The organism is Acinetobacter sp. GW821-FHT09D10 (assembly GCF_059416285.1).
On record NZ_JBWKOW010000002.1, the window covers coordinates 253,752 to 311,422 of the forward strand.

Genomic DNA, 57,671 nt, shown 5'->3' on the forward strand with positions numbered 1-57,671 from the left:
CATATTCGAAAAAGCCTCATACATAACGTATGAGGCTTTTTTCATGCTTATGATTTTATTTGAATAATTCATTTCCTTACTTGTGGGTAAAATGAGATTTATCCACAAGCACTGTCACTTATCCCCAAGCTCAAATGGTTTTTCTTATTATGTCAAAGCTATAATAAGTAAGGGCCTAATCATGTGAACTATCGCTAATTAAACGTTTCCCTAGACACACCGCTTCTACTTCGTCATAACCGAGCTGTTCATAAAAATTCAGTACATTTAGGTTATCTTTACGCACCAATAATTGTAGTTTTGGACAGCCCCGAGCAATCAGTCGCTTTTCAAGCTGCTGAACGAGCGCTGTAGCTATTCCTAAGCGTTGTTGGTGAGGGTGAACAGCTAAATAATTAATCCAGCCTCTATGGCCGTCGTAGCCGCCCATAAGCGTGCCAATGAGTTGCTCATCTTTAATCGCAACTAGAAATAAATCATCTTGTTGTGAGACTTTTCTGAAAATATCGGTTTCAGGATTATTCCAAGGACGAGTCAGGCCACAGCTTTCCCATAAAATAACGACATCTTCCAGATCCGCATTTGTAAATTGACGAATAATAAACATATGGATTTCTACTTTTTGTTTTGATGTGCTGAAAAGATAAAATAAAAATTGGGGCTTGAGCAGTATTTTATGAAAAATTTAAACAAATAAAAAAGCACCCCCGTAGGAGTGCTTGAATTAAACCAGTTATTTAAGCTGATTTTGCAACTGGTGCTGCTTGAAGCATTTGACCTGTTTCTTCGAAGTTTGCATGCCAAGACAATGCTTCACGAAGTAAATGAGGCGTATGTCCACCTTTAGCACATGCACGATCAAAGTAATCATTTAATGCATCACGGTAAAGTGGGTGTACACAGTTGTCGATAACAACGCGAGCACGTTCACGAGGTGCTAAACCGCGTAAGTCTGCTAAACCTTGCTCTGTCACTAAAATATCAACATCGTGCTCACTGTGGTCAACGTGACTCACCATTGGCACGATAGAAGAGATATCACCGCCTTTAGCAATTGATTTAGTTACAAAGATCGCCAAGTGAGCGTTACGAGCGAAGTCACCTGAACCACCAATACCGTTCATCATTTTAGTACCACACACATGAGTCGAGTTCACGTTACCGTAAATATCAAACTCAAGTGCAGTATTAATGCCGATAATACCTAAACGGCGAACCAGTTCAGGGTGGTTAGAAATTTCTTGTGGACGAAGTACTAATTTGTCTTTGTACGCTTCAATGTTGCCAAAAACTTTTTCACCACATTTTGCAGAAAGCGTAATTGAGCTACCAGAAGCAAATTTCATTTTGCCTGCATCAATTAATTCAAAAGTACAGTCTTGTAATACTTCTGAATACATGATGAGGTCTTCAAAGTCAGAATCTTTTAAGCCAGTCAATACAGCATTGGCAATAGAGCCGATACCTGCTTGTAATGGGCCAAGGCTTTTCGGTAAGCGACCTTCTGCAACTTCTTTATTAAAGAAAGCGATCAGGTGGTTTGCAATGCCTTGAGTTTCATCATCTGGCGGAGTTACTGTTGATGGTGAATCGTGAGTATCGTTAAATACAATACCAACAATCTTTGCAGGATCGATTTGGATTGCTGATGTACCAATGCGTTCATCCACTTTTGTTAATGGAATTGGAGTACGTGTTGGACGATAAGTTGGAATGTAGATGTCGTGCAAACCTTCAAAGCTTTCGCTTAAAGATGTGTTGATTTCAACAATAACTTTCTCGGCAAAGATAGCAAAACTTGCAGAGTTACCCACAGAAGTCGTTGGAATAATGCCGCCATCTTCAGTAATTGCAATTGCTTCAATCACTGCAACATCAGGACGTTTAAGCTGTTGGTTACGCATTTGCTCAACAGTTTCAGACAAATGTTGGTCAATAAACATAACTTCGCCATTGTTAATGGCACGACGTAAAGTGTTATCCACTTGGAATGGCATACGACGAGATAAAACACCTGCTTCCGTGAGTTGTTTGTCTAAGTCGTTACCTAAGCTGGCACCCGTAATTAACGTGATTTTTAACGGATTTTTCTTTGCAAGTTCTACAAGTGCTTGTGGAACAGCTTTAGCTTCACCAGCACGAGTAAAACCACTCATACCTACGGTCATTCCATCTTCGATGAATTGTGCAGCTTGTTCAGCACTGATGACCTTGTCATGAAGAGAAGCTAGACGAATACGACTTAAAGACATTGGACATCCTCAGAATTGTCAAAACATAGGGGATTTTAGCTATGAAAAATTGAAAAGTGCATAGGTGTTAGGCTAAGGTCTAATTTTGTAAATAAATGGTGGTATAAAATATATTTATAGTTTTTATTTTATTGATTTTTAATTATTTTATTTGTCTTTAAAATGAGGCTTTTAATAACTAACTGATTAAATTAAAAGCGCTCACTCAAAGTTTGTTTTATTTTTTCTAATGGATTGATCGAGCTGTTTTCTTCAGTGCTTGGTTTTGGGATAGGTAAAGAAATAATAACTTCTAAACCGCCTTGTTCACGGTTATGAATTTGAATTTCACCATGATGAATATCAACAATACGTTTGACAATCGCTAGGCCAAGACCACTTCCTTGAACTGTTCTTGCCGAATTTCCTCTAACAAAAGGTTGCATTAACTCTTCTATTTGATCTGCTGGAATACCTTCACCATGATCGGCAACAGTAATTAAAATATGTTCATTTTCAACTTTTGCACTGAGTTCTATCGGTTCAGCACCATAGCGTTTTGCATTATTAATCAGGTTGGCAATAAGTCGCTTTAAAGAAAGGCTACGTGCTGGAATAATTGGCACATCCTGCATCTCGAAGTGAATATCAAGTGGCTTAAACTGGATAACAAGTTCTTGTAAAAGCATATTGATATTGGTGTCTTTCAATTCTTCATCTGAGCCATCACGCATATAGGAAATGAACTGATTAAGAATCGCATCCATATCATCTACATCATAAACCAGACCTTCACGTAAAAACTCATCAGGTAACATTTCCGCCGTTAAGCGAATACGCGTAAGAGGAGTTCTTAGATCATGTGAAATGCCGGCCAACATAATACGTCGTTCACGCTCAGTTTGGTCAAGCGTATAAACCATGCGGTTAAAGGCTTGGTTCACCTGACGAATTTCTAAGGGGCCATGATTGGTATCTAAGTAAGGTGCCGTTCCAGCTTTACTATATTCATTGGCAGCATTTTGCAAACGACGTAAAGGGCGGTTCATCTGCCTAACTAAAATCAGAATAATAATCGCGGAAAGTAATGGAACACCAACGATCCAACCAATTAACAGCTCAGGGCTATAATTGGCATAGGTTTTTAAAGGCTCACGGACCCAGTTCCCGTGCATTTCAGGTGTTTGAATCCAGATGCGTGGGCTAGGTTTGAATTGGAAGTAAACCGTAACATCCTTCGTCCCAATCTCATTTGCCAGTTTTTGTTCGATCTGATTGGTAAAAAATTCAGCAATAACTTTATCGCGGACGCTTGGATATTCTTTGGGGTTGGTAACGTATTCAATACCAACCCGATTACGTAACCACGCATCAACATCAACTTCGTTGTCACGATGAAAAATTCGTATATCTGGATTGTTGACGAGTTCAAGTTCAACTGCGAGATAACGGGCATGTTGTTGAATTTCAGGTAAATAGAGAGTGCGCCAAAAGAACCATAACGACATAAATAAGCTAAAAAACACCACCAGCAGTACCAGAATGGTGGTACGCATGGCAGCAGAGCGTGGCTTAATTTTGTCGAGAAAACGTTCCCACCGAGTTCGTTTCCGTTCAGAGTAGGTGGTGTAGTCAGTAAAGTTTTGTGGCGCGATTGGTTCTAAACTCACTCTATCTTATCTCAATCTTATTCCGCACCATCTGGAACAAATACATAACCCACGCCCCATACAGTTTGGATATAACGTGCACGTGCAGGATTATCTTCAATTAAACGACGTAGACGAGAGACTTGAACGTCAATTGAACGTTCCATTGCACCCCATTCACGACCACGAGCCAAATTCATGAGTTTGTCGCGCGTTAATGGTTCACGTGGGTGTTGTACCAAGGCTTTTAATACTGCAAATTCACCAGTCGTTAAGGTAACGATTTGTCCTTCACGTGTCAGCGTGCGGGTAGACAAGTCTAAAGACCATGGTCCAAAGCTTACAACTTCAACTTGTTGGCTTGGAGCGCCAGGAACTTCACGAACTTGGCGACGCAATACAGCGCGGATACGGGCTAAAAGTTCATTTGGATTAAATGGTTTTGGCAAGTAATCGTCTGCACCAGCTTCCAGACCTGCAATACGGTCTGAATCGCTACCACGCGCTGTTAACATGATAATAGGCGTATCTATATTTGATTGGCGTAAACGACGGCAAATACTCAAACCATCTTCAACTGGCAACATAAAGTCGAGTACGATAAGTGAAAATAACTCACGTTGTAATAAACGGTCCATTTGTGAAGCATCGTGGGCAGTTTTTACAACAAAGCCTTTATCTTCCAAAAAACGTTGCAAGAGGGTACGTAAACGCACATCGTCATCGACCACTAAAATACGTTCGACACGATCCGTTTCGTTGTGTACGGTTTCAGGATGTTCAGCAGGTACAACTAAACTCATGATGTACTCCCTTTTAAAGTCATAATTTATATATTATTGGGTCGGTGAGGCTTATTGCCAGCAAGCCCTCAGTATAATGCTGATGTTCTCGTTAAGACTATGTATCAATTTGCTCAAAATTACAATTTTCAAGGTGGTTTGAAACCAAAAAACAACATCTTAAGCCCCTAATTTAGCAAAGACTGATCTAAAAAAACAAATACTTAAATATTTGATAAATTTTTAATAATTAAATAGTAATAACTAATTGTTTCAAATAAGTTATTTTAGGTAAGCCAACTTGGTTGTTATAGAGCTTTTAATTGTTGAAGTAAGCAGATAGATGGGTTGGTTAAAAGATTGGACGTATAAAACCTTGTTGAATCGCTATGTTTTTAGCTTTTGAGGAATGTATCAATATGATCATTTTCTCATAATTTATAATAAAATTTTGTCACTTTCATGACACAAGGCCTACGTTTATATTTTATAAAGATTAAAAAACAGAGCTCAGCCTCAACTTTTTCATAGTTGAACTCCTGTTTTTATGTGCTCTAGTAGTCGTAAAAACTATAAATATTCAGAGTCAATACAAAAAAACGTTTTGAATACGCAAACAAGTGTGGATTTTATGGGCTTGGTCTTTATAATCAGTGCTTTTAAACTTTATCCTTGTGGGATCAAACACGATGACTGACTTAGTTCAGCAGTTGGCAAGTGAGCTTGCCGTACGTCCAAACCAAGTAGAAGCTGCCATCCGCTTAATTGATGAAGGTGCCAGTGTTCCATTTATTGCCCGTTACCGTAAAGAAGTAACACAAGGTTTAGATGATACGCAGTTACGCCAATTAGATACTCGTTTAGCGTATTTACGTGATTTATATGAGCGCCGTGAAAAAGTTATTCAGTCATTGCAAGAACAGAATAAATTGAGTGATGACTTGTTGGCGCGGGTGAATGCAGCCGAAACAAAAAATGCTTTAGAAGAAATTTATGCACCGTATCGCCCTAAGCGTACAAGTAAGTCTTTTAAAGCAAAAGAAGCAGGTTTAGGACCAATTGCTGAAAAAATTATTGCAGAACAAGTTGACCCGACAGAAGCATTAGCTGGGTTTAGTCACGAAGACTACCCAGATGTTGAAAGTCAGTTAGATGCAATTCAGCATATTCTGATTGATGACTGGGCACAAAATATTTCACTGACTACAGAATTAAAAACAACTTTTGCAAAAACTGCGGTTTTAAAAAGTGCAGTTGCATCTGAAGAAAAGAAAGAAGTTGGTAAAAAGTTCCGTGATTACTTTGAATTCTCTGAAGGTCTAAACAAATTACCTTCTCATCGTTTATTGGCGATGTTACGTGGTCGTCAAGAAAACGTATTGGGTTTGAAAGTAGATGGTGAAGATGATGCACCATTGGCGCGTATTGAAACTGAATACAACCTTGAGCAAGTTCAACCTCAAGCACGTCAGGACTTCTTGAAGCAAACTGCAAAATTATTCTGGTTAGGTAAGATTCGCCCGCAAATCGAGCATTCATTGCTGACAGAAAAACGTCTTACTGCCGAAGCAGAAGCAATGCAGGTATTTGCTGAAAATCTTCGTCATTTATTATTGTCAGCGCCAGCTGGTAGCCGTACTACTTTGGGTGTTGACCCTGGTATTCGTACTGGTGTGAAACTGGCAGTAATCAGCGATGCAGGTGATGTACTCGCTCACAGCACGATTTATCCATTTGCTCCAAAAGAAGATAAAGAAGGCTCAATTGCTGAACTTGCACGCCTATGCCGTGAATATAATGTAGAGCTCATTGCAATTGGTAATGGTACAGCTAGCCGTGAAACAGAAGCTGTAGTCGCTGAAATGATGGCTGCGAATACTGATTTGAATTTAACACGAATCACTGTAAGTGAAGCGGGTGCATCTGTTTACTCTGCAAGTGAACTTGCGTCGGCAGAACTTCCAGAACTTGACGTTTCAATTCGTGGTGCAGTTTCTATTGCTCGCCGTTTACAAGATCCACTTGCTGAACTTGTTAAGATAGATCCGAAATCAATCGGTGTGGGCCAATATCAACACGATGTGAACCAGACCGGTTTGGCAAAAACACTTGATGCAGTGGTAGAAGACTGTGTGAATGCTGTAGGCGTTGATGTAAATACCGCTTCACCAGCAATCTTGGCTTATATCGCAGGTTTAAACAAAGCAATTGCTCAACAAATTGTTGAATACCGCAAAGAGCATGGCCGTTTTGATAACCGTCAAGCGTTGAAAAGTGTCCCACGTTTAGGCGAGCGTACTTTTGAGCAGGCAGCTGGTTTCTTACGTATTCAAAATGGTTCTGAACCTTTAGATGCTTCTTCAGTTCACCCTGAAAGTTATGGTCTTGTTGAGAAAATTGTTGCAGCAAAAGCAACAACTGTTAAAGACATCATTGGTAATACTGAAATCATTCGCCAAGTAAAAGCTGATGAATTTGTTGATGACAAATTTGGTTTACCAACAATTCAAGACGTTTTAGCTGAACTTGAAAAACCGGGTCGTGACCCACGTCCAGAGTTCCGTACTGCTAAATTCCGTGAAGATATTACTGAAGTTGGTCAATTGACAGAAGGTATGCAACTTGAAGGTGTGATCACTAATGTCACAAACTTTGGTGCCTTTGTTGATATCGGTGTGCATCAGGATGGCTTAGTTCATATTTCTGAATTAGCAAATGAATTCGTATCTGATCCGCATAAAGTTGTAAAACCTGGCCAAATCGTACAAGTGCGTGTTATGCAGGTTGATGTTGAACGTAACCGCGTGAACTTAAGTATGCGTGCTGAAGGTTCTGCACCTGTTAAAGCGCCGCGTCCACCACGTCGTGAGCAAAATACAGAACAGCGTTTTGAGCGTAAACCTCAAGCTAAACGTCCTCAACCGCGTAAAGATCAAGCTGAACGTCCTCAGCGTAGCAAGCAAGATAAACCACAAGAACAAAAGATTGGCGGTTTAGGTGCATTGTTACTACAAGCAGGGATTAAAGGCTCTAAATAAGAGTTTTTAATTGATAAAAAGGCCTCCAATCGGAGGCCTTTTTTTTTATGGGTTAAGAATTATTTTTTAACAATGATAATTATATAAAAGCAGTTAAGAAAAAAATCGCAGTCGTAAAGATGAGGTGAATCTTAAGATCAACAAAACTTTGTGAAACCTACAATCAAATATACAACGTTATAGCATAACTCAACTTTAACGATATTCAGTTGTCCGACACCATCAACCAAGCCTTGAAGCTTTTACTCACTTTCAGGCTGTAATAGTACAACTTTGCTTATTTCTTTATATTATAAATGGTTGTTTTATGTCGGTTTTAAACCTGAAGAATAGATTTCATTTAAAAGACCTCCTGTCCGGAGTTGTCGTATTCCTTGTGGCATTACCGCTGTGTTTGGGTATCGCTTTAGCCTCAGGAGCTCCCATTATCTCTGGCATTATTGCTGGTATTGTTGGTGGTATTATTGTAGGTCTACTGAGTGGTTCTCACATTAGCGTTGCAGGACCAGCAGCAGGACTAACTGCTGTAATTCTTGTACAGTTAGAACAATTAGGCGGCAATTATGCCGCCTTTTTATTGTGTATTATTTTCGCCGGTGTTCTACAAATTCTATTTGGATTATTCAAGTTAGGTTTTTTTGCCAACTTTATTCCAAATAATGTCATTTTAGGACTATTAGCCGCTATTGGCGTCATCCTGATTGCAACACAATTACCTTACCTGTTCGGACTTTCTGATTTTTCATGGAAACAGGTTTGGACTTCAACGCCAGATGCATTTCTTCAGCGTTTTGATGGAGGAGCTGCACTCATTGGTTTGCTCAGTTTATTCTTAATTTTAGCGTGGGATAGTAGTCCACTCAAAAAACTGGCTTTACCTTCTGCTCTGATTGCAGTTGTGTTGGCAGCGGGTTTAAATTTTATTTTGGTGAGTATTGGCTCCCCATGGGCAGTACAAATTGATAACCTCATTCAATTGCCGAATATATTGCAAGCACCCGAAGAAGTATTAATTTTCCCTGATTTTAGCTATTTAGCTGAGCCTATGATTTACACAGGAGCAATTACGCTTGCTGTCGTTGCATCGTTAGAAACATTATTGAATCTGGAAGCGGCAGATAAAATTGATCCTCAAAAACGCTCTTCTCCTCCTAACCGTGAACTCTGGGCACAAGGTACAGGTAACATCATTTCTGGCTTAATTGGTGGAATGCCTGTGACCTCAGTAATTGTACGTAGTTCGGTGAATGCAAATACAGGCGCGCGTAGCAAATGCTCTACCATTATTCATGGCGTATTGTTGCTATTAGCGGTTTTGTTCTTCGTGCCATTAATGAACATGATTCCACTGTCGGCATTGGCTGCGATCTTAATCGTGACAGGCTTTAAGCTTACTCACCCAAGATTATTTAGACAGCTCTATCAAAAGGGTTGGAAACAATTTTTACCTTTTATTATTACCTTGGTTGCAATTTTACTGACTGATCTTTTAATGGGAATTTTAATTGGTCTATTTACCAGCAGTGCTTTTATTCTCTATGGCAATTTTAATAAGGGTATTCGTGTTTATAGAGAGAAGCGTTTACATGGTGTAGTTACTCGTATTGAACTTCCGTCACAAGTAACCTTTCTAAATCGTTCTGCGCTTATTTCTGCATTGGAACATGTACATAAACATCAACAACTCATTATTGATGCAACCCAATGTGATTCGATTGATCCTGATATCTATCAAGTTATTCAAGATTATCAAAGTGAAACTGCTATTAAACGGCAGGTAAATCTTAAACTGGTCGGGTTCAAACAACACTATCAAGATGTTGATGATGCGGTACTTGATATTGATATTAGTACAAGGGATTTACAACAAAAACTGAGTCCACAGCAAGTCGTGAATTTGCTTAAAGAAGGTAATGAACGTTTTGTAAGAAACGAACGCCTACAACGCGATATTTATCGACAAATTCGAGTTACCGCAGATGAAGGGCAACATCCGATAGCAGCAGTCCTTGGTTGTATGGACTCACGTGCACCTACCGAAATGATTTTTGACGTGGGTATCGGTGATCTATTTAGCTTACGAATCGCAGGTAATATTGCTGGGCAAAAAGTACTGGGTTCTCTTGAGTTTGCTTGTCAGGCTAAAGGCTCTAAAGTAATCGTTGTTTTGGGACATACCGATTGCGGTGCGGTGACGAGCGCATGTCAATTACGCTTAGAGCATAAGCAAGTGGCTGACGTTAAGGAAATGCCACATATTCAATATGTGCTTGGGCCGTTAATGCATTCAGTTGATAGTGTATATGACATTATGCAGCCACGTGATCTAAGTAAAGCCTTTATCAATCAGGTGACTGCCATGAATGTTCACTACAACATTCAATACATCATTAACCAGAGTAACGTCTTAAAAGATATGGTTGAGCGAGGTGAGATTGCAGTTGTGGGTGCAATTTATGATGTAAAAACAGGACATGTTCAGTTTCTTGATGGGTAATATTTCCAGTTAAAAAAAGCGCCTCACTTGAGGCGCTTTTTTATTCACTATGATATTAATTCAAAATTACCAGTGTTCACCTGGGAAAATTCGTGCATATGCTTTTTGTGCCCAATTCAGTTTTTCAGCTTTTTCACCTTTTGCTGCATCCGAACTTGGGAATAAGCGGAAGCCAATCGACATAAACATATTGTTGATACCAGGCGCAACTGAATAAGTCATTGAGGCTAAACGCCCTAAGTTGGTTGCCATACGTTTTGGACGTTTCACAATTGCATAAGCAATTAAGTCAGCAGCCTGCTCAGGTGAAAGTGTTGGTACATATTTATAAATTTTAGTTGGTGCAATCATCGGAGTGCGAACCAACGGCATATAGATTGAAGTAATTGCGATTTTATGTGCATGAACCTCAGCTGATAGGCAGCGGCTAAATGCATCGAGAGCAGCTTTAGATGCCACATAGGCAGAGAAGCGAGTCGCATTTGCTAACACACCAATCGAGCTAATATTAATAATTTGCCCATCTTGACGTTGAATCATATGAGGCAAAATATTGAGAACTAAGCGCACTGCGCCAAAATAATTTAACTGCATCGTGCGTTCAAAGTCATGGAAACGATCATAAGACTCATGTACGGCACGGCGAATAGAACGACCGGCGTTATTAATTAAAATATCAATGTGATCAACCGTAGCTAAAATTTCTTTAGATACTTGATCAATCGTATCCATATCGTTGAGATCACATGGGAAAATTGATGCCTTACCGCCACGACTTTCAATACCTGCTTTCACTTCTTCCAAAGTTTCTTGAGTACGGGCAACAAGTAAAACATGAGCACCAGCATCAGCAAGTTTGTTTGAAATCGTTAATCCGATTCCACTCGAGGCGCCTGTCACTAAAATGACTTTATCTTGTACCTTTTCCTGGAACAGAGCTTCTAATTTTTTATTCACAGCATTTTACCTAAGTAGGGGCAGGGACTATTTATTCCGGTATGTAATTTTTATTTTTTACAACCGTAGGTTCATCCAAATGAACTCATAAATATAGCTCTTATCTTAATAGATGTTTAAAAATTGTCTAGTCTGTAAATATATGAAATTTAACAATTTATTTAGAGTAAAAACTCTAAAATAGTATCTTAATCCATTAATTGTTTTTAGTCCTATCATGAGCAGAAAATAAAAAAGCCTCTGTTTCCAGAGGCTTGTTAGATAGTTTAAAAGTTATACAGCTGAAAGCGCTTGTTCTAAATCGGCGATTAAGTCATCGATATGCTCAATACCAATCGAAAGACGCACCATATCTTCACTTACGCCCGCAGCTTTAAGTTCTTGTTCGTTGAGCTGGCGGTGAGTTGTCGTTGCAGGGTGGCAAGCTAAACTTTTGGCATCGCCAATATTTACGAGACGAGTAAACAGTTGTAGTGCATCGATGAAACGAGTACCACCTTCGAGACCATCTTGCACGCCAAAAGACAAAATTGCAGAAGGCTTGCCTTTTACATATTTTTGAGCCAGTTGGTGCTGTGGGTGGTCTTTGAGGCCTGCATAATTCACCCATTTTACTTTTGGGTGATTTTGCAAATATTCCGCAATTTTTTGAGCATTTTCAGTATGGCGTTCCATTCTTAAATTTAGAGTCTCTAGACCCTGTAAAATTAAGAACACACTTAAAGGGCTAATTGCTGCACCTGTATTGCGTAATGGAACTACGCGAGCTCGTGCAATATAAGCTGCTTCACCTAATGCTTCAACATAATTAACCCCGTGATAACTCGGATCTGGTGTGTTCAAAACTTTAAAGCGTTCCGGATATTTACCCCAAGGGAATTTACCGCTATCTACAATCGCACCGCCGATGCTATTGCCATGACCACCGATATATTTTGTAAGAGAATGAATGACGATATCGGCACCATATTCAAAAGGTTTTAATAAAGCAGGGGTGGCAACGGTATTGTCTACAACGACTGGAACCCCATATTCATGAGCAATTTTAGCAATCGCCTCTAGATCAATAATATTGCCGAGTGGGTTACCAATCGACTCAACAAAAACCAGTTTGGTTTTATCATCAATTAAGTTACGTAAGCTTTCAGGCTTTTGGTAATCAAAAAAACGAACTTCGATACCTTGTTTCGGTAAGGTGTGGGCAAATAAGTTATAGGTTCCACCATACAATGTTGAGACCGAGGCAATGTTGTCTCCTGCTTCAGTAATCGTTTGAATAGCATAAGTAATTGCGGCCATACCAGATGCTAATGCTAAAGCTCCAATACCACCTTCAAGCGCGGCAAGACGCTGTTCAAGCACAGAGGTCGTTGGGTTCATAATACGGGTATAAATATTACCTTGAACTTTTAAATCGAAAAGATCGGCACCGTGCTGGGTATTATCAAATGCATAAGATGTGGTTTGATAAATAGGAACCGCAACAGCTTTTGTGGTCGCCTCTGGTGAATAGCCTGCATGAATGGCTAAGGTTTCATCTTTATAAGTCATTATTACTTCATCTTCGTGAGTTAAATATTGAGCGAGTCTAGCCTAAAACGAATAGAGAAAATTGCAGAAATTCTGGTTTGTTTTCCAATTTTAGGAATAAAGATAGAAAAATATACGCTGAAACCTTGTATAAATCTTATACATAAACATTTTGCAACTTATTGAAAAAGAAAATTGTTTGATAAATCCGTACGATGGAAATCATAACTTCAAGTCAAAGAGGTTTTCAGCGTATAATACGCGCGATTATTTATCGCTTATTGCGATGTACTGGTTTTTCAATTGAGGAGTCCTGCGTGGCCCAATATATTTATACGATGAACCGAGTGTCTAAGATGGTTCCGCCAAAGCGCGAAATCTTAAAAGACATCTCTTTATCATTTTTCCCGGGTGCCAAAATTGGTGTACTCGGTTTGAACGGTGCAGGTAAATCTACCTTGCTTCGTATTATGGCTGGCGTAGATAAAGATTTCTCTGGTGAGGCTCGTGCACAACCTGGAATTAAAATCGGCTATTTAGAGCAAGAACCACCGCTAGATCCGACTAAAGACGTTCGTGGTAACGTTGAAGATGGCGTGCGTGAAGCTTTAGATGCATTAGAACGTCTTGATCAAGTTTTTGCAGAGTATGCAGATCCAGATGCAGATTTTGATGCACTTGCAAAAGAGCAGGAAAAATTAGAATCAATTATCCATGCTTGGGATGCACACAACCTAAACAACCAGCTTGAAATTGCTGCGGATGCTTTGAATCTTCCAGCTTGGGATGCAGACGTATCATTACTTTCAGGTGGTGAGCGCCGTCGTGTTGCACTTTGCCGCTTATTGCTTTCTAAACCAGATATGTTACTTCTGGACGAACCGACGAACCATTTGGATGCAGAATCTGTAACTTGGTTAGAACGTTTCTTGAAAGATTTCCCTGGTACTATCGTTGCGATTACGCATGACCGTTATTTCTTGGATAACGTAGCTGAGTGGATTCTTGAACTTGACCGTGGTATGGGTATTCCTTATCAAGGGAACTATTCTTCTTGGTTAGAACAAAAGAATGCTCGTTTAGAGCAGGAAAATAAACAAGAAGAATCTTTTGCTAAAGCATTGAAAAAAGAACTTGAATGGGTTCGTTCAAATGCTAAAGGTCAGCAAAAGAAAAACAAAGCGCGTATGGAACGTTTTGAAGAGCTTAACTCTAAAGAATTCCAGCAACGTAATGAAACGTCTGAAATCTATATTCCACCTGGTCCACGTTTGGGTAACAAAGTTGTGGAAGTGGAAGGCATCAGCAAATCATTTGATGGTCGCTTGTTGTACGAAAACTTAACGTTTACCGTACCTCCAACAGCGATTGTTGGTATCGTTGGTCCAAACGGTGCAGGTAAAACGACTTTATTCCGTATGATGACCGGCGAACAGCAACCTGATACAGGTACTGTGACCTTAGGTGAGTCGGTTAAAGTTGCTTATGTTGGTCAGATCCGTGACACTCTAGATAATAATAAAACTGTTTGGGAAGAAGTTTCTGGCGGTTTAGATATCTTAAAAATCGGTGATTACGAAATCGCGTCACGTGCTTATATCGGCCGTTTTAACTTTAAAGGTCAAGATCAGCAAAAACGTGTAGGTGAATTGTCTGGTGGTGAGCGTAACCGTTTACAACTGGCGAAGATTTTACAGTTAGGTGCAAACGTAATCTTACTGGATGAGCCATCAAACGACTTGGATATTGAAACTTTACGTGCGCTTGAGGATGCAATTCTTGTATTCCCTGGTACGGTAATGGTGGTATCGCATGACCGTTGGTTCCTTGACCGTATTGCGACACATATCTTGTCATTTGAAAATGAACAGCCAGAATTCTACGCAGGTAACTATGCTGAATATGAAGCATATCGCCAGTCACGTTTGGGTGATGATGCTGCTCAAAAACGTACGAAATACAAAAAAATTAGCGGTTAATTACTGCTAAATTTAAAAACCAGCCTAAGGGCTGGTTTTTTGTTTTAGGAATCTTAGTGCTTTATTTATTAAAGTCACCATGTAAATCTGCCCATATTAAAGATGGGGCAATAACAATTACATCAAAGGTCATTGCTAAAGGGTATAAAACCTTGCGGGTAGCACGTTTGAATGGATGTTTTTTAGTTGTTTCAATTTTTTCCTGTAATTCAACTACGTAAGGAGTTGCTAGTTTTTGTTGAATATCTTTTAGGTCTTTAGCTTCATAAAGCTGGCCTTTGAAAGAAATATTAATATAGGGATATGGGGTATTTTCTTGAGCTTGGAGCATGGCAAAATTCTGTTTAAAATCCAAATCCGTTAACATATCTTTTTGCTTTTTATTTAGATTCCCCATGCGTGTATTATAGCGAATCTGTATTACTCCATGAAAATGATTTGGATCATCCATAGTGAGTACAAGTGGAGAGGGGATATTAAGTGTTCTTTCGGTGGATGGAATGGTTTTAATAATTTTTAGAAACTCTGCGCTACCATCGGTCATTAAATAATTATAGTCTTGACCTATAAATACCAATCCTTGTTCCTGCTGATTTTTAACTGCCTGTCCTAGGGCAATAATTTGATCTGTTTTTAAAGTATTCGTCTGAACTTGAGTTGTTTCATCGGGCAAGGCTGATGATAGTATTGACGTTGCACAGCCAGTTAAGCCAAAGCAAATTGTTAATATAGATACAGAAAAAAGCTTGTACATAATGATTACTCAATAATAAGTTATTTTTGTCTCGTCTAACGTGAGATAAGTTCTAAATTAAAAGGTGAGGATTCGTGATTCGAGGTTTTGTAATTTTATTACATGCCTAGTGCCTGTTATAGTGGCTTTGTTCAACTTTTTAGTTTAATGGTGCGCTTTTGCCACGTTCCACAATTTTTGTGTCCGTCTTGTTTAGTTTGCTCATATTCCAGAGTTTATGGAATGTGGCAGCGGCATTTTGCGCGCATGAAAACCAGGAAAAATCATTGCATCATTTCGGGCATCATGCGGCTTTGAATATAGATCAAGGCACACATCGTAGTCATACTGAACAGAACGATGCCGGAAGCACCTCTCATAAAGCTCCCTTAAATTTGCAAGATCACCATGATCATTTACCTTCATGTTTTCATGTTGTGATGACTGAAGTTGCAAAACAAGCTGAAGCACCTGTAGTACATGTGCAGGAACTCTCACAAATTTATCACTGGTCTAATTCTTACCAGTCACCCCATCTTACTGCTTTAAAACCTCCTCCTGTTTTAACCCCGCTATAGGTGGGGTAGCCAAAAAAAGCCCACCGCATCTCTTATTTATTGCGGGGCAAAAACATGTCTTCTATTTTTTCAAATCGAGTGAGTTCTACTTATCACTTAGAGAGTAACGTTAAGATAACGTTAAAAAAAGTTTTAACGATTTCAAGCCTGTCTATTGCCATGCTATTGGCTGGGCAAGCAGTGATAGCTCAGTCTGATATTCAACAAGAACGTTATATTCAAAAAGCAGCGTTTACTTTTGAGCAAGCGTTAGAACAGGTACAAAACTATCAAAATCAGCAAGGTGTTTGGAAAGCACAGCAGCAAATGGCTGAGGCTAATTTAAAGCAAAGTCGTTTATGGGCAAACCCAAGTCTTTCCATTGAGCAAACAGGTTTCCAGAGTGATCAAGAAAAAGAACTCGCGATTGGAATCTCTCAGCCTTTGGATATTTTTGGGCAGCGTAAGGCTGCACAAAATTTGGCAAAAGTAGAAATATCAAAAATTGATTTGGCTGAGCAGCGTTATACCGCTGAGCTTGGATTAATCGTTAAATATTTTTGGTCGCAAGTGGCTTTGCTTGAGCTTGAAAAATTTCTCATTGGAGAGCAGCTATCCGTTAGCCAAGAAAATTTACTAGCATCGGAAAAACGTTATCAGGCAGGAAGTATTGCGCAAGTTGATGTAGACCGAGTGCGTATGTCTCACTTGGAAAATCAGCGCTTATACCAACAAGTCGATTTAAAACTCCAAGTTGCGAAACAGCAACTAGTGAATTTATGGGGTGGTGGTTCAAGTCAGTTTCAGCTCTTTCAAAGTCCAAACCAGTTATGGGCGCTGGCAGCGAATATAGAACCAAACCAAGATTCACAAAATAATTTATTGGAGCGCTCTTTCCAGTTGGATTCTCTTGCGCAGCAAGCCAATATTCAACAGCTTAAAGCAAAAGCAAGACCACAACCTACCGTAACTTTGGGTGTTAATAACACTCGCTCTCCAGAGCAGAGTACAGATAACCAAATTCGTTTAGGCGTAGAAATTCCTTTAAATCTTTTTAATCGCCAACAGTATGGAATCAAGATTGCTCAAGCCAAGCAAGAGCTGACTCAACGCCAACAAAGCTTTTATCGACAGCAGAATCAAGCAGATATTGAGACTTTGATGTCAGAGTTAAAGGGTTTGCGCATCCAGTTTAAACAACTCAATGATCAGCAAGTTCCTCTTGCGGCTCAAGTTCAACAAAAAACATTACAAGGTTTCCGTTTGGGTAAGTTCGCAGTTACCGATGTTCAGCAAGCCACCATGCAATTGCAAGATGTCCGTTTACGTAAAGTCGAGCTATTAAAACAGGCTTGGCAAAATTCAATTGAAATTCAAAGTTTGCGTTTCGGTTTAGAGCCGGAACAAATCATGGCGAAAGATGCCTTAATGCAATTGAATCAACGTGCTTGGCAACAAAGCCAATCATTCCCAACTCAGGCAGGAGAATAAAAATGTCGACAAATTTAAAGAAAAATTCTCAGTGGCTTTGGGTGGGAGTGATTGCAGCAGTCACTGCAATATTAATCGGCTTGCTCGTTTTAAATTCAAAAAATAAACCTGCCTCTTCTGAAGCCTCAGAAGGCCATGGGCATGCTGAGGAAGAGGGTGAAGGACATCATGACGAAGGTGAAAAACCATTGATGCTCACTGCTCAACAAATGCAGGAACAAAATTTAAAAATTGAACAGGTTGAAGTGGGGGAAGTTGCTCAACTTCAAACTTATCCAGCCAAACTGGTTGTAAATACAGACCGTCAAGCCCATGTCTCACCAAGTTTTAGTGGTCGTGTCGAAGCAGTCTATGTTGAATTGGGACAACAGGTTAAAAAGGGTCAGGCTCTCGCAAGCTTATTGGTTCCAGATCTAGTCGATCAACAAGCGAATTTACAAATTGCACAGTCTAATCTTGATTTAACGCGTCAGGACTATGAACGTGAACGTAGCTTATGGTCTCAGGGAATTTCTGCTAAACAAGATTATCAACGAGCTTATAACGCTTACCAGCAAGCCCAAATTCAGGTTAAAGCAGCTCGCTCACGCTTAAGTGCATTCGGCGCAGGTTCCGGTTCAGGCGGACGCTACACCTTAACAGCTCCAATTGCTGGCACGGTGAGTAATAAAGATATTGTGGTGGGTGAAAACGTACAGCTTGCAGATCAGCTTTTTATTATTAATCAACTTGATCAGTTGTGGCTGGAGTTTATTTTACCAAGCACCGCAAATATGAATGTACAGCCAAATCAGCAGATTGAATTTAAATCTTTGCAAACTGGGAATGTATTTACTGCACAGGTTCAAAGCTTAACAACAGAGGCTGATGCTCAGACAGGGCGCTTACAAGTTCGTGCTAAGGTTTTAGCAAATAATAGTGAATTACGTCCAAACCTAATGGTTAACGTTGAGCTAAATTCAGGTTCAACGCAAAAAGTAACACGTGTAAAAGCTCAAGCGATCCAGCAAGTTGAAGGTAAAGACGTTATCTTTACTCCAAAAATGGTCAAAACAGGCTTTGAGTTTGAACCTGTCACTGTACAGTTGGGGCAACGTTCTAAAGATGGTCAGTGGGTCGAAGTTGTAAAAGGTATTAATCCAAGCCAGCGCTATGTTGCAGAAGGCAGCTTCTTGCTGAAATCCGAACTGGAAAAAGGAGAGGCGGAGCATGGACATTAATAAACCCGAACTGCCCAAACCCGAAGGACTATTTGACAGAGTTATTCAGTTTGCTATTCAAAATGCTATTTGGGTCATGCTATTTGTGCTGACGTGGATTGGAGTCGGAATCTGGAGTTATCAAAAGCTTCCTATTGATGCGGTTCCAGACATTACCAATGCTCAGGTGCAGATTAATACTCAAGCAAATGGATATACGGCTTTAGAGGTCGAACAGCGGATTACCTATCCTATTGAAAATGCGATGGCCGGAATTCCTAATCTGGAACAGACTCGCTCTATTTCCCGCTATGGACTTTCCCAAGTCACCATCATTTTTAAAGATGGAACAGATATTTATTGGGCAAGGCAACTGATTAACCAGCGTTTACAAGAGGCGGACGGACAACTACCTGAAACGGTTGATCCTGTCATGTCTCCTGTTTCAACGGGATTGGGTGAAATTTACCAATGGGTTGTGAAAGCAAAAGCTGGTGCTAAAAAAGCTGATGGTACAGCCTATACAGCCATGGACTTGCGTGAAATTCAGGACTGGATTGTACGTCCTCAATTACAGCGAGTGAAAGGTGTAGCCGAAATTAACAGTATTGGTGGTTACAATAAAACCTATATTGTTTCTCCTGATTTAAAACGTTTGCAGCAGCTTCAGATTTCAATTAATGAATTTCAAACTGCTCTGCAAGAAAACAATGAAAATCGCGGTGCAGGTTTTATTGAAGAGAATGGCGAGCAGCTCACTGTTCGTGTTCCGGGCATGTTAAGTAGTGTTGAGGATATTCAAAACATTACTGTAAGCACTAAAAATGGTTTACCAATTCGTGTGGCAGATGTGGCGAATGTCTCTATTGGGCATGATTTAAGAACGGGTGCTGCAACTTACAATGGTGGAGAAACTGTTCTTGGCATTGCCATGATGATGATGGGGGAAAACAGCCGTACAGTTGCTCAGGCGGTCGATAGCAAAATTAAGGAAATTCAATCTACTTTACCTAAAGGTGTAGAAATCGAAACGGTTTATGACCGGACGAGTTTGGTAAACAAAGCAATTGCAACAGTACAGAAGAACCTTGTAGAAGGGGCGATTCTGGTTATTGTGATTTTGTTTATTTTCCTCGGAAATTTCCGAGCAGCTTTAATTACTGCCTGTATTATCCCGCTTTCGATGTTATTTACCCTGACAGGTATGGCTGAACAAAACATTAGTGCCAATCTGATGAGCCTAGGAGCGCTTGATTTCGGGATTATTGTAGATGGTGCAGTTGTTATCGTAGAGAACTGTATTCGACGTCTAGCAGAAGCACAGCATGCTTTACAACGGCCACTTACGAGAACTGAGCGATTCAAAGAAGTTTTTCTCGCAGCGAAACAGGCCCGTCGACCGCTTATTTTTGGGCAAATGATTATTTTAGTGGTCTATTTACCTATTTTTGCTTTATCTGGCGTTGAAGCCAAAATGTTCCATCCGATGGCAATGACCGTGGTTATGGCGTTATTGGGTGCCATGATTCTTTCTGTGACATTTGTACCTGCGGCAGTTGCTCTTTTTGTTACGGGTGAAGTGAAAGAAAAAGAAACACGTTGGATGCTGCTTTTAAAGCAGAAATATCGAGATATTCTCGATCAGGCTTATCAACTTAAGATTGTTGTTCTTAGTTTTGCATTAAGTATTTTAGTGTTCACAGGTGTTTTAGCGACCCAAATGGGCAGTGAATTTGCTCCGCAACTCAGTGAAGGTGATTTCGCCTTGCAGCAAATGCGTTCACCTAGTACTGGACTCGAGCAGTCTCTGCGAATGCAAGAAAATACTGAAAAGCTCATTTTGAAAAATTTTCCAGAGGTAAAGGCTGTTTTTGCACGAACAGGGACGGCTGAGGTTGCAACTGACGTGATGCCACCTAATATCTCTGATGCGGTTATTTTGCTTAAACCTCATGATCAATGGCCAAACTCTAAAGAAACGTTAGATGAACTGCGTTCTCGTATGCAAGTTTTCTTGGCGACATTACCGGGCAATAACAGCGAGTTCTCTCAACCGATTGAGCTGCGTTTTAATGAGCTGATTTCAGGTATCCGGAGCGATATTGGCGTCAAGATTTTTGGCGATGATATGCAGGTGCTTAATGAGCAGGCTCAGGCATTTGCTCAAAAGATACAGACAATTTCTGGTGCTACGGCTGTTAAGGTTGAACAAACGAGCGGTTTGCCTGTGCTAAGTATCGAAATTAATCGTCCTTTGGCTGCGCAATATGGATTATCTGCTAAAGCCATTCAAGATATTGTGGCAGCAAGTGTCGGTGGACAAAATGTAGGGCAGATTTTACAAGGTGATAGACGATTCGATTTTGAAATTCGCTTAGAGGATCAGCAACGTACCATTCAAAACTTAGCCCAACTTCCAATTCAATTACCAAATGGTGGTCTAATCCAGCTTCAAGATGTCGCTAAAGTTGAACGTACATCAGGCTTAAATCAGGTAGGACGTGAAAATGGTAAGCGCCGTGTCATTATTACCGCTAACGTAGAAGGCCGTGATTTAGGGTCATTTGTTCAAGAGTTAAGAACAACGCTCGCAAAAGAACAACTACCAGCGGGGTATTGGTTGGAATATGGTGGTCAGTTTGAAAATCTAGCTTCAGCTGCTGCACGAATGAAAATTGTTGTTCCATTGGCGCTTGCTATGATTTTCATTTTACTCATGGCTGTATTCCATAACATTAAAGAAAGCCTGTTGGTGTTTAGCGGCGTTCCGTTTGCTTTGTCGGGTGGCATTATCGCACTTTGGCTAAGGGATATTCCACTTTCAATGTCGGCTGGCGTTGGATTTATTGCCTTGTCTGGTGTTGCTGTTTTGAATGGTCTGGTGATGCTGAGTTTTATTAAAGAGCTTAGAGAAAACTTTGATATTCAAACTGCAACTTGGAATGGGGCGATCTTACGCTTAAGACCCGTTCTAATGACGGCTTGTGTTGCTTCGCTTGGTTTTATTCCAATGGCTTTGGCAACAGGAACCGGTGCAGAAGTGCAACGACCTTTGGCAACGGTTGTTATTGGTGGCATTATTTCATCTACGATATTAACTCTGGTCTTATTACCAGTCATTTATCGATGGATGAATGAAAGCAAGGTGAAAAGCGCTGAGCATTCATAATGTCATCGATTTGAGATATCTTTTTTGATTACAGAACTTGAGTCAAAAAAGTGTTTGAAAGAGGTAAAAATAATAATGCATTCATTGTTACTTTTACCTCACCATAAAGATAAATAATAAGGAGTCCGCAACATGGGTGGACAACATGATCATAGTCATGCGGTAGTGACTGAAGGTAATGCTAAAAAATTAACAATTGCCTTAGCTCTTACTACAACGTTTTTAATTGTTGAGGTCATTGCAGGTTTAATCACGCAAAGTTTGGCATTGCTCTCTGACGCTGCACATATGTTTACAGATGCAGCTGCTTTGGCAATTGCTTTGGTTGCCATTCAAATTTCAAAACGTCCCGCTGATAATAAGCGTACTTTTGGCTATCAGCGCTTTGAAATTTTGGCAGCTTTATTTAATGCGCTCATGCTCTTTGTGGTGGCAGTTTATATTTTATATGAGGCCTATATCCGGTTCTCTAAGCCACCTGAAATCCAAAGTGTGGGGATGCTTATTGTGGCAACGGTTGGCTTAGTAATTAACCTCATTTCAATGAAAATTTTAATGTCGGGCGCTAACTCTAGTCTAAATGTTAAAGGTGCTTATCTAGAGGTCTTAAGCGATGCATTCGGTTCGGTAGGAGTGATCATCGCGGCAATAACGATTTATTTCACCAACTGGTACTGGATTGACACACTTATTGCCGTACTCATTGGCTTTTGGGTGTTACCAAGAACATGGATTTTGCTTAAACAGAGCATTAATATTTTGCTCGAAGGTGTGCCAGAAGAAGTGGATATTGAGAAATTACGTACAGATCTACTTTCTTTAAATGGCGTTGAAAGTATTCATCAACTTAAAGTCTGGGCCATTACGTCTAAAAATATTCATTTAACGGTGCACTTGTTTGCGCCAGAAGCAGAGCGTACAAGGCTTTATAATGAAGCAGTTGAAATGCTATCTCATGAACATGGGATTGCAGAGGTTACTTTGCAAATTGAAGATGACGAGGAGATTAACTGTCAGCACACTGCCCAGCATGCTCCCCATGAACATGCTGACGAAGCACATTCACATCAGCATTAAACTGATGTGAATAATTGATTAGATTTCCCACTCGTTATTGCAGTCACGGCATTTCCAATGTTTTTGTGACTGCATAAATGCTTGCATAGACAGTTTAAAGTCTGGTAAATCACGCCAGAACATAAAACCTGCCCCTACAGTCACAACAAAAACAACTACTGTTGCAATTTGAAGAGAGCTGCTTGCACCATTGCCAAAAATCCACATAAAAATGCTAATAATAACCAAGAGTAAAAGCATAAAAATTGCAGGAATTAAGATAGCAAGGCTTTTAGGAACAGTTGGTTTTGCGCTGTTAATGCCTTGGCTTACAGGCATAATTTTAACACTTTGACATTGAGGGCAACGGTATTGCATAGGAACTCCACATTCAGTTTGAATCTATTCTAACGGAAATGTCGAAAAAGAAAAAAATTTGTAAGATATCGATGAAGTGCTTTGAGCTAGCAAAAAATTAATTTTGAATAAACAAGGAAATACAAAAAGCAGATGATTTATGCGTACACATAAAAATTAAAATAATATTGTAGAGCATGCTAATCTACAGAAAAATGAAGTGTGATTAGCACTATAAATGAGCTTAAATACTCATAAATAGGATGTGAAATAAATATAAAAAGGAGAGAGGGACTTGGGTCAACAAGATGACAATGAGTCGAAGCCTACAACAACAGCATCGGCTGTAGATACCCCAGATACCGCAAAACAGTCATTATCTCGTCGATTACTGCATAAGACATTGCAACATGCCCAAGATGCGGTCGGGTTCGCTAGTGATACGACACGTAATATTGCAGGGGTCGCGGATGCTGCATTAGATGCGCTCGACCAAGTGACCACTCACACCAGACGTGGAGTTGTCGGAATGACAAATCTGGCAGCAGGTACTGTAAGAGGTATGGTGTCTGAAACCAGTGAAACTGCACGTCAAGTCGCGTTGATCATGGCACGTACATTTTTGGGGAAGAGCACTTTAACGCTGTATTTACCGGAAATGCTATTAAACAATCAAATTCGTAAGCGCATAGATCGTTCTGAAATTGATGATATTAAAATCAAGTGTGGCAATGATAGTTTCCAAGTCGAGATCGATGGGCATTACCATCGTTTCATGTATCGTTTAAGTTTAGATTTTAAAGTATTGGAATGTCGTATTGGGCAGGAAAAATTTTTGCGCCTACGTCAAATGGATGAGAGCCTTGATGTTCAGATCCGCCATGGGGGAACACTATCAAACTGGGTTGTGCGCCGTATTGGTCGAGTTGGTTTTGAAGTGGTGAATATGTTACCGATTCCATCACTCATTAATCACTTGATTGGTGATATTCCTGGCATCCAGCGTGATGGTCACCGTATGTGGTTTATTGACCTAGAGCAAGCAGGATTTATCGACTTTATTAATAACCGTTCATGGATGGTTGAAAAGCTTTTAAGTTTGACTGATTTTAGTATTTTACCGGGTTTGAATATTTTGAGAGAAAGTCGAGAGTTGGTCCAGCAATTGGTAGATCAATTTGAAATTAGAGGACTACGGGTACAATCGGGTCGCCTTGAAGTACAAGTGGGCATTGCGAGTTAATGGAGCATATGAAAAGCTAATCATGATTGGCTTTTCATTTTTTAAGGCAAGAAAAAAGCCACTGACGTTATGCAGTGGCTTTTTAGAATTTGGCGTCCCTACGGGGATTCGAACCCCGGTTACCGCCGTGAAAGGGCGATGTCCTAGGCCTCTAGACGATAGGGACATATGTGAGGCATACATCTGAAAAAATTACTGGCGTCCCTACGGGGATTCGAACCCCGGTTACCGCCGTGAAAGGGCGATGTCCTAGGCCTCTAGACGATAGGGACGTTTCAGAGGTGGGCGTATATTAGGTCGATTTAATAAAAGTGTCAAATAGTTTTCTGAATAAATATTAAAAAAAGCTATCAAGCGCTTAAAAATAACTCAAATTGTAGAAAATATATACATTTAGCCCTCTTTTTTCTGAAAAGGTTCAATAATTGCCTTTATCACGGAGGGATGTTGTAAATATCCTAAAATCTCATGTGGCTGGTTAGCGAAGGTAAAAATTTTCTGATTAATAATGGGTGGATCAAAGTTAAAAGGAGCCTCACATAATGGAAATGCAGTCAGAAAATCATCTTGGGAATAAAAATTAAACCATTCGCCGTCAATATGGGGTGGCCTAGAAATTGGACTTGGGAGCTTACTTTGAATGACGCGAAAAGATAAAGGAGACGCTAATGTTATAAATCGGTTAATCGAAAACCGATATGAAGGGTTTGAAAGTAGATTAAAAGCAATGACTGAGCCGAGAGAGTGTGCAACGACGATATAATCATCATCCTCTCGCATTTTTTGTAAAATCCGCTCATTAACTTCCTGCATAAATTCAGGATTAGATAAGTACATATAAGTTTCAATCAGAAACTGCTGTATCAAGCTCTCATGCAATTTTGGAAAGTTGTTTAAAAGAACAACCAATTCTTTGAGTACTCGATCCTTTACGAGCTGAGAGGTGAGATAAAGTCGTTCTGAGAAGCTTTTTTCAGCTGGGTCAGTTGCTGGTAGTAATAAAGGAACAAATGGAGTGTGTTCTTTAGCTGGAGGATTGTTGCGATGTAATTGAATGGGTAAATAATTATTTAAAAAAGACTTAGGTAATAAAGTATTAGGGTTTAATTGATTGCTTAATTGATATTTAGTCATCAGATCGCCATAAAATGGCATATGAATATGAAGATCGCGCACGTTAACTTTGCAAGGCATCTGTTTTAGACCGAGCTTAAATACTTTTAACCAATGCTCTTTCAAGCGATGTGCTGTGTAATTCTGTTGATTCATCCCGTGGATAAATATAATTTTCATTCTATACAAGGAATTGTTTTTAATATAAATTTTAATCTACAACGGTATGTTATATAAAACCAGTATGCAGACAAAAAAAAGTGTAGTTTTTTGCTACACTTTCATTGAATAAGAGTGGTTTAGACTTTATTGCGGTAAAAAATAAAATAGCTGACATAACATAAAGCTGTAAAAATAAGGCAGCCTACGAAACCAGCACGCATTTCAGGGTCTGCTGCCATACTTAAACACGTAATAAAGCAGAAAATAAAACCTAAAATCGGGACGATAGGAAATAATGGGGCAGCATATTGTAAGTCTTTAACTGTATGGCCAGATTTGTACCATTGGCGACGGAAATTAAATTGACTTAAACAAATGCTCATCCAGACAATAACCATAGTAAATGCTGCAACGCCAAGCAGATTTTTAAAAATAGTCTCTGGGGCAAATTGCTCTGATAACAAGCCTGGAATTGCTCCAAACATTGTTACAACTAAGGCAACAATAGGTGTTCCACTTTTTGAGAGCGTAGCAAATACGCTAGGTAATAATTTTTGTTCTGACAGTGACCACATCATACGTGAAGCGGCATAAAGGCCTGAGTTTGCTGCCGAAAGTAGGGCTGTAATAATTACAAATCTAATAATATCATCCGCATATGGAATGCCAATATAATTAAATACGGTAACGAAAGGGCTACTACTTACGCTTTCACCGCCTAAACCTGCAAGCTGGAAAGGAAGTAAAGCACTAATAACAATAATGGTCCCTACAAAGAAAATAAGAAGACGCCAAATCGCTGCATTAATTGCTTTGGGTACATTTTGAGCCGGATCTTTGGTTTCACCTGCTGCTACGCCAATTAATTCGGTTCCTGAGAAAGCAAAGTTAACAATCAGCATGGTGGTGAAAATAGGAATTAAACCATGCGGGAACCAGCCTTGAGCTGTAAGATTGCTAAATAGTGGTGCAGTTTGGCTACCATGAAAAGGAATTAAACCAAAAATTGCTAATAGGCCCAGTACAATAAAAGCAATAACGGTAATTACTTTAATAAGAGCTAGCCAAAACTCAGACTCAGCAAAAATGCGAGTTGAACTAATATTTAAACCAAAAATAGTGATTGCAAAAACAATTGTCCAGATCCACATTGAAATATGTGGGAACCATTCCTGCATGAGTAATGCTGCGGCTGTGAATTCAGTTCCAAGCGTTGCAGTCCAGGTCAACCAGTACATCCAAGAAATCATATAGCCTGTACTGGGGCTGATATATTTTTTGGCATAGGCACCAAAAGAGCCTGAAACAGGCATATGTACAGCAAGTTCTCCTAGGCAGAGCATGACCATATAAGCGATCGCGCCACCAAGAATATAGGCAATAATTGCGCCAATAGCTCCAGTTTGTGAAATGACTTCCCCTGAACCTAAAAATAAACCAGTTCCGATTGCCCCGCCTAGTGATAGCATAACAAGATGGCGAGTACTCATGGCTCTTTTTAAAGGTGCAGTACTGTTCTGATGCTGATGAGCATCTAGTTGATTGTCAGATGGCTGCATATTACACATTGAGAGAATTAAGAAAGACGCTATTTTAGATAAAATAGACAAATGTGCAATCTAGAAAGAGATAAAGAATAAACAGTAAGGTGACGATAGAGTCTTTTAATAATTTTTAAAGCAGAATATGGCGTCCCTACGGGGATTCGAACCCCGGTTACCGCCGTGAAAGGGCGATGTCCTAGGCCTCTAGACGATAGGGACTTGATGAGGCAAACACAAAGGAGCGTGGTGGAGTCAAGCGGGATCGAACCGCTGACCTCTACAATGCCATTGTAGCGCTCTACCAACTGAGCTATGACCCCAGTTTGTGTGAGCGCAATATTAGGTTGAATGCGCTCACACGTCAACTAAAAAATGAATTAAACTTCGCTAGTTGCTTCATTTTTCGGCAATTTTAAGCTCTCATTGAGTTTTTCCCAATTTTTAACTTCTTTCTTGCTTGGTCCACCCACAATTTCTAAAGCGCGACGTAAACGAGCAAAAGTTAAATCAGGTCCAAGGGTGACCATTGACTGCATTACAGGTGTTGAGCTGGTTGAACCCGCAATTGCGATAAAGAACGCAGGCATGAAATCGCGTAATTTAATCTCCATCTGGTTCGCAAGATCCATCAGAGTTTGGCTAACAGTGTCATTGTTCCATGTAAATTGGCCTTCAAGACGCCATATTGCAAATTGAAGACTTTGACGAACCTGTTCAGAAGTCAATTTTTTACTTTCAAACATTTCTGCTGTGATTTGTGGCATATGGTTAAAATAGAAACCAGCCCAATTTACTGCTTCTGAAAGCAAATTAATACGCGGTTGAATGGCAGCAGCAATATCTTCTAAAGTGCTGCGATCACTCTTCCATGTTAATAAACGGTCTAATAGTTGGCCGGGAGTTAAACCTTTAATCCATTGACCGTTAAGCCAGTTTAATTTTTCAACATCAAAAATCGGACCACCAAGTGATACACGTTGAATATCAAAGTTATCCATCATGTCTTGTAGCGTAAATACTTCTTTTTCGTCCGGCATTGACCAACCCATACGGCCTAAATAGTTTAACAAGGCTTCTGGTAATACACCGATATCGCGGTAGTAGTTAATTGATGTCGGGTTTTTACGTTTAGATAATTTTGATTTATCTGGATTACGCAATAATGGCATGTGGCAGAGTGTTGGCATTTCCCAGCCAAAATATTGGTAAAGCAACTGATGCTTTGGTGCAGATGGAAGCCATTCTTCACCGCGCAATACATGAGTGATTTCCATTAAATGGTCATCAACGACATTGGCTAAATGATAAGTTGGTAATCCATCATTTTTAAGAAGAACTTGCATATCGACTTGCGCCCAAGGAATTTCAACTTCCCCGCGTAATAAGTCATTAAATTTACAAATACCTTCTTCAGGTACTTTCATACGGATAACATGTGGTTCGCCCGCTTCCAAGCGACGTGTCACTTCTTCTTGAGAAAGTTTTAACCCACGACCGTCATATTTTGGTGTTTCACCACGTGCTTGTTGTTCTGCACGCATCTGGTCTAGTTCTTCGGCTGTAGCAAAACAATAAAAAGCATGACCTTTTTCAACAAGTTCTAACGCGTATTGCTTATAAATTCCCATACGTTCAGATTGGCGATACGGTGCATGTGGCCCCCCCACATCTGGACCTTCAGACCAATTTAGGCCTAACCAACGCAATGAATCCAAAATCATTTTTTCAGACTCTGGTGTAGAGCGAAGTTGGTCTGTATCTTCAATCCTTAAAATAAATTCTCCGCCATGTTGTTTCGCAAAACACATGTTAAATAAGGCGATGTAGGCGGTGCCGACATGAGGAAAACCAGTAGGGGAAGGTGCAATACGAGTACGAACTTTCATAGGTAATGGGTCAAAATAAAAATTGAAACTATTATAACGAAAAAGCCCAGTATTCTGACGTTTTATTTAACATCAGACTGGGCTAAAACTGAAACGGTGAGGGGGAGTTTCAGAATTTAAGATGCATGTGGCTGGAAGATCGCCTGAACAAAACGTGAAAAACGTTCGTGCTGAGCAGCAAGAAAGTTTTGAGTGGGGGTAACGCGAATTGAATTGAGTACTTTAAGTTCATCATTTGTAGAAGGTAATACAATAGGATTACGTTTCTGCTGATCTAAAGCTTTTTCAATAAGCGAAGTCTGCTTATCTGCCCCAGTTTTGTTTGGAGTATCTTTAAGTACTGCAGCTGCAGAAAACTGTGATGCCAAACCCAGCACCAAACTTAAGCTTAACGCTTTTCCATAATGAATTTTCATTATTAATCATCCCCTCTGTTCATTACATTTCATCTATTTTTTGAGTTTAACGAAATGTAAAATTACGGTAATGCTACGATTTAAACATAAATCTTAATAAAAAAGTGGAACTGTGTCACACTTTTTACAAAAATTATCTATATTTTAATCTGGTCGGCCCAAATGTAGGCCATATGTATCCTTTGCGCTTCATTATTTAACAAATTAATGTGTAGATAAAGTGAAGGCCCTCATTAAGTTGTAAGAATAATTACAAAATTTTTCAAAAATGAAATAACTTAGACATCTTAATCTATATATTTTAAAGAGATTAATAAAAAATATATTAATATAAGTAATTGATTGTAAATTATAAAATTAAAAATATAGTAAAACTAAAACCAATGATGGATTTTGTAAATGAAAAAAATATCAATAATGGCTGTAGCGGTGTACTTGGGAATGGCAACAGCAGCTCAGGCAGCTACTTCTTTTTTAAACGTTTCTTATGACCCGACTCGAGAATTTTATCAAGAATATAATCAGGCCTTTGGTAAGTTCTGGAAACAACGCACAGGGCAGGATGTTGAATTTAAACAGTCGCATGGTGGATCTGGTAAACAAGCTCGGGCGGTTGCTACTGGTTTAGAAGCTGATGTTGTAACGTTAGCGTTAGCTAATGATATTGATGAGATTGTGAAAGCAGGCTTTATCCAGCCGAATTGGCAAAAAGAATTTCCGAATAATTCTGCGCCTTATACTTCTACTGTTGTATTTCTAGTACGGAAAGGTAATCCGAAAAATATACGTGACTGGAATGATCTAACAAAACCGGGTGTTGAAATTATCACCCCTAACCCTAAAACAGGTGGCGCACCTCGTTGGATTTATTTGTCTGCATGGGGTTATGCCTTAAAACAACCGGGTGGTAATGATGCCAAGGCTCGTGAGTTAGTTAAAAAACTTTATCACAATGTAAAAGTACTTGATTCGGGAGCACGCGGTTCACTAACAACATTTGCCGAACGTGGAATTGGTGATGTTTTATTATCATGGGAAAACGAAGCTTTATTGGCAACGAAAGGACCTGATAAAGATAAATATGAAATTGTTTACCCATCAATTTCAATTTTGGCAGAGCCATCAGTCGCAATTGTAGATAAAACCGTTGATAAAGATGGGAATCGAACTTTAGCAAAAGGCTATTTGAACTTTTTATATTCACCGTTAGGGCAAGAGCTTGCTGCTAAACATTATTTCCGACCGCGTAATGCTCAAGTGGCTGCTAAATATGCAGCCCAATTCCCAAAAATTAAATTATTTACCATTAATGATGTTTTTGGTGGTTGGGCGAAAGCTCAAAAAACTCACTTTGCTAATGGTGCGATTTTTGATCAGATTTATGATGGTAAACAATAAGAAAACTATTGAAATAGATTATCGTTTTTTAGATTAAAACTGCATTCAATTTATTTATAAGTCGGCAAGCGTGCCCTAAAAGTACGTTTGCCTTTTTATTTTGCTTAAAAAATGCTAACAAAACGGTTTTATCTATGAAAAATTAATATTTTCCTACAAAAAGCCGTTTGGCGTTGCCCATAAACAAGGTGATAATGTGCAGTTACATTTTCACGCTATGATTTAACACCTATGTCGCATATTTCTGTCTTACTTTCCGAGACCATTGAGAGCTTATTGGCAGATCGCACAACTGGGGTGTATATCGATGCAACCTTTGGAAGAGGTGGGCATACCCGTTTATTGCTTTCTAAACTTGATGAAAATGCGCGAGTGTACGCATTTGATAAAGACCCTCAAGCATTGGAAGTTGCTGCTACTTTGGCACAAGAAGATTCAAGATTTACCATCATTCATGCCAGTTTTGCTGATATCAAAGAGAAGATGCAGGAAATTGGTGTGATGAGTGTTGATGGAATTATGGCTGATCTAGGGGTTTCATCTCCTCAACTTGATCAGGCAGAGCGTGGTTTTAGTTTTATGCAAGATGGTCCGTTGGACATGCGAATGGATAATTCTAAGGGCTTAACTGCTGCCGAGTGGTTACTTAAAATTGAAGAAGAACAATTAGCAAATATTATTTATCAATATGGTGAAGAGCGTTATAGTCGACGTATTGCTAAAGCCATTAAACTAGCTGGAAAACTAGAAACGACCGCTCAATTGGCGGAAGTTATTAAAACTGCTCATCCAAAATGGGAAAAACATAAACATCCAGCGACACGTGCATTTCAGGCTATTCGAATTGCTATTAATAAAGAGCTAGAAGATATTGAACTGTTTTTGCCGCAAGCTGTAGACTTACTAAAACCGGAAGGACGTTTGTCTGTTATTAGTTTCCATTCTCTTGAAGATCGACTGATTAAGCAGTTTATTCAAAAAGAATCTACGTTAGCAGAAGATTTCGGTTGGGGAATGCCTGAGCAGCGGGTAGATACAAGAAGATTAAAGAAAATTTCGCGGGTTCGTGCGAGTGAAGAAGAAGTAAAAGCGAACCCTCGTTCACGTAGTGCATGGCTTCGGGTTGCTGAACGCTTGGAAGAAAAAGGCGCGTAATGAAAAGCAGTGATGAAATCGCAACCACAGAAAACAAAGTGGTGAAAAAAGTTGTTGTGTATACAGTATTGGTGGCGCTTGTTTTTATAAGTGCCATGATGGTGGTATTTCAAGTATTTGAATATCGTCATGATTATAGAGAGCTTAGCTCTTATATGCGTGAACGTGATGATCTCAATGCTGAATGGGGGCGTTTGCTCATTGAGCAACAAACCTTTGGTGCAACGGCACAGATTGGTACGCGTGCTGTAACTCAGCTACGGATGTTTTCTCCACCGGCTGCAGAAACGGTGGTAATTTCTTTACCAATGACCTCAGAGCAAAATAAGTAAGGCCTTGCTGTATGGTAGATAAGCGAACAAAACAAACACGGAAAAAACAGCAGTCTATTTCGGAAAAACCAACTCTTGCATTTGATATGTGGCGATTTTATCTGCTCTGGGCAGTAGTGCTGCTCTGTTTTGTTGTTTTAATTGCACGTGCATTTTATGTACAAGTAATTAATAAGGATTTTTTACAAAACAAGGCCAATGCCAATATTTTGCGTACTGAGCGTGTGGAAGCCATGCGTGGCGTGATTAGTGATCGCCACGGGGTACCTTTGGCAATTAGTACACCGATCATGAAAATCGTAATGGATCCACGTGATTATTTCGATACGAAGCACTTATATGATCAAATTACAGAAGAATTAAAGAAAGATCCGAATAATCGTAAATTAAAACGACAATTACCCGATAAAAATTTGAATCTTGATGAGTTGGCAGATGTCGTTGGTTTAGACCGTGCCGATCTTAAAAAACAGATGAATGCACGACCGCGTTCTCGTTATCTGGTTTTGAAGAAAGAAATACCACCGCAACAGGCAGACCTGATTACGAAGGGTAACTTTCAAGGGGTATATGCCGAGAAAACGTATAAGCGTTATTATCCTCAACCACAGCCAAATGCCCAGATTATTGGTTTAACCAACAGTGAAGGCCAAGGGATTGAAGGCTTGGAAATGCAGCTCAATAAACAGCTGTCGGGTGTGGATGGTGAGCAAAAAATTATTCGTGATAAGCGCGGAAACCGTTTAAAAGTTTCAGAGGTTATTCGTGAGGGCGAACCAGGCGAAAACATCACTTTAAGTATTGACTCCCGTTTGCAGTACATTATGTACCGTGAATTAACAGCTGCTGGTGTTGCAAATAACGCCCGCTCGGCAACAGCTATTGCTGTAGATGTTAAAACTGGCGAAATTTTGGCAATGACCAGTTGGCCGTCATATAACCCAAATGACAAAAACGGTTTATCTAATAAAGATGCCATGCGTAACCGCGGTGCGATTGATATGTTCGAACCGGGTTCAACCATGAAGCCATTTACTGTTTCTGCGGCACTGGAAACTGGACAATATACGCCAAATACGATTGTAAATACTTCTCCAGGTTCAATGCGTTTAGGTTGGCATACGATTCGTGATACTCATAATTATGGTGCATTAACTGTAAGTGGCGTAATTATCAAGTCTTCAAACGTGGGTTCTGCAAAAATTGCATTGTCACTTCCAAAGCAAACACTGCCAAGCTTCTTTAATCGCGCTGGCTTTGGTAAACGTTCGGCTGTGAAGTTCCCGGGTGAAAGCTCAGGTTTAGTGTTACCGGTAAGTAAATTAAATTCTTCCCAAATTGGTACCATGGCTTATGGTTATGGTCTAAATGCAACTATTCTCCAGTTGGCGCAAGGCTATGCAATGCTTGCAAATCATGGCGAGAAAATGCCTTTAAGCCTGCATAAGTTAGATCAGGCACCTAAAGGCGAACAAGTTCTAGCTCCAAAAATTGCCGATCAGGTTTTGCTCATGCTAGAGCAGGTGACTATGCCTGGTGGTACTGCAAAACAAGCTAATATTCCGGGTTATCGCGTGGGTGGTAAAACTGGTACGGCGCATAAACTTCGTGCAGACCGTAAAGGTTATTCAAATAATGAATACCGTGCTTTATTTGCTGGTGTAGCTCCAATTAGTGACCCGCGTTTAGCCGTTATTGTTGTGGTTGAAAACCCGCAAGGCCGTTATTACGGTGGTTTGGTTGCTGCCCCTGTTTTTGCACGCATTATGCAAGAATCATTGCGCTTAATGAATGTACCGCTTGATAAGCCCCTTGATACTCCAGAAAACCCTATTCGCAGGTAAGCTATGTCTGTTTCTTTTCAAGAAATTAATCCAGTCGAGATCGATGCACAGTGGTCTAAGCAGCCTTTTCATGGCTTTAGTTTAGATAGCCGTAAAGTTGAGTCAGGCCAAATCTTTATCGCCTTGACTAGTTATAGCCAACCTGAAAAAACGCGTATATTTGCTGAGTCAGCTTTAGCTAATGGTGCACTTACTATCATTAGCGAGACTGAGTTGGGGTTGGAAAATGAGTGGGTATGTCCTGATGTACGTCAGCGCATGGGTGAGTGGCAACAGCGTTATTTGCAGCAGATAGATCCAGTTGCACCAGCACGTATTGTTGCAGTGACAGGCACAAACGGTAAAACGACAATTTCACGTCTAATTGCTGAGTTAATTAGTTCACAACAACAGCAATGTGCAGTGATGGGAACTACGGGTAATGGTATTTTGCCAGACTTAACACCATCAACGCATACCACACTTGATGCTTTACAATTACAAAATGCGTTACATGACTATGCTAAACAAGGTGCAACTTTTGCGTCTTTGGAAGCAAGCTCACATGGTTTAGAGCAGGGCCGTTTAAATGGTTGTGCTATTGAAATTGCCGTTTATAGCAATTTGAGCCGTGATCATCTAGATTATCATGGCACTTTAGAGGCTTATGCTGAAGCTAAGGCTCTTTTATTCCGCTTCAGCTCTTTAAAAGTGGCTGTTATTAATCTGGATGATGAGTATGCTGCTCTAATGATAAATGCAGCAAAACAAAATCCTGCTCAACCAAAAATTTTAACGTATTCGCTTACTCAAAATACAGCAGATTATTATATTAGTGACCTAAGTTACAGTTTGGCAGGGGCTACTTTTAATTTAGTCAGCCAGCAAGGTTCTTTTGCTGTTCAAAGTCCATTATTGGGACATTTCAATGTCGAAAACTTGATTGCAGCACTTATTGCTGCTGAGCAAGCAGGTTTTGATTTAGAAGCATTAGTCGCTTTTGTCCCTCAATTGATTGGTGCACCAGGACGAATGCAGGTCATTCGTGATGGTGAGCGTTTATTTGTTGTGGATTATGCGCACACACCTGATGCTTTGATTCAGGTACTTAAAACTTTAAAACGTCATGTATCTAATCAGCTTTGGGCGGTATTTGGATGCGGGGGAGATCGGGATCGAGGCAAACGTCCACTGATGACTCAAGCAGCTTTAGACGGCGCAAATCCGATTATTTTGACTTCGGATAACCCAAGAACCGAAGACCCTGAACAAATTTTTGCTGATATGAAGCAAGGAATCGATTTTTCAGGGCACCGTATGCATGAAATTCATGACCGCCGTGAAGCAATTAAATTTGTTGCAGAGCAGGCTCAGGCTGGTGATATTGTTGTTATTGCTGGTAAAGGTCATGAAAACTACCAAGAAATTAATGGTGTGCGTCACTGGTTTGATGATGTTGTTGAAGTTCAATCAGCGATTGCTGCGCAACACCATACTGTAGACGCTGCTTACCCTGCACAATAGGACAAATTATGCATACTTCAACCACCAGTACCGTGCCTTTGGAACCGTGGACAGCTCAGCAATTACAACAGGCAACACAGGGCTACTGGCATAAAGACCAGATCCCTCAAACTGAAATTAAACGTATTTTGACGGACTCGCGTCATGCGGAAACTGGGGATGTTTTTTTAGCACTTAAGGGTGAACGTTTTGATGCGCATGACTTTGTAGCTCAGGTTGCAGCGAATGGTTGTCAAATCGCAATTGTTGAACGCCCTTTAGATGTAGATATTGCCCAACTAGTTGTTGCCGACACTCGCTTGGCTCTCGGGCAACTTGGCGCTTATCGCCGTGAGCAAAATACACAACTAAAAGTGATTGCCTTAACAGGAAGTAGTGGCAAAACTACAACCAAAGAAATGCTGGGTAGTATTTTATCGCGCTTAGCACCGACACTAATCACTCGAGGCAATTTAAATAATGACCTCGGTGTACCCATGATGTTGCTTGAACTGAGAAAAGAGCATCAGTTTGCTGTCATGGAGCTGGGTGCAAGTCATCAGGGTGAAATTGATTATACTTCTAAGTTGGTGCAGCCGCATGTTGCAGGCATTTTAAATATTGGGACAGCTCATTTGGGTGAATTTGGTGGACGTGAAGGTATTTGCCGCGCTAAATCAGAAATTTATCGCCATATTTTGCCCAATGGTGTTGCAATCGTTCCACAACAAGATGACTTTACTACTGAAATTCATAAAGCTGCGCAAGCACATCGCATTTCTACATTTGGTGTAGGGGGCGATATTTATGCAACAGATATTGAATTATTGCCTCAATCAACAAATTTTACCCTACATACGCCGCAAGGGGCGAGTACCGTTAAACTCCCTTTTGCAGGTGAGCATAATGTGCAAAATGCCACAGCAGCTGTAGCCTTTGCTTTGGCGCTTGGTATTGGACTTGAAGATATTGTCCAAGGCTTAGAGCAAGCTCAGGGTGCTAAAGGTCGTCTAAACTTTATTCAAAAATCTCCTTACTTATTTATTGATGATACTTACAACGCCAACCCAAATTCTATGCGTGCTGCTGCGCAAGTATTGTTGCAGCAACAAGGCATAAAAGTGATGGTAATGGGTGATATTGGTGAATTGGGAGATAGCAGTTGGCAAGAGCATCACGATTTAGGCCATGATCTTGCTCAGCTTCCTTTAGATCATATTATTGCAGTTGGGCAGTTTGCTTCAGCCGCTCTCGAGGGTGCAGACTCTCATTCCAATAAAGTGAAAGCATTTCAGACACAAGCTGAGGCGCTTCCATTTCTAATCAATCTAATCCAAACACATCAACCCCAGTCCATGAGTTTCCTGTTTAAAGGTTCTCGCTTTACTCATATGGAAACGTTGATGGCTGATTTGATGGAGAAACTTTAAATGCTGTTATGGTTGTTTGAACAACTTGCGGGCTATCACAGTTCGTTTCAGGTCGTTCGTTATTTAACATTACGTTCTTTACTTAGTGTATTAACGTCCCTGACCATTGGTTTGGTCCTTGGACCGATCATGATTCGTAAATTACAAGCGTTAAAATACGGTCAGGCAGTAAGTTCATTTGCTCCTGAAAATCATGCTAAAAAGATGGGTACACCAACGATGGGCGGGATTTTAATTCTGCTTTCAATTGGGATTAGTACTTTACTCTGGGCTGATTTATCTAACCCTTATGTCTGGATTGTGCTTGGTGTAATGGTTGTGTTCGGTGCTGTAGGCTGGGCAGACGACTGGATTAAAATTCGCTATAAAGACAATGCAGGTTTACCTGCACGTAAGAAGTTTTTCTGGACTTCTGTTGCATCCCTTGGTGCTGGTATTGCGTTATATTTAATTGCAACTCAACAGTCTAATGCAGAACATACTGCAAATATGCTGGATTTATTGATTCCTTTCTTTAAGAATCTTTCAATTCCACTCTCAATTGTTCCATTAGGCTTGGCATTTATTGTATTTACTTATCTGGTTATTAATGGTGCCTCTAACGCAGTTAACTTAACCGATGGTTTAGATGGCTTGGCAATCATGCCGGTTGTAATGGTGGCTACAGGCTTAGGTGTATTTGCTTACTTGTCTGGTGACATCCGTTTTGCTAACTATTTACATATTCCATATGTGAAATATACCTCTGAGCTTGTTGTGATCTGTTCTGCCATGATTGGCGCAGGTTTGGCATTTCTTTGGTATAACGCGCACCCTGCCCAAATCTTTATGGGTGATGTTGGCGCTTTAGCTTTAGGGGCGATGCTTGGAACAATTGCTGTCATGGTACGCCAAGAAATCGTATTTGCGATTATGGGTGGTGTGTTTGTAATGGAGGCAGTATCTGTCTTCTTGCAAATTGGATCGTTGCGAATGCGTAATAAACGCGTATTCTTAATGGCGCCGTTGCATCATCACTATGAAAAGCAGGGCTGGAAAGAAACCCAAGTTGTGATTCGTTTTTGGATTATTACAATTATATTAGTAGTTTTAGGTCTAATGACTTTAAAATTGCGATAGATCTTATTTTAGTGTCAATATAAAGCCAGTTCTACTGGCTTTTTTTATTGGAGAGATGAATGACAAAAGTTGCTGGTCTAGACCAATTATCTGTAATTAATCAAAAAGTGGTTGGTGAGGGTGAGGTGTTACCTCAGGTCGTACTTAAAGATGGAAGTCAGGTACAAACAGGAACTGTCGCTACAATGTTGCATAATATTGAATTATATAATGCAGGGCAAAGAGGACAGATTGAAGAGGAATTAAAGATCGCAATTCCCACTTTAGTCAAGGTTGGTCTATTTGATTTATTTCAGGTAGATGAATGGATTAACGGAACAAATGCGGGGCGTACATTTGTGGGAATGCAGGCAAAGACTTATTTACAGCAAAAAGAACAAGAGAATAATTAAAAGTGACTAAGCAAATTTTAATGTGTCCTGTGTGTCGTCAATCTCTGGATTTAAATGAAAAAACTTGGCGATGTGCACTAGGGCATGCTTATGATGTGGCTAAACAAGGTTATGTCAATTTACATGTTGTGCAGCATAAACATAGTAAAAATCCGGGAGATACACCAGAGTCAGTCGATGCCAGACGAGCTTTTTTACAAGGCGGTTATTATCAGCCTTTACAACTAGCTGTAGTCGCTTTATTAAAACAACTCGATGTAAAAACTGTACTTGATATTGGGTGTGGTGAAGGCTATTACACAAGTGCCATGCAGCAAGTGGTTGAGCAGTGTGTTGGCGTTGATATTGCAAAAAATGCGGTGCAGCGTGCAGCAAAGCTGAATAATGAGGTGACTTGGGTCGTGGGAACAGGTGCGACTTTACCTGTGCTTGATCAAAGCATGGATGCTTGTACCAGTTTATTTAGCCCGATTCCACAAGCAGAAATTGCGCGTGTTTTAAAAAATGATGGCCATTTAATTGTTGTTACACCTGCTTCTGAACATTTATATGCAATGCGTGAAGCTTTATTTGAACAAGTTAATCCTCACACGCCAGAAAAGTTTGTGGAGCAGTTGCAAGATTTGTTTGAGCTCAAGCAAGAGCAAATTATTGATGCTCCTTTTGTGCTTGATCAGCAGTCCTTAAAAAATCTAATTGCTATGACGCCTTATGCTTATAAGGCTTCTCCCGAACGTCGTTTGCAGTTAGAGCAGCAGTCGCAATTAGAAGTAACAGCCTCTTTTCAAATTTATGTCTTTCAGAAGCGTAATAAAGAAGCTAGCTAATAGACTATTTTTAAAGCGTAAAAAAAGCCATCTAACGATGGCTTTTTTATTATTTATTCAATCTGATTAATCAGATTTTCTAGTTCGTCTTTTTCTCGCTTAGGCGCAGGTTCCTGTGAAGGTCTCATGGCAGGAGGTGCAGCTTTTGATGGAATAACAATTTCTTCGCCAGGTAAATCGGCAAAGTCATTGTTATTGTTGAGCTTCGGTTGCGGTGGTGCTGGACGATATAGCGGACGTGCTAATGGTGGGGCTGCACGATAAGTTTTTTTATCGCTAACTTCTACTACTGCTTGATTTTTGTCACGTGAAATAGGTGCTTGAGCATCTTTGTCGAGGCGAACCCAAGCTGATGGTGTACCTTGCAAAGCTTGACCCATAAAGTTGATCCAGATCGGTAATGCAGCAATACCACCATACTCACGACGACCTAGTGTCGTCGGTTGGTCAAATCCAACCCACGTCACAGTAACTAACTTGCCGTTGAAGCCAGCAAACCATGCGTCTTTTGCATCGTTGGTTGTACCTGTTTTACCGCCTAAGTCATTACGACCAATTTTAAGCGCGGCACGGCCTGTACCGTGTTCAATAACGTCTCTTAAAATATTAGCCATGTCATAAGCAGAACTTGATTTTAAAATACGCTGTGCCTGACGATATTCACTGTTCGCTTTATCAGTCTGTTTAAGATTAAGTTGCTTAGCTGCCTTTTCTTTCTGCTCTACATCTTTATTAGTAACTTCAACCACTTCATCATCTGTTGTCGTAGCTTTCTGCTCGTCATCAGTTGTGTCAGGCGCGTTAATACATGGAATACATGCATATTCTGGTTTAGCTTCATAAATCACTTTACCGTATGCATCTTCAATACGTTGAATAAAGTGCGGTTGAATGCGATAGCCGCCATTGGCAAAAGTCGAATATCCAGTTGCCATTTGAATTGGCAAGACTTGAGGAGTACCTAAGGCAATGGTGTAGTTACGTGGAATTTGATCTTCTTGTAAACCAAAATCCATAAATAACTGGCGAGTACGTTCAATTCCGACTGTCTGTAAAAGACGTACAGATACGGTGTTACGAGATAAATACAACGCACGACGTAATGGAATCATTCCTAAATAACGACCGTCTGAGTTTCTCGGTGTCCACTTACCAATCGTGATAGGACTATCATTCACCATACTGTACGGCGTCATACCGCGCTCTAGTGCCAATGCATAGACAAAAGGTTTAATCGTCGAACCTGGTTGGCGCCAGCCTTGCAAAGCACGGTTAAATTTCGATTGATAGAAGTTATAACCACCTACAATTGCTTCAATTGAGCCATCGTTAGGATTGATTGCAATGAGTTGGCCTTGAACTTTTGGAACCTGAACTAAAGACCATGCTGTTTTTGCTTCATTTGGACGTAAGCGAACAATATCTTTAACTTGAACAATTTGAGATGCACGGGAAGGAGCACCACCTACACTATTCGCATTGCGATAGGGGCGGGCCCATGACATACCTGACCACTGTACAGTAACTGTTGTGCCATCTTGCATTAATGCTTCAAAAGAGCTGCTATTTACCTTGGTAACTTGTGCAGGGTAGGTGTTGGCATATGCTCTAAATTCACTTAATGGTTTGTCGTGTGCTTCCGCACCGCGCCAGCCATGACGACGGTCATAAGCTTCAAGACCATCTTGCACAGATTTCTCTGCAATCGCTTGGCGTTTAGCATTGATAGTTGTATAGACTTTATAGCCAGAATCAATTGCTTGTTCGCCAAAATGTTTTACGAGTTCTGAACGAACCATTTCACCTGCATAAGGGTGAATATTATTTAGATCCCGATTGGGCATGTTGAGGTTGATCGGTTCTGCTACGGCTTTTTGATATTCTGCTTGAGAGATATAGCCCAGCTGTAACATACGACCTAAAATCCAGTTACGTCTTTCAAGTGCACGCTCTGGATTAACCACAGGGTTGTATTTAGAAGGCGCTTTTGGCAAACCTGCGATCATTGCCATTTGAGCAATGCTGAGTTCATTAATACTTTTGTTGTAATAAATTTTGGCTGCTGCTGCGATACCGTAAGCATTTTTTCCTAAAAAGATTTTATTCACATAAAGACTGAGAATTTCTTCTTTGGATAAATTTTGCTCAATTTTTCGAGCCAAAAAGATCTCGGTTATTTTGCGTTTTAATGTTCTTTCTGGACTCAAATAATAGTTCTTTGCAACCTGCATAGTGATGGTTGAGCCACCAGTTTGCACATCAGAACCAGTCACACTTTCACTTAAAGCACGCCCTAAGCCCTTAAAACTGATCCCGCTATGTTCAAAGAAAGAAGAGTCTTCTGCTGCTAAAAATGCATGAATAAAAGCAGGAGGAATTTGTTTGTATTCAACCGGAATAGACAGCTTACCACCATACTCGGCAATCAGTTGATTATCTGATGTGTAGACCTGTAGTGGTTTTAAAAGCGGAGCTTTTTTTAGTGAACTCATTTCTGGGAGCGATGGGGCGATATAGAGATACATGCCATAAAAGCCCATCGGAAGTGAGACTAAGATAATAATAATGATCAAAAAAATTGGACGCACGAAGCCCAAACTGGATAGCTTTTTCATGATAAGTAAGCTTTAATAAGATCGAATACAAACTAATTGTGGTCAGTATAGCCTTTAGACATGCGGATTGTTAGATGAGATATTGTATCCGTGTAAAAATAAAGACCTAGATTATTGGTTTGTAATTTTTTTTGGGGATAAAAAAATAATAGGACAATAGTGTGCTCAGGTTATATCGTAAACCGAATAAGGGGTTAATGGGTGTCGATATTAGTTCGACTTCTGTTAAGTTGTTAGAGCTCTCTGTTAAGAACGGTAAATATTGGGTAGAAAGCTATGCTTTGATGCCTTTACCCGAGAACAGTGTAGTTGAAAAAAATATCTTGAATCCAGAGGCAGTTGCAGAAGCTTTGGAGCGGGCGATGAATTTAGCAAATCCCCAAACCAGTAACGCTGCAATTGCTGTTCCAACATCGACGGTTATTCATAAAACCATCGAAATGGATGCAGATATGAATGATGATGAACGAGAAGTTCAGATTCGATTAGATGCGGAGCAGTATATACCGTTCCCTTTGGATGAAGTGAGCCTTGATTTTGAGGTTTTACCAGATCGACTGCCTAATCCAAACCGCGTGAATGTACTTTTAGTTGCAACAAGAACAGAAAATGTTGAAACACGAGTAGAAGTACTGGAACTGGTGGACTTAACTCCTAAGCTTGCTGATGTAGAAAGTTATGCTGTCGAGCGCGCTTTTAGTGTATTTGCGGATAGCTTGCCAATGGGTGCAAATACCATTGGTATTTTAGATATCGGCCATACCCTGACCACATTATCGGTTATGCAAAGTGGCAAAATCATTTATACCCGTGAACAAGTCTTCGGTGGTAAACAGCTGACTTTGGAAATTCAAAGTCGTTATGGTTTGTCATTAGAGGAAGCGGGACGAGCAAAAAAAGAGCGCTCTTTACCAGATGATTATGACATCGAAATCTTAGAGCCATTTCTTGATGCTGTCGTGCAGCAAGCAGCTAGATCTCTACAATTTTTCTTCTCTTCATCACAATTTAATGAAATTGACCATATTTTACTCGCTGGTGGGAATGCCAATATTCCTGGGCTTGCTAAATTGTTGCAGCAAAAACTTGGTTACCGTGTGACCATTGCCAATCCGTTTTTACAAATGGGTTTTTCTCCTCAAGTCGACGTTCAAAAAATTGAAAATGATGCCTCATCGTTAATGGTGGCATGTGGCTTGGCTTTAAGGAGTTTTGATTAATGGCAACAATTAATTTACTCCCTTGGCGTGATGGGCTTAGGGAACAGCGCAAAAAACAATTTATTATTTTCTGTTTTGGGGTAGTTGTTCTGGGGATCACCACTGTATTTTCTGGGTGGTTTTATTTGAATCAAAAATTAAGTGATCAAGAGCAAGCTAATCAACTCATCACCAGTACAAACCAGAGTCTAGATCAACAACTTAAAACCTTAAATGGTCTGCAAGAACAGCGTGACGCTATTATCGAGCGTATGAAACTTATTCAGGGATTGCAAAGTCAGCGCCCTGTTGTTGTACGTTTGGTAGATGAATTGGTACGTGTTACTCCTGCTGCGATGTATTTGACTAAATTTAGTCGAACTGGAGATAAATTTACCATTGAAGGTAAAGCGGAAAGTCCAAATACGGTCGCAGAGTTATTACGTAATCTCGAAGCATCACCATGGTATCGCAACGCTTTTATGAACTCTTTCTTAGCGACTGAAGAGAAAAAAGATAAGACTGCGAGTTCGCTGCTTCCTCGAGTGGAAGATAGCTATGGCAGTTTTGTTGTGACTGTTGATTTAGGCGAAATGGGGGTGACTACAACAGATGATACCGCCAATACGTCTGTAAGTACGGATAAGGGGGCGGTTAAATGAGTCCGGATGAACTTCATGAGTTGTCGTTAGAACAAGCTCCATCTAAGAAAAAAAAGATCACCTTAGAAAAATTTCTTCAGCAATTTAACACACTAGATATGAACAGCTATGGTAGCTGGCCATTATCTGTGAAAATTACTTGCTGGGTTTTTATTTTCTTTGCTGTGTTGGCTTTGGGATATTTTGTTGTTATTCAGCCAAAGCTACAAGCAATTGATAATGCACAGGCACAAGAAAGTAATTTGTTGAATGAGTTTCGAGAAAAAGATTCAAAATTGCGTAACTTGCAGCAATATCAGCTTCAACTTCAAGAGATGCAAGCAAACTTTAATCAGCAGTTAGAGCAACTGCCAAAAGAAACCGAAATTCCAAGTTTGGTTGAAGATATTAATTTAACTGGGGTGAATTCTGGCCTGAAGTTTAAAAATATCCGTTTAGAAGATGAAGTGAAACAAGAAATCTTTATTGAACAGCCTATTACGATGGAAGCAACCGGCGATTATCACGCTTTTGGTGCTTTTGTCAGTAGTATTGCGGCATTACCACGTATTGTGACAATGCATGACTTTGTTGTAGAAGCTGCACCTGTTAATAAAGATAGTAAGTCAGATATTCCTGTACTTAATTATTCTATTAAAGCAAAAACTTATCGCTATATGGGCGCTGTAGAAAATGCTGAACATCCGGAAAACAACGCTTCGGCTTCAGTAGCACCTGTTTCCTCTACTGCTAATACACAGTCGAAATAGGAGCATTACAATGAAACTTAAGCAAATTTCTTTTTCTATTTTGGCATGTTTAGTTTTAGTCGGATGTGACTCGAGAATTGACGCTGTAAATCAGCAAATGGCAGATATACGTAACCAGCCACCACAGCAGATAGATCCAGCACCTGTTTTCACACCTGTGCCACAGTTTAATTATGCGGCTCATCAGCTAAAGAGTCCATTTTTACCAAGCTCTCTTGCTGCTGAGCTCAAAATTATGGCAGGAAAACGGGTATATCCGAATTTCTCACGTGCACCTCAGCCTCTAGAAAGTTATGCATTAGAATCCTTAAATATGAAAGGAAGCATACGTAATAACCGTGGGCAAGTACTGGCTCTTATCCAATCACCTGATCAGCAAATTGAGCGAGTGCAGGTGGGGAACTATATCGGGATGAATCAAGGGCGTATTACCCATATTGGTCCAACCCAGATTGATCTGGTAGAAATTGTCCCCGATGGGCGCGAAGGCTATGTGGAGAGACCAAGAACCTTAGTGTTAATTGGACCCGCACCCTAAAATTTAGGGAATAACAAAGAAAAAGTATTTTTAAAGATTATTTAATTGGGGATGGTCAGACAATGAATCACGTATTCCGTCAGTTTTCTATGGGGGCTGTAACCATTGCAGTTATGCAAGTTGCATCTGCACAGGTCAGCATGACCAATATTGTACCGACACAAATTGCAGGTCAGGGTACAGAAATTAGAGTTATGTTTAATGGTTTGCCGCCACAACCACAGGCATATCAACTTGAAAATCCTTCACGTTTGATTTTGGATTTTAATAAAGCTCAGCAGACTTTAACACAGTCAAAAGTGGCAATTGGTACAAATGAAGCGAGCTCGGTCGATGTAAGTTCTGACGATCAGCGCTCACGTTTAACTATAAATTTAAAAGAGGCGGGTGCATTTACAACGCGCATAGAAGGCAATACTTTTATTTTAAAGATTAATTCAGCTCAAGCAGCTATTAAACCTTTATCAACAAATACAATGCAACCCCAAGGCGTTTCAAATATTGGCTTTCAGCGTGGTGGTCAAGGTGAAGGGTTAATTGTTATTGATTTGTTGGGAAGTAATACTCCTGTTGATGTTCAACAACAAGGCAGCAAAGTCGTAGTGAGGACATTGGGCTCTAAAATTCCCACTCATTTAGCTAAACGTTTAAATGTGAACGATTTTGCGACTCCTGTTTCTACCATCGAATCTTATAATGAAAAAGGCAATGGTGTTATTACGATTCAATCTACTGGTAGCTATGAATATATGGCTTATCAAGCGGAAAATAAACTCACTATTAGCTTAAAGCGTCCACAAGATAAAAACGTAACTTCTTTATATAAGACGCCTAATTACTCTGGTAATAAGCTTTCTCTTGATTTCCAAGATATTGAAGTTCGTAGGGTTCTACAGTTACTTGCCGATTTTACGGGCATTAATATGGTGGCCGCAGATAGTGTTCAGGGTAATATTACTTTGCGCTTGAAAGATGTTCCGTGGGATCAGGCGCTTGATATTATTTTAAAGACCAAAAATCTTGATAAACGCAGAAATGGTAACGTTATTTGGATTGCGCCTGTTACAGAGTTGATCAAGGCTGAAGAAGAAGAAGCTAAGGCTGTTGCTCAAAGTGTCAAGCTAGCCCCGTTACAGACTGAGTATATTCAACTTAAATATGCGCAAGCTCAGGATATTATGGGCTTAATTACTCAAGGTTCAAATAATAGTAATGGTTTACAGCGGACTTCTGCTGGCGGAACATCAACTTCTACTAATTTAAATACGGGTGTTGATAGTTTAGGCAATAACGTAGGGAGTTTGTTGAGTCCACGTGGAACAATTACTCAAGATGATCGAACCAATACCTTAATTATTAATGATACAGCACAGTCGATTGATCAAATTCGTAAAATGATTGATTTGTTGGATGTGCAAGTTAAACAGGTCATGGTTGAAGCGCGAATTGTAAGAGCATCTACTTCATTCACCAAAGAGCTTGGCGTTAAGTGGGGAATATTATCGCAAGGGGTGAACAGTAATAACAGTTTGTTGGTGGGGGGGAGTGATACGACGCTTTGGAATTTAAGAGAACCAGATGATGAAGGTAAATACACGATTGAACGGCCAGATAATTTAAACGTTGATTTGGGTGTTACATCAGCTGGAGCCAGTAGCATAGCTTTTAGCTTAATTAGTATGTCTGATTTTATGTTGGATTTAGAGTTATCAGCATTGCAGGCAGATGGCTATGGTGAGGTTATTTCAACACCAAAAGTCATGACTGCAGATAAACAACGAGCTAGAGTGGCAACAGGTCAGCAAGTTCCATATCAAACTACAACTAATTCTGCTTCTGGTTCAACGGCCACAACTTCTTTTAAAGATGCGCTGTTAAGTTTAGATGTTACGCCAAGTATTACACCTGACGGTAAAATTCAAATGAAATTGGATATTTCAAAAGACTCGGTTGCCGATAGTGCTCCTAATGGCGAGTTAATTTTGAATAAAAATCAGATTAACACCAATGTATTGGTGAATAATGGGGAAACCGTTATTTTAGGTGGAGTATTTGAACAGGCAACTTCTAATTCACAAACCAAAGTTCCTTTCTTGGGAGACCTGCCTGTAGTTGGCCGTTTATTTAGAAAAGATGTGAAATCTGATGATAAACAAGAGTTACTGATTTTCGTTACGCCACGAATTGTTAATGACACTTTGGTGAGAAATCATTAATATATTTTTCAATGAAAGCAATTGAAATAGGTGGCGCCTTGCCAAGCAAAGCGTTTGAAACCCTGCCAAATATTTATTTGGTAGGGCCCATGGGGGCAGGAAAAACAACCGTTGGACGCCATTTAGCCGAACTATTGGGGCGTGAATTTTTAGATAGTGATCATGAAATTGAGCGCAAAACGGGTGCTACTATTCCTTGGATTTTCGAAAAAGAAGGGGAAATTGGATTTCGTACTCGTGAAACCATTGTTTTGAATGAGTTGACTTCCCGTAATGCCTTGGTATTAGCAACTGGGGGCGGTGCCATCACTCAAGCGCCAAACCGTGAGTTTTTAAAGCAGCGCGGTATTGTTGTTTACCTCTACACTCCTGTGGAACTTCAATTACAACGAACGTATCGCGATAAAAACAGACCTCTATTACAAGTTGAAAACCCTGAACAAAAATTGCGTGATTTGTTAAAAACACGTGATCCTTTATATCGTGAAGTTGCTCATTATACGATTGAAACTAATCAGGGCGCTGCTCGTGATCTTGCTCAAAAGATTTTGCAACTTATTTTGTCTAACACGCTAATATAGCCAAACTTACTCGTGGTTTTATAAATTCATGCAAACTTTACATGTTGAATTAGGCGAACGCCGTTACCCTATTTTTATTGGCAGTCAACTTGATCCTAAACAGTTGCTTGAGCCTTATATTCATGGTCAACAGGTCATGATCGTGAGTAACGAAACGGTCGCTCCTTTATATTTATCTCATTATCAAGAAGCGTTAAAAAGTTTGGGTAAAACTATAGCTACTTGTATTTTGCCTGATGGTGAAAAATATAAAGATATTCAACATTTAAATTTAATTTTTGATGCATTGCTCGAAGCTGGTTTTAACCGAGATTGTACGGTTTTAGCTTTAGGCGGTGGTGTTATTGGTGATATGGCTGGCTTTGCCTCAGCATGTTTCCAGCGTGGTGTATATTTTGTTCAGGTTCCTACCACACTTCTTTCACAGGTAGATTCAAGTGTGGGTGGTAAAACTGGAATTAACCATCCACTAGGTAAGAACATGCTTGGTGCATTTCAGCAGCCTCAAGTTGTTTTGGCTGATATGGCTCAACTCAACACTTTACCAGATCGTGAGTTGTCTGCTGGATTGTCTGAAGTCATTAAGTATGCCTTGTTAGGTGATGCAGATTTTCTAGTTTGGTTAGAACAAAATATGGATGGCTTGGTTGGTCGAGATGCCAATCTTTTAGCAGAAGCAGTCTATCGTTCATGTGCTCATAAAGCCCGTATTGTTGCAAACGATGAAAAAGAGCAAGGCGAAAGAGCTTTACTCAACTTAGGTCATACGTTTGGTCATGCTATAGAATCTTACCTTGGTTATGGCACTTGGTTGCATGGTGAAGCAGTTGCTACCGGCATGGTCATGGCAGCTGATTTATCGCAGCGTTTAGGCTGGATTTCAAGCGATGATGTAGAGCGTACAAAAAAAATTATTCAACGCGCTAATTTGCCGATATCATGTCCAAAAATTCCATTGGAAGAATTCCTTGGATATATGGCACATGATAAAAAAGTCCTCAATGGTCAATTACGTTTAGTGTTGTTAAAGCAACTTGGACAAGCGGTAATTACTAAAGACTTTGATGTTGAACTCATGAAACAAGCTATTTTGGCAAATCAACACGGATAATAAATTAAGGTAACACATGACTGTATCACGTACACTTTGGCAGAATGTTCAACAATATATCTGGTTGGTGGGTGGTATCGTCTGCTTGTTTCTGGCTTTTATTTTCTGGGTAATGACTGATAGTAAGAAGCTTGTCGAAGTTGAAAAAGCAGCCGATTCAGATACACCAGTGCAAATTCAGCCAGAAAAAGTGGCAACAACGGCTAACTTGGGGGCTTTAGCTGATGAAGTTAGGCCTCTTGATTTAACTACTCGGACGGTTGTATCTGGTCAACATGAGGCAGAGTTCCGCGGTACAAAGTTTATTAACGAAAACAAGAAACAATGGACGCTTGAGCTGTTCCGTGCATCTGACGAAGATATTATTAAAAACTTTTTAAAGAATCGTTCAGACCGAAATAAATTTATCTACTTCCGATTAAGTGGAGAAAAGCAATCTGAACAATATGTTTTGACATATGGCGTATTTAAACGTTCTGAAGATGCAATTCAGCAGTTAACACAACTGAATCTTAATTTGCCTGAATCAATTAAGCCGCAACCTCAACAATTTTCGACTTATGTGCCACTCGTCAATGACTTAGGTGCGGATGAAATGAAAGGTGGGATTAGCCAAACTTATGAAGTGCGGTTACGCCCAGCTGCCTTACCTAAAATTGATGAGTCTTTGCTTATGGGCGCAGGTGTAAATGGGGCTATCAGTACGCAACCTAAAGTGGCTGCTCCAGCAACGAACTCTACAACTCGGACAACCATTATTCGTCGAGATGCCGAGGGAAATGTTGTAGATGTACACCAGTCTAATTCTGCTGTTGATACTGCTAAAAACGCTCAACAAAATCGTGCAACTGAAGCTCCTCCAAAAAATGCAACAAATGAGGGCACAAGAGGGAACTAACGGTAAGAATAATATGCACAAATATAGTGCAATAATAAGAAATACATATACTCTTTGACCAAGTGTGGTGCATATTTGGTCATTTATTAAAATGATAGCCTGAATAAAACTGATCTATTTTTAATAAATATAAACACTTAAGTTGCAAATTTTATATTGGCATAGTTTTTGCTTTATTCTTGTGCTTATTAATGTACTGCTAACTATTTTGGCGCTCTAAAGAGTGAAGTCTATGCAGAGTCGTGGGGTCGAACTGCTTTAAAAGAGTGCGAAATAAGTCAAAACATTTTTCTAGCAAAAACCAGTGTACGCATTTATGGAACAGCGTATATTGGCTTATCAGCCCAAAATTTTTTTTTGCGAAACATTGAGCTAACTATCGTCCGTAGGCAATATCGCAGAAATAAGTTGTTTGTTTGACGCTCGAAAGAGCCTTATTGAAAGAAGGGTACGCTATGCACATGCCATCGCCTAATACTGTAGCTCCCGCTCAAGGTTTATATCAGCCTGATGAGTTTAAGGATAACTGTGGTTTTGGACTGATTGCCCATATGAAGGGTGAATCAAGTCATCATCTTGTAGAAACCGCGATTCACAGTTTAAGTTGCATGACGCACCGTGGTGGTATTGCCGCAGATGGCAAGACGGGAGATGGGTGCGGCTTATTATTGGCGATGCCAAAGCAATTTTTTCGTGATGAAGCAAAAAAACTGAGTGATATTACACTGAGCGAAGTTTTTGCTGTGGGTACGGTATTTCTAAATATTGATCCAGCATTAGCGCAACATTCTAAAAATATTTTAAATAAAGAAATTGAAGCAGAAGGCTTACGCGTACTGGCTTGGCGTGTTGTGCCTACCAATAACGATGCACTAGGTGAAATTGCACTTCAATCTTTACCTGCTTTTGAACAGGTCATTGTGAACTGTCCAATGGGTGTAACCGAAGTTGAGTTCAACCGTAAGCTATTTTTGGCGCGTCGCCGTGCGGAACAACAATTACAAAAAGATCCGTTATTCTATGTGACTACGCTTTGCTCTACAGTGATCACCTATAAAGGCTTGATGATGCCTGCTGCGATTGCTGAGTTCTATACAGACTTGGCAGACGAACGTTTAAAATCACACATCGTCGTGTTCCATCAACGTTTCTCGACCAACACTTTACCACGTTGGCCGTTGGCTCAGCCTTTCCGTTATCTTGCTCATAATGGTGAAATTAACACCATTACTGCAAACCGTAACTGGTCATTAGCACGTACTCCTAAATTTGAAAATCCATTGTTGCCGGGCTTAACGGAACTTAACCCGATGGTGAACCGTACTGGTTCCGACTCATCAAGCTTAGATAATATGCTTGAGATATTGGTCGGTGGCGGTATGGATTTATTCCGTGCGTTACGTATGCTCGTACCACCAGCTTGGCAAAACGTAGAGACTCTAGATGCGGACTTACGCGCATTCTATGAGTTTAACTCTAAGCACATGGAAGCTTGGGATGGTCCTGCGGGCTTGGTAATTCAAGATGGCCGTCATGCAATCTGTATGCTTGACCGTAATGGTTTACGTCCTGCACGTTGGGTCATTACTAAAAATGATTACATTACCTTAGCATCTGAAATTGGTGTTTGGGGCTATGAACCTGAAGACGTGGTTTCTAAAGGCCGTGTAGGTCCAGGCCAAATTTTGGTAGTTGATACCTTAACGGGCAAAGTGCTTGATACTAAAGATGTAAATACTCATCTTAAAAACATGCGTCCGTACCGTGAATGGTTGCGTGATCATGCAATTCGCTTAAAGGCTAATCCTGAACTTGAAGAACAATTAGTTGATCAAGGTTTAACTGGCGATGCTTTAAAAGCAGCTCAAAAAATGTTTATGGTAACATTTGAAGAGCGTGACCAGTTATTGCGTCCAATTGCTGAAAGTGGTCAGGAAGCTGTAGGTTCTATGGGTGATGATACTCCAATGGCTGTATTGTCTCGTCAAGTACGTCATGTGACTGATTATTTCCGTCAACAATTTGCACAGGTGACTAACCCTCCAATCGATCCATTACGTGAATCGATTGTAATGTCCCTTGAGACGTGTTTAGGTCGTGAGCAGAATGTATTTGAGCAAGGTCCAGAGCACGCAGATCGAATCATTATTTCGAGCCCTGTTCTGTCTAACTCAAAAATACAGCAAATCCGTAGTATTGATCGTGCAGGCTATGAGTCTGTTGATATCAATTTGAACTATGCTGAAGAAGAAGGTTTGCAAGCTGCGATTACACGTATTTGTGAAGAAGCGGCACAAGCAGTTCGTGATGGTAAAACTTTAATTGTTTTAACTGATAAAAATATTCGCCAAGGTTTCTTGCCTGCAAATGCAGCCCTTGCAACAGGTGCGGTACACCATTACCTCATTAAAACTGGTTTACGTACTGATGCTAACATCATGGTTGAAACTGGTTTTGCACGTGATCCGCACCAATTTGCGGTATTACTTGGTTTCGGTGCAACCGCAGTTTACCCATACCTTGCATATGACGTGATTAATGACTTGATTGCTAAAGGTGAGCTTTTAGGTGATCCAATCCATGCGCAAGCGAACTTCCGTAAAGGGATTGAGAAAGGCTTATTAAAAGTTCTTTCAAAAATGGGTATCTCTACAGTTGCTTCGTATCGTGGCGGTCAGCTTTTTGAAGCAGTAGGTTTGTCATCTGAAGTTGTAGACCAGTGCTTCTTGGGTGTTCCAAGCCGTATTCAGGGTGCAACATTTGCTGACCTTGAAAAAGACCAGAAAAAATTAGCAGCTACAGCATGGTCAAATCGTAAACCGATTGATCAGGGTGGTTTGCTTAAATTTGTATTTGATAAAGAGTACCACGCGTTCAACCCAGATGTGATTAACTCATTACATACGGCTGTTCGCTCTGGTAAGTATGAAGACTTTAAAGTATATGCTGAGTTGGTTAACAACCGTCCGGTTGCAACTATTCGTGACTTATTCAAGTTAAAAACAACAAATTCGATTCCAGTTGACCAAGTAGAGTCAGTTGCAGATATCTTGCCTCGTTTTGACTCGGCAGGTATGTCTTTAGGTGCTCTTTCTCCAGAAGCACATGAAGCAATTGCAATTGCGATGAATACGATTGGTGGTCGTTCAAACTCTGGTGAGGGGGGTGAAGATCCTGTTCGCTACGGCACAATTCGTAACTCGAAAATCAAACAGATCGCATCTGGTCGTTTTGGTGTAACACCTGCTTACTTAACTTCTGCTGAAGTATTGCAAATTAAAGTTGCTCAAGGTGCAAAACCAGGTGAAGGCGGTCAGTTACCAGGCGGTAAAGTAAATGGCTTAATTGCACGTTTACGTTACTCTGTACCGGGTGTAACGCTGATTTCACCTCCACCACATCACGATATTTACTCAATTGAAGATTTGTCTCAGTTAATTTTTGACTTGAAACAAGTTAACCCGAAAGCAATGGTGTCAGTAAAACTGGTATCTGAACCGGGTGTGGGTACAATTGCCGCAGGTGTTGCTAAGGCATATGCAGACTTCATTACCATTTCTGGTTATGACGGTGGTACAGCAGCATCTCCACTTTCATCAATTCACCATGCGGGTTCTCCATGGGAATTAGGTCTTAGTGAGGCGCATCAAGCACTTCGCGTTAATGACTTACGTGGCAAAGTACGCGTACAAACTGATGGTGGTTTAAAAACAGGTCTTGATGTGATCAAGGCAGCAATTTTAGGTGCTGAGAGCTTTGGTTTCGGTTCAACACCAATGATTGCTTTAGGTTGTAAATATCTACGTATTTGTCACTTGAACAACTGTGCAACAGGTGTTGCAACTCAACAAGACCACTTACGTCAAGAGCACTATATTGGCGAGCCAGAAATGCTCATCAATTTCTTCCACTTTATTGCGGAAGAGACTCGTGAATGGTTAGCAGCATTAGGTGTTTCTTCATTGAAAGACTTAATTGGTCGTGTTGATTTACTTGAAGTATTACCGGGTGAAACTGAAAAACATGCTCACCTTGATTTAAGTGCATTGTTAACGTCTCATCCATCTGCTGACGGTAAAGCACAGTACTGTGAAGTACAAGGTAATGCACCATTTGATAAAGGTGTATTGGCTGAGAAAATGGTCGTAGAAATGCTTCCTGCAATTGAATCAAGTGTAGGCGGTCAGTTCAACTTCAAAGTTGTGAACTGTGACCGTTCGATCGGTGCTCGTGTGTCAGGTGAAATTGCTCGTCGCTACGGCAACTTAGGCATGGAAGTGCATCCTGTTGTAATGAACTTAACTGGTACTGCTGGTCAGTCGCTTGGTGTGTGGAACGCTGGTGGTTTACACATCCGTCTTGAAGGTGATGCAAACGACTATGTGGGTAAAGGTATGGCAGGTGGTCGTATCTCAATCTTCCCACCACAAGGTTCGCCTTTCCAAACACAAAACACAGCAATTATTGGTAATACCTGTTTGTATGGTGCAACTGGCGGTAAGCTTTTTGCAGCGGGTACAGCGGGTGAGCGTTTTGCAGTTCGTAACTCTGGTGCATTTGCTGTAATTGAAGGCGCTGGTGATCACTGCTGTGAATATATGACAGGTGGTGTTGTGACTGTACTTGGTAAAGTAGGGCATAACTTTGGTGCGGGCATGACTGGTGGTTTTGCTTATGTACTTGACCTTGATAATGACTTTGTAGATTACTACAACCACGAATTGATTGATTTAAATCGTATTTCAACAGAATCTATGGAAGATCATAAAGAGTTCTTGTTGCGTATTATCGATGAGCATATCAAAGAAACAGGTAGTGCTTGGGCTTATAAAATCCGCAATGAGTTCGATTTCTACAGCCGTAAATTCTGGCTTGTGAAACCAAAGGCTGCTAATTTGCAAACGCTTTTGAAAACAACACAAGCTGATCCACAATAATTCCACGACTGCAACGACATAGGCAGGTGCGGGCAACAGTGAAATCCGCGCCTACCCACGGAGAGAGACATGGCAGAACGCCTAAATAATGACTTTCAATTTCTGGATGTAGCACGCCAAGATCCAGAGAAAAAAGATATTACTGTCCGCAAAGCAGAATTTGTGGAAATTTATAAACCTTTTACATCGGAAACTGTCGCTAATCAGACTCACCGTTGTTTAGGTTGTGGTAACCCATATTGCGAATGGAAATGTCCTGTACATAACTACATTCCAAACTGGTTAAAATTAATCGCTGAAGGCCAAATTTTCCAAGCTGCTGAGCTTTGCCATCAAACCAACACATTACCTGAGGTATGTGGTCGCGTATGTCCACAAGACCGTTTATGTGAAGGTGCTTGTACTTTAAATGATGGTTTTGGTGCAGTGACTATTGGTAATGCTGAAAAATATATTAACGACACAGCCTTCGCTTTAGGTTGGCGTCCAGATATGTCAGGCGTGAAATGGACTGACAAAAAAGTTGCAATCATTGGTGCCGGTCCGGCAGGCCTAGGTTGCGCGGATATTTTAGCTCGTGGTGGTGTTAAGCCAGTTGTATTCGATAAGCGTCCTGAAATTGGTGGCTTACTTACATTCGGTATTCCAGAATTTAAAATGGAAAAAGATGTAATGAAGCGCCGTCGTGAAATTTTCACAGGTATGGGCATCGAATTCCGCTTAAATACTGAAATTGGTACAGATGTCACCATTGATGAATTACTTGCAGAATATGATGCTGTATTCATGGGTATGGGAACTTATACCTACATGAAGGGTGGCTTCCCAGGTGAAGATCTTGCAGGTGTTTATGATGCACTTGATTTCTTGATCTCTAACGTAAATCGTTGTCAAGGTTGGGAAAAAGACCCAAGTGAGTACATTAGCTTAGATGGTAAAAAAGTGATTGTACTTGGTGGTGGCGACACTGCGATGGACTGTAACCGTACTTCATTACGTCAAGGCGCTCATGATGTAACGTGTGCATACCGTCGTGATGAAAGCAACATGCCAGGATCTGCACGTGAAGTAAAAAATGCCTATGAAGAAGGTGTGAAATTCTTGTTCAATCGTCAACCGATCGAAATCGTAGGCGAAAATGGCAAAGTGACAGGCGTTAAAGTGGTGACGACTCAAATGGGTGAACCAGATAGTCGTGGCCGTCGTAGCCCTGAACCAGTTCCAGGTTCTGAAGAAGTATTACCAGCTGATGCGGTTTTACTTGCATTCGGTTTCCGCCCAAGCCCAGCTGACTGGTTTGGTAACGCGAATATTAATCTTGATGGTTCGGGCCGTGTTGTGGCAGCTGAAAAGCAAGAATTCAAATTCCAGACATCAAACCCGAAAATCTTTGCTGGTGGCGATATGGTCCGTGGTTCAGACCTTGTCGTGACTGCGATTTGGGAAGGCCGTCAAGCTGCTGAAGGCATTTTAGACTACCTCGGTGTTTAATCTAAAAAACTATTTTTAAAGTTTTTAACAAAGCCTGCTTGATGCAGGCTTTGTTTTTACCGTTAGTCACTTTGACGTTTTTGGCAAATATAATAAGCTTTTTTGCCCTTTTTAGCCTTTTAAGCTCACGACATACTCAAAGCTTCCTTCTTCAATACAATAGGTGTTGAATATGAACATCGCAGGTATGACGGCAGAAAAATCATATTTAAATCGTCGAAAAGCGTTGGGTATTACTGTGCGTCGCCTTGAATTTAATCCTAAGGCGATCAAGCGGCACTATTTTGCCAATTCTCCTCTTATGTCTCACTTTTTAACTGCACTTTCCTCAACTTTTCCTGTAGGAGAGCAGTTTTTTGTAAATAGCGTGCGCAATGTACGTGATAAGGTTTCCGATCCACAATTACAGGCTCAAATTGCCGCTTTTATTGGACAAGAGGCAATGCATTCTAAAGCTCATGATGAGTTTAATGAAGCTTGGCGGCGTGATGATTATAATCTAGACAGCTTTCAAAACTGGCTAAATCAGCGTGATAAATATTTAAGAACGATTCCTCCTAAACTGCAATTGGCACTTACCTGTGCTTTTGAGCATTTTACTGCTCTGCTTGGAGGATATGTTTTACAACATCCAGAGTTATTAAAAACGTTAGATCAAGATGCACTAAAACTTTGGGTATGGCATGCGATTGAAGAAATTGAGCATCGTTCAGTGGCATTTGATGTCTATCAGCATGTGTATGGGGATGATCGTATTCGCCGCTTACTCATGCGGAGTGTCACGACAGGATTTGCCAGTATCGCTTTTTATGGAACAACCCGCTTATTTTGGCAAGATAAATGGAATAGCTTACCTAAAATCGGAGGTAATTTATTTGGTTTATATTTGCTGGTTAAAATGCTTGTTCAGCTCATGCCGGAATATTTCGCATATTACAAAAAAGATTTCCATCCAAGTCAAAAGGATTATGCTCGTATGGTCGATTATTGGAAAAGTTCTTTGGCAGATGAATATCAAATGGCAAGTTTTCAACAAGAAAAAGACCAACTATTAAGTTAATAAAAAACCGGATTGAAAAATCCGGTTTTTAAATCAATAAAATAAA

General features: G+C 40.2%; 42 protein-coding genes, 4 tRNA genes and 1 pseudogene. 29 read left to right on the forward strand and 18 right to left on the reverse strand.

The genetic code is table 11. From position 1 onward, the window contains the following. Nucleotides 1-175 precede the first annotated feature (175 nt). From AC07M3_RS07900 to ompR, 5 genes and pseudogenes are all read right to left on the reverse strand, one after another. Entirely contained in the window at nt 176-607 is a 432-nt protein-coding gene (locus AC07M3_RS07900; protein ID WP_004639785.1) for a GNAT family acetyltransferase, read from the reverse strand. 130 nt (nt 608-737) lie between these two features. Further along, nucleotides 738-2,252 (reverse strand): succinyl-CoA:acetate CoA-transferase ScpC, encoded by a 1,515-nt coding sequence (scpC, locus tag AC07M3_RS07905; protein WP_003653872.1) that lies wholly within the window; start codon nt 2,250-2,252, stop codon nt 738-740. A gap of 35 nt (nt 2,253-2,287) precedes the next feature. Next, a pseudogene (locus AC07M3_RS07910) lies at nt 2,288-2,416 on the reverse strand (hypothetical protein). Nucleotides 2,417-2,443: 27 nt separating this feature from the next. After that, nucleotides 2,444-3,901 (reverse strand): ATP-binding protein, encoded by a 1,458-nt coding sequence (locus AC07M3_RS07915; RefSeq protein WP_092708218.1) that lies wholly within the window; start codon nt 3,899-3,901, stop codon nt 2,444-2,446. A 17-nt stretch (nt 3,902-3,918) separates the two neighbouring features. After that, nucleotides 3,919-4,683 (reverse strand): osmolarity response regulator transcription factor OmpR, encoded by a 765-nt coding sequence (gene ompR, locus AC07M3_RS07920; protein ID WP_000060753.1) that lies wholly within the window; start codon nt 4,681-4,683, stop codon nt 3,919-3,921. A gap of 668 nt (nt 4,684-5,351) precedes the next feature. Here ompR and AC07M3_RS07925 point away from each other — a divergent pair. Both AC07M3_RS07925 and AC07M3_RS07930 read left to right on the forward strand, forming a co-directional pair. Further along, the gene (locus AC07M3_RS07925) at nt 5,352-7,700 is read left to right on the forward strand and encodes a Tex family protein (protein WP_494567002.1); all 2,349 of its coding nucleotides are present in this window, start codon (nt 5,352-5,354) and stop codon (nt 7,698-7,700) included. A 307-nt stretch (nt 7,701-8,007) separates the two neighbouring features. Next, entirely contained in the window at nt 8,008-10,197 is a 2,190-nt protein-coding gene (locus AC07M3_RS07930) for a solute carrier family 23 protein (RefSeq protein WP_494567001.1), read from the forward strand. 66 nt (nt 10,198-10,263) lie between these two features. Here AC07M3_RS07930 and AC07M3_RS07935 read toward each other — a convergent pair whose 3' ends face one another. Then, nucleotides 10,264-11,154 carry an SDR family NAD(P)-dependent oxidoreductase gene (locus tag AC07M3_RS07935; RefSeq protein WP_045433483.1) on the reverse strand — a complete coding sequence of 297 codons (891 nt, stop codon included), beginning with the start codon at nt 11,152-11,154 and terminating at the stop codon, nt 10,264-10,266. Between the two features lie 273 nt (nt 11,155-11,427). Next, a complete protein-coding gene (locus tag AC07M3_RS07940) occupies nt 11,428-12,705 on the reverse strand; it encodes an O-acetylhomoserine aminocarboxypropyltransferase/cysteine synthase family protein (protein ID WP_494567000.1) in 1,278 nt (425 codons plus the stop codon). Nucleotides 12,706-13,001: 296 nt separating this feature from the next. On the opposite strand from AC07M3_RS07940, the gene ettA reads away from it, so the two are divergent. Continuing rightward, complete coding sequence (ettA, locus tag AC07M3_RS07945) at nt 13,002-14,663, forward strand: energy-dependent translational throttle protein EttA (RefSeq protein WP_003653862.1); 1,662 nt, start codon at nt 13,002-13,004, stop codon at nt 14,661-14,663. A 61-nt stretch (nt 14,664-14,724) separates the two neighbouring features. On the opposite strand, the gene AC07M3_RS07950 is transcribed toward ettA, so the two are convergent. Further along, complete coding sequence (locus AC07M3_RS07950) at nt 14,725-15,417, reverse strand: YidX family protein (protein WP_494566999.1); 693 nt, start codon at nt 15,415-15,417, stop codon at nt 14,725-14,727. 158 nt (nt 15,418-15,575) lie between these two features. On the opposite strand from AC07M3_RS07950, the gene AC07M3_RS07955 reads away from it, so the two are divergent. The 5 genes from AC07M3_RS07955 (at nt 15,576) to AC07M3_RS07975 (ending at nt 22,889) form a co-directional block, all read left to right on the forward strand. Further along, a complete protein-coding gene (locus AC07M3_RS07955) occupies nt 15,576-15,974 on the forward strand; it encodes a cation efflux protein, CzcI-like (protein WP_494566998.1) in 399 nt (132 codons plus the stop codon). Between the two features lie 54 nt (nt 15,975-16,028). Next, nucleotides 16,029-17,444 carry a TolC family protein gene (locus AC07M3_RS07960; RefSeq protein ID WP_494566997.1) on the forward strand — a complete coding sequence of 472 codons (1,416 nt, stop codon included), beginning with the start codon at nt 16,029-16,031 and terminating at the stop codon, nt 17,442-17,444. A gap of 2 nt (nt 17,445-17,446) precedes the next feature. Beyond that, nucleotides 17,447-18,664, forward strand: coding sequence for an efflux RND transporter periplasmic adaptor subunit (locus AC07M3_RS07965; protein ID WP_494566996.1), 1,218 nt, complete (start codon nt 17,447-17,449; stop codon nt 18,662-18,664). Further along, the gene (locus AC07M3_RS07970) at nt 18,654-21,812 is read left to right on the forward strand and encodes an efflux RND transporter permease subunit (protein WP_494566995.1); all 3,159 of its coding nucleotides are present in this window, start codon (nt 18,654-18,656) and stop codon (nt 21,810-21,812) included. The genes AC07M3_RS07965 and AC07M3_RS07970 overlap by 11 nt, the downstream gene beginning before the upstream one ends. A gap of 132 nt (nt 21,813-21,944) precedes the next feature. Next, nucleotides 21,945-22,889, forward strand: coding sequence for a cation diffusion facilitator family transporter (locus tag AC07M3_RS07975; protein WP_494566994.1), 945 nt, complete (start codon nt 21,945-21,947; stop codon nt 22,887-22,889). A gap of 18 nt (nt 22,890-22,907) precedes the next feature. Here the strand turns inward: AC07M3_RS07975 and AC07M3_RS07980 are convergent, their stop codons facing one another. Next, nucleotides 22,908-23,246 carry a hypothetical protein gene (locus tag AC07M3_RS07980; protein ID WP_005038239.1) on the reverse strand — a complete coding sequence of 113 codons (339 nt, stop codon included), beginning with the start codon at nt 23,244-23,246 and terminating at the stop codon, nt 22,908-22,910. Nucleotides 23,247-23,520: 274 nt separating this feature from the next. Here AC07M3_RS07980 and AC07M3_RS07985 point away from each other — a divergent pair, with 274 nt between their 5' ends. Next, nucleotides 23,521-24,468, forward strand: a complete 948-nt coding sequence (locus AC07M3_RS07985; RefSeq protein WP_494566993.1) for a hypothetical protein — start codon at nt 23,521-23,523, stop codon at nt 24,466-24,468. A 90-nt stretch (nt 24,469-24,558) separates the two neighbouring features. On the opposite strand, the gene AC07M3_RS07990 is transcribed toward AC07M3_RS07985, so the two are convergent. From AC07M3_RS07990 to AC07M3_RS08025, 8 genes are all read right to left on the reverse strand, one after another. Then, a tRNA-Glu gene (locus tag AC07M3_RS07990) sits at nt 24,559-24,634 on the reverse strand. A 30-nt stretch (nt 24,635-24,664) separates the two neighbouring features. Continuing rightward, nucleotides 24,665-24,740, reverse strand: a tRNA-Glu gene (locus tag AC07M3_RS07995). Nucleotides 24,741-24,861: 121 nt separating this feature from the next. Next, entirely contained in the window at nt 24,862-25,761 is a 900-nt protein-coding gene (locus AC07M3_RS08000; protein WP_133747405.1) for a hypothetical protein, read from the reverse strand. A gap of 119 nt (nt 25,762-25,880) precedes the next feature. Next, complete coding sequence (locus tag AC07M3_RS08005; protein ID WP_133747406.1) at nt 25,881-27,302, reverse strand: amino acid permease; 1,422 nt, start codon at nt 27,300-27,302, stop codon at nt 25,881-25,883. Nucleotides 27,303-27,430: 128 nt separating this feature from the next. Further along, nucleotides 27,431-27,506: transfer RNA gene (locus tag AC07M3_RS08010), tRNA-Glu, on the reverse strand. Between the two features lie 25 nt (nt 27,507-27,531). After that, a tRNA-Ala gene (locus AC07M3_RS08015) sits at nt 27,532-27,607 on the reverse strand. A gap of 57 nt (nt 27,608-27,664) precedes the next feature. After that, complete coding sequence (gene gltX, locus AC07M3_RS08020) at nt 27,665-29,173, reverse strand: glutamate--tRNA ligase (RefSeq protein WP_092709877.1); 1,509 nt, start codon at nt 29,171-29,173, stop codon at nt 27,665-27,667. A 116-nt stretch (nt 29,174-29,289) separates the two neighbouring features. Next, on the reverse strand, nt 29,290-29,589 hold the full coding sequence (locus tag AC07M3_RS08025) for a hypothetical protein (protein ID WP_003653839.1): 300 nt from the start codon (nt 29,587-29,589) through the stop codon (nt 29,290-29,292). A gap of 399 nt (nt 29,590-29,988) precedes the next feature. On the opposite strand from AC07M3_RS08025, the gene AC07M3_RS08030 reads away from it, so the two are divergent. The 9 genes from AC07M3_RS08030 (at nt 29,989) to AC07M3_RS08070 (ending at nt 39,568) form a co-directional block, all read left to right on the forward strand. Continuing rightward, complete coding sequence (locus tag AC07M3_RS08030; RefSeq protein ID WP_092709875.1) at nt 29,989-30,987, forward strand: sulfate ABC transporter substrate-binding protein; 999 nt, start codon at nt 29,989-29,991, stop codon at nt 30,985-30,987. A gap of 231 nt (nt 30,988-31,218) precedes the next feature. Beyond that, nucleotides 31,219-32,142, forward strand: a complete 924-nt coding sequence (rsmH, locus tag AC07M3_RS08035; protein ID WP_494566992.1) for a 16S rRNA (cytosine(1402)-N(4))-methyltransferase RsmH — start codon at nt 31,219-31,221, stop codon at nt 32,140-32,142. Beyond that, complete coding sequence (gene ftsL / locus AC07M3_RS08040) at nt 32,142-32,474, forward strand: cell division protein FtsL (RefSeq protein ID WP_004789835.1); 333 nt, start codon at nt 32,142-32,144, stop codon at nt 32,472-32,474. The genes rsmH and ftsL overlap by 1 nt, the downstream gene beginning before the upstream one ends. Nucleotides 32,475-32,485: 11 nt before the next feature. Next, a complete protein-coding gene (gene ftsI / locus AC07M3_RS08045; protein WP_045433434.1) occupies nt 32,486-34,318 on the forward strand; it encodes a penicillin-binding protein PBP3 in 1,833 nt (610 codons plus the stop codon). Between the two features lie 3 nt (nt 34,319-34,321). Further along, on the forward strand, nt 34,322-35,821 hold the full coding sequence (locus AC07M3_RS08050) for a UDP-N-acetylmuramoyl-L-alanyl-D-glutamate--2,6-diaminopimelate ligase (RefSeq protein WP_494566991.1): 1,500 nt from the start codon (nt 34,322-34,324) through the stop codon (nt 35,819-35,821). A gap of 8 nt (nt 35,822-35,829) precedes the next feature. Next, entirely contained in the window at nt 35,830-37,230 is a 1,401-nt protein-coding gene (locus AC07M3_RS08055; RefSeq protein WP_494566990.1) for a UDP-N-acetylmuramoyl-tripeptide--D-alanyl-D-alanine ligase, read from the forward strand. Continuing rightward, nucleotides 37,231-38,349: a phospho-N-acetylmuramoyl-pentapeptide-transferase gene (gene mraY, locus AC07M3_RS08060; protein ID WP_003653822.1), complete on the forward strand. Its 1,119-nt coding sequence runs from the start codon at nt 37,231-37,233 to the stop codon at nt 38,347-38,349. Nucleotides 38,350-38,408: 59 nt separating this feature from the next. After that, nucleotides 38,409-38,741, forward strand: a complete 333-nt coding sequence (locus tag AC07M3_RS08065) for a DUF7709 family protein (RefSeq protein WP_003653820.1) — start codon at nt 38,409-38,411, stop codon at nt 38,739-38,741. A 2-nt stretch (nt 38,742-38,743) separates the two neighbouring features. Continuing rightward, nucleotides 38,744-39,568, forward strand: a complete 825-nt coding sequence (locus AC07M3_RS08070; protein WP_494566989.1) for a putative RNA methyltransferase — start codon at nt 38,744-38,746, stop codon at nt 39,566-39,568. Nucleotides 39,569-39,621: 53 nt separating this feature from the next. Here AC07M3_RS08070 and ponA read toward each other — a convergent pair whose 3' ends face one another. Next, nucleotides 39,622-42,183 (reverse strand): penicillin-binding protein PBP1a, encoded by a 2,562-nt coding sequence (gene ponA, locus AC07M3_RS08075; protein ID WP_494566988.1) that lies wholly within the window; start codon nt 42,181-42,183, stop codon nt 39,622-39,624. A 161-nt stretch (nt 42,184-42,344) separates the two neighbouring features. Here ponA and AC07M3_RS08080 point away from each other — a divergent pair, with 161 nt between their 5' ends. The 11 genes from AC07M3_RS08080 (at nt 42,345) to AC07M3_RS08130 (ending at nt 57,625) form a co-directional block, all read left to right on the forward strand. Beyond that, complete coding sequence (locus AC07M3_RS08080; RefSeq protein ID WP_494566987.1) at nt 42,345-43,403, forward strand: pilus assembly protein PilM; 1,059 nt, start codon at nt 42,345-42,347, stop codon at nt 43,401-43,403. Further along, the gene (locus AC07M3_RS08085) at nt 43,403-44,044 is read left to right on the forward strand and encodes a PilN domain-containing protein (RefSeq protein WP_494566986.1); all 642 of its coding nucleotides are present in this window, start codon (nt 43,403-43,405) and stop codon (nt 44,042-44,044) included. Before AC07M3_RS08080 ends, AC07M3_RS08085 begins: the two co-directional genes overlap by 1 nt. Continuing rightward, a complete protein-coding gene (locus tag AC07M3_RS08090; RefSeq protein ID WP_270903341.1) occupies nt 44,041-44,793 on the forward strand; it encodes a type IV pilus inner membrane component PilO in 753 nt (250 codons plus the stop codon). Before AC07M3_RS08085 ends, AC07M3_RS08090 begins: the two co-directional genes overlap by 4 nt. 10 nt (nt 44,794-44,803) lie before the next feature. After that, on the forward strand, nt 44,804-45,331 hold the full coding sequence (locus tag AC07M3_RS08095; protein ID WP_045433419.1) for a pilus assembly protein PilP: 528 nt from the start codon (nt 44,804-44,806) through the stop codon (nt 45,329-45,331). Between the two features lie 62 nt (nt 45,332-45,393). Beyond that, the gene (locus AC07M3_RS08100; RefSeq protein ID WP_307012281.1) at nt 45,394-47,547 is read left to right on the forward strand and encodes a type IV pilus secretin PilQ; all 2,154 of its coding nucleotides are present in this window, start codon (nt 45,394-45,396) and stop codon (nt 47,545-47,547) included. An 11-nt stretch (nt 47,548-47,558) separates the two neighbouring features. Continuing rightward, nucleotides 47,559-48,128 carry a shikimate kinase AroK gene (gene aroK, locus AC07M3_RS08105; protein WP_003653807.1) on the forward strand — a complete coding sequence of 190 codons (570 nt, stop codon included), beginning with the start codon at nt 47,559-47,561 and terminating at the stop codon, nt 48,126-48,128. A gap of 28 nt (nt 48,129-48,156) precedes the next feature. Continuing rightward, complete coding sequence (gene aroB, locus AC07M3_RS08110; protein ID WP_494566985.1) at nt 48,157-49,239, forward strand: 3-dehydroquinate synthase; 1,083 nt, start codon at nt 48,157-48,159, stop codon at nt 49,237-49,239. Nucleotides 49,240-49,255: 16 nt separating this feature from the next. After that, a complete protein-coding gene (locus AC07M3_RS08115; RefSeq protein WP_494566984.1) occupies nt 49,256-50,137 on the forward strand; it encodes a hypothetical protein in 882 nt (293 codons plus the stop codon). A gap of 461 nt (nt 50,138-50,598) precedes the next feature. Next, complete coding sequence (gltB, locus tag AC07M3_RS08120) at nt 50,599-55,074, forward strand: glutamate synthase large subunit (protein ID WP_494567120.1); 4,476 nt, start codon at nt 50,599-50,601, stop codon at nt 55,072-55,074. Nucleotides 55,075-55,143: 69 nt separating this feature from the next. Then, nucleotides 55,144-56,565, forward strand: a complete 1,422-nt coding sequence (locus tag AC07M3_RS08125; protein ID WP_056482450.1) for an FAD-dependent oxidoreductase — start codon at nt 55,144-55,146, stop codon at nt 56,563-56,565. Between the two features lie 172 nt (nt 56,566-56,737). Further along, nucleotides 56,738-57,625 carry a metal-dependent hydrolase gene (locus tag AC07M3_RS08130; protein ID WP_494566983.1) on the forward strand — a complete coding sequence of 296 codons (888 nt, stop codon included), beginning with the start codon at nt 56,738-56,740 and terminating at the stop codon, nt 57,623-57,625. Nucleotides 57,626-57,671 lie beyond the last annotated feature (46 nt).

Coding starts and splice junctions, on each gene's coding strand:
- gltX (WP_092709877.1), bottom strand. CDS start 29,173: ATGAAAGTTCGTACTCGTATTGCACCTTCCCCTACTGGTTTTCCTCAT.
- ftsI (WP_045433434.1), top strand. CDS start 32,486: ATGGTAGATAAGCGAACAAAACAAACACGGAAAAAACAGCAGTCTATT.
- AC07M3_RS07960 (WP_494566997.1), top strand. CDS start 16,029: ATGTCTTCTATTTTTTCAAATCGAGTGAGTTCTACTTATCACTTAGAG.
- AC07M3_RS08025 (WP_003653839.1), bottom strand. CDS start 29,589: ATGAAAATTCATTATGGAAAAGCGTTAAGCTTAAGTTTGGTGCTGGGT.
- AC07M3_RS07950 (WP_494566999.1), bottom strand. CDS start 15,417: ATGTACAAGCTTTTTTCTGTATCTATATTAACAATTTGCTTTGGCTTA.
- AC07M3_RS07965 (WP_494566996.1), top strand. CDS start 17,447: ATGTCGACAAATTTAAAGAAAAATTCTCAGTGGCTTTGGGTGGGAGTG.
- aroB (WP_494566985.1), top strand. CDS start 48,157: ATGCAAACTTTACATGTTGAATTAGGCGAACGCCGTTACCCTATTTTT.
- AC07M3_RS07970 (WP_494566995.1), top strand. CDS start 18,654: ATGGACATTAATAAACCCGAACTGCCCAAACCCGAAGGACTATTTGAC.
- AC07M3_RS07900 (WP_004639785.1), bottom strand. CDS start 607: ATGTTTATTATTCGTCAATTTACAAATGCGGATCTGGAAGATGTCGTT.
- AC07M3_RS07925 (WP_494567002.1), top strand. CDS start 5,352: ATGACTGACTTAGTTCAGCAGTTGGCAAGTGAGCTTGCCGTACGTCCA.
- AC07M3_RS08005 (WP_133747406.1), bottom strand. CDS start 27,302: ATGCAGCCATCTGACAATCAACTAGATGCTCATCAGCATCAGAACAGT.
- AC07M3_RS08100 (WP_307012281.1), top strand. CDS start 45,394: ATGAATCACGTATTCCGTCAGTTTTCTATGGGGGCTGTAACCATTGCA.
- gltB (WP_494567120.1), top strand. CDS start 50,599: ATGCCATCGCCTAATACTGTAGCTCCCGCTCAAGGTTTATATCAGCCT.
- AC07M3_RS07930 (WP_494567001.1), top strand. CDS start 8,008: ATGTCGGTTTTAAACCTGAAGAATAGATTTCATTTAAAAGACCTCCTG.
- scpC (WP_003653872.1), bottom strand. CDS start 2,252: ATGTCTTTAAGTCGTATTCGTCTAGCTTCTCTTCATGACAAGGTCATC.
- AC07M3_RS08055 (WP_494566990.1), top strand. CDS start 35,830: ATGCATACTTCAACCACCAGTACCGTGCCTTTGGAACCGTGGACAGCT.
- ompR (WP_000060753.1), bottom strand. CDS start 4,683: ATGAGTTTAGTTGTACCTGCTGAACATCCTGAAACCGTACACAACGAA.
- AC07M3_RS08050 (WP_494566991.1), top strand. CDS start 34,322: ATGTCTGTTTCTTTTCAAGAAATTAATCCAGTCGAGATCGATGCACAG.
- AC07M3_RS08030 (WP_092709875.1), top strand. CDS start 29,989: ATGAAAAAAATATCAATAATGGCTGTAGCGGTGTACTTGGGAATGGCA.
- AC07M3_RS08090 (WP_270903341.1), top strand. CDS start 44,041: ATGAGTCCGGATGAACTTCATGAGTTGTCGTTAGAACAAGCTCCATCT.
- rsmH (WP_494566992.1), top strand. CDS start 31,219: ATGTCGCATATTTCTGTCTTACTTTCCGAGACCATTGAGAGCTTATTG.
- AC07M3_RS07940 (WP_494567000.1), bottom strand. CDS start 12,705: ATGACTTATAAAGATGAAACCTTAGCCATTCATGCAGGCTATTCACCA.
- AC07M3_RS08000 (WP_133747405.1), bottom strand. CDS start 25,761: ATGAAAATTATATTTATCCACGGGATGAATCAACAGAATTACACAGCA.
- AC07M3_RS08115 (WP_494566984.1), top strand. CDS start 49,256: ATGACTGTATCACGTACACTTTGGCAGAATGTTCAACAATATATCTGG.
- AC07M3_RS08125 (WP_056482450.1), top strand. CDS start 55,144: ATGGCAGAACGCCTAAATAATGACTTTCAATTTCTGGATGTAGCACGC.
- AC07M3_RS07975 (WP_494566994.1), top strand. CDS start 21,945: ATGGGTGGACAACATGATCATAGTCATGCGGTAGTGACTGAAGGTAAT.
- mraY (WP_003653822.1), top strand. CDS start 37,231: ATGCTGTTATGGTTGTTTGAACAACTTGCGGGCTATCACAGTTCGTTT.
- aroK (WP_003653807.1), top strand. CDS start 47,559: ATGAAAGCAATTGAAATAGGTGGCGCCTTGCCAAGCAAAGCGTTTGAA.
- AC07M3_RS08065 (WP_003653820.1), top strand. CDS start 38,409: ATGACAAAAGTTGCTGGTCTAGACCAATTATCTGTAATTAATCAAAAA.
- AC07M3_RS08085 (WP_494566986.1), top strand. CDS start 43,403: ATGGCAACAATTAATTTACTCCCTTGGCGTGATGGGCTTAGGGAACAG.
- AC07M3_RS08130 (WP_494566983.1), top strand. CDS start 56,738: ATGAACATCGCAGGTATGACGGCAGAAAAATCATATTTAAATCGTCGA.
- ftsL (WP_004789835.1), top strand. CDS start 32,142: ATGAAAAGCAGTGATGAAATCGCAACCACAGAAAACAAAGTGGTGAAA.
- AC07M3_RS07980 (WP_005038239.1), bottom strand. CDS start 23,246: ATGCAATACCGTTGCCCTCAATGTCAAAGTGTTAAAATTATGCCTGTA.
- AC07M3_RS08095 (WP_045433419.1), top strand. CDS start 44,804: ATGAAACTTAAGCAAATTTCTTTTTCTATTTTGGCATGTTTAGTTTTA.
- ponA (WP_494566988.1), bottom strand. CDS start 42,183: ATGAAAAAGCTATCCAGTTTGGGCTTCGTGCGTCCAATTTTTTTGATC.